Source organism: Paraburkholderia sp., assembly GCF_036488795.1.
In the GTDB taxonomy this organism is placed as follows: Bacteria; Pseudomonadota; Gammaproteobacteria; order Burkholderiales; family Burkholderiaceae; genus Paraburkholderia.
Genome location: NZ_DASXHA010000131.1, coordinates 1 through 47,170, shown reverse-complemented (window position 1 = coordinate 47,170; position 47,170 = coordinate 1). Strand labels below are relative to the sequence as shown.

General features: G+C 63.0%; 40 protein-coding genes and 1 tRNA gene. 16 read left to right on the top strand and 25 right to left on the bottom strand.

From position 1 onward, the window contains the following. From ytpR to VGH41_RS19210, 12 genes are all read right to left on the bottom strand, one after another. Nucleotides 1–908 (bottom strand): YtpR family tRNA-binding protein (ytpR, locus tag VGH41_RS19265; RefSeq protein WP_331599121.1); only part of this gene is annotated, 908 nt, incomplete at its 3' end. Nucleotides 909–1,081: 173 nt separating this feature from the next. Further along, entirely contained in the window at nt 1,082–2,095 is a 1,014-nt protein-coding gene (pheS, locus tag VGH41_RS19260; protein WP_331599120.1) for a phenylalanine--tRNA ligase subunit alpha, read from the bottom strand. 158 nt (nt 2,096–2,253) lie between these two features. Beyond that, nucleotides 2,254–2,613, bottom strand: a complete 360-nt coding sequence (gene rplT, locus VGH41_RS19255) for a 50S ribosomal protein L20 (RefSeq protein ID WP_006052502.1) — start codon at nt 2,611–2,613, stop codon at nt 2,254–2,256. A 29-nt stretch (nt 2,614–2,642) separates the two neighbouring features. Continuing rightward, nucleotides 2,643–2,840, bottom strand: coding sequence for a 50S ribosomal protein L35 (gene rpmI, locus VGH41_RS19250; protein ID WP_006052501.1), 198 nt, complete (start codon nt 2,838–2,840; stop codon nt 2,643–2,645). Nucleotides 2,841–3,114: 274 nt separating this feature from the next. Beyond that, nucleotides 3,115–3,639 carry a translation initiation factor IF-3 gene (gene infC / locus VGH41_RS19245; RefSeq protein WP_075643713.1) on the bottom strand — a complete coding sequence of 175 codons (525 nt, stop codon included), beginning with the start codon at nt 3,637–3,639 and terminating at the stop codon, nt 3,115–3,117. Nucleotides 3,640–3,688: 49 nt separating this feature from the next. After that, a complete protein-coding gene (thrS, locus tag VGH41_RS19240; RefSeq protein WP_331599119.1) occupies nt 3,689–5,596 on the bottom strand; it encodes a threonine--tRNA ligase in 1,908 nt (635 codons plus the stop codon). 260 nt (nt 5,597–5,856) lie between these two features. Further along, nucleotides 5,857–5,933, bottom strand: a tRNA-Val gene (locus VGH41_RS19235). Nucleotides 5,934–6,061: 128 nt separating this feature from the next. Beyond that, entirely contained in the window at nt 6,062–8,305 is a 2,244-nt protein-coding gene (locus tag VGH41_RS19230) for a bifunctional (p)ppGpp synthetase/guanosine-3',5'-bis(diphosphate) 3'-pyrophosphohydrolase (protein WP_331599118.1), read from the bottom strand. 57 nt (nt 8,306–8,362) lie between these two features. Continuing rightward, complete coding sequence (locus VGH41_RS19225; RefSeq protein WP_331599117.1) at nt 8,363–8,716, bottom strand: RidA family protein; 354 nt, start codon at nt 8,714–8,716, stop codon at nt 8,363–8,365. A 100-nt stretch (nt 8,717–8,816) separates the two neighbouring features. Next, nucleotides 8,817–9,737 (bottom strand): alpha/beta hydrolase, encoded by a 921-nt coding sequence (locus VGH41_RS19220; RefSeq protein ID WP_331599116.1) that lies wholly within the window; start codon nt 9,735–9,737, stop codon nt 8,817–8,819. Between the two features lie 279 nt (nt 9,738–10,016). Continuing rightward, a complete protein-coding gene (locus VGH41_RS19215) occupies nt 10,017–10,658 on the bottom strand; it encodes a CoA transferase subunit B (protein ID WP_331599115.1) in 642 nt (213 codons plus the stop codon). 2 nt (nt 10,659–10,660) lie between these two features. Beyond that, on the bottom strand, nt 10,661–11,365 hold the full coding sequence (locus VGH41_RS19210) for a CoA transferase subunit A (RefSeq protein WP_331599114.1): 705 nt from the start codon (nt 11,363–11,365) through the stop codon (nt 10,661–10,663). A gap of 270 nt (nt 11,366–11,635) precedes the next feature. Between VGH41_RS19210 and VGH41_RS19205 the strand changes: the two genes are divergently transcribed. Continuing rightward, nucleotides 11,636–12,184 carry a LuxR C-terminal-related transcriptional regulator gene (locus VGH41_RS19205; protein WP_331599113.1) on the top strand — a complete coding sequence of 183 codons (549 nt, stop codon included), beginning with the start codon at nt 11,636–11,638 and terminating at the stop codon, nt 12,182–12,184. A gap of 53 nt (nt 12,185–12,237) precedes the next feature. Here VGH41_RS19205 and VGH41_RS19200 read toward each other — a convergent pair whose 3' ends face one another. Together VGH41_RS19200 and VGH41_RS19195 are read right to left on the bottom strand one after the other, a co-directional pair. Continuing rightward, nucleotides 12,238–12,669: a thioesterase family protein gene (locus tag VGH41_RS19200; RefSeq protein ID WP_331599112.1), complete on the bottom strand. Its 432-nt coding sequence runs from the start codon at nt 12,667–12,669 to the stop codon at nt 12,238–12,240. 168 nt (nt 12,670–12,837) lie between these two features. Continuing rightward, complete coding sequence (locus VGH41_RS19195) at nt 12,838–13,614, bottom strand: SDR family oxidoreductase (RefSeq protein ID WP_331599111.1); 777 nt, start codon at nt 13,612–13,614, stop codon at nt 12,838–12,840. A gap of 186 nt (nt 13,615–13,800) precedes the next feature. Between VGH41_RS19195 and VGH41_RS19190 the strand changes: the two genes are divergently transcribed. Continuing rightward, nucleotides 13,801–15,474: an electron transfer flavoprotein-ubiquinone oxidoreductase gene (locus VGH41_RS19190; protein ID WP_331599110.1), complete on the top strand. Its 1,674-nt coding sequence runs from the start codon at nt 13,801–13,803 to the stop codon at nt 15,472–15,474. Between the two features lie 128 nt (nt 15,475–15,602). Here VGH41_RS19190 and VGH41_RS19185 read toward each other — a convergent pair whose 3' ends face one another. The 4 genes from VGH41_RS19185 to VGH41_RS19170 all read right to left on the bottom strand — a co-directional run bounded on the left by VGH41_RS19185 (nt 15,603) and on the right by VGH41_RS19170 (nt 20,951). Then, the gene (locus VGH41_RS19185) at nt 15,603–17,069 is read right to left on the bottom strand and encodes a tetratricopeptide repeat protein (protein WP_331599109.1); all 1,467 of its coding nucleotides are present in this window, start codon (nt 17,067–17,069) and stop codon (nt 15,603–15,605) included. Nucleotides 17,070–17,104: 35 nt separating this feature from the next. After that, nucleotides 17,105–18,205, bottom strand: coding sequence for a chorismate synthase (aroC, locus tag VGH41_RS19180; RefSeq protein WP_331599108.1), 1,101 nt, complete (start codon nt 18,203–18,205; stop codon nt 17,105–17,107). Nucleotides 18,206–18,333: 128 nt separating this feature from the next. Then, the gene (locus tag VGH41_RS19175; RefSeq protein ID WP_331599107.1) at nt 18,334–20,271 is read right to left on the bottom strand and encodes an MFS transporter; all 1,938 of its coding nucleotides are present in this window, start codon (nt 20,269–20,271) and stop codon (nt 18,334–18,336) included. Nucleotides 20,272–20,492: 221 nt separating this feature from the next. Then, nucleotides 20,493–20,951 (bottom strand): CBS domain-containing protein, encoded by a 459-nt coding sequence (locus tag VGH41_RS19170; protein WP_331599106.1) that lies wholly within the window; start codon nt 20,949–20,951, stop codon nt 20,493–20,495. A 202-nt stretch (nt 20,952–21,153) separates the two neighbouring features. On the opposite strand from VGH41_RS19170, the gene VGH41_RS19165 reads away from it, so the two are divergent. From VGH41_RS19165 to VGH41_RS19155, 3 genes are all read left to right on the top strand, one after another. Next, nucleotides 21,154–22,479 carry an O-acetylhomoserine aminocarboxypropyltransferase gene (locus VGH41_RS19165; RefSeq protein WP_331599124.1) on the top strand — a complete coding sequence of 442 codons (1,326 nt, stop codon included), beginning with the start codon at nt 21,154–21,156 and terminating at the stop codon, nt 22,477–22,479. Next, nucleotides 22,476–23,306 (top strand): alpha/beta hydrolase, encoded by an 831-nt coding sequence (locus tag VGH41_RS19160; RefSeq protein ID WP_331599105.1) that lies wholly within the window; start codon nt 22,476–22,478, stop codon nt 23,304–23,306. The genes VGH41_RS19165 and VGH41_RS19160 overlap by 4 nt, the downstream gene beginning before the upstream one ends. A gap of 231 nt (nt 23,307–23,537) precedes the next feature. Then, the gene (locus VGH41_RS19155; RefSeq protein WP_331599123.1) at nt 23,538–23,858 is read left to right on the top strand and encodes an Mpo1-like protein; all 321 of its coding nucleotides are present in this window, start codon (nt 23,538–23,540) and stop codon (nt 23,856–23,858) included. A 68-nt stretch (nt 23,859–23,926) separates the two neighbouring features. Here the strand turns inward: VGH41_RS19155 and VGH41_RS19150 are convergent, their stop codons facing one another. After that, nucleotides 23,927–25,240 (bottom strand): YihY family inner membrane protein, encoded by a 1,314-nt coding sequence (locus VGH41_RS19150; protein WP_331599104.1) that lies wholly within the window; start codon nt 25,238–25,240, stop codon nt 23,927–23,929. Between the two features lie 108 nt (nt 25,241–25,348). On the opposite strand from VGH41_RS19150, the gene wrbA reads away from it, so the two are divergent. The 5 genes from wrbA (at nt 25,349) to VGH41_RS19125 (ending at nt 29,733) form a co-directional block, all read left to right on the top strand. Next, nucleotides 25,349–25,951: an NAD(P)H:quinone oxidoreductase gene (gene wrbA / locus VGH41_RS19145; RefSeq protein ID WP_331599103.1), complete on the top strand. Its 603-nt coding sequence runs from the start codon at nt 25,349–25,351 to the stop codon at nt 25,949–25,951. Nucleotides 25,952–26,124: 173 nt separating this feature from the next. Further along, nucleotides 26,125–26,622 (top strand): DUF2069 domain-containing protein, encoded by a 498-nt coding sequence (locus VGH41_RS19140; RefSeq protein ID WP_414696684.1) that lies wholly within the window; start codon nt 26,125–26,127, stop codon nt 26,620–26,622. Between the two features lie 9 nt (nt 26,623–26,631). Next, on the top strand, nt 26,632–28,059 hold the full coding sequence (locus VGH41_RS19135) for an FAD-binding oxidoreductase (RefSeq protein WP_331599102.1): 1,428 nt from the start codon (nt 26,632–26,634) through the stop codon (nt 28,057–28,059). A 30-nt stretch (nt 28,060–28,089) separates the two neighbouring features. Next, nucleotides 28,090–28,893 (top strand): metallophosphoesterase, encoded by an 804-nt coding sequence (locus VGH41_RS19130; RefSeq protein WP_331599101.1) that lies wholly within the window; start codon nt 28,090–28,092, stop codon nt 28,891–28,893. 102 nt (nt 28,894–28,995) lie between these two features. Next, nucleotides 28,996–29,733 carry an SOS response-associated peptidase gene (locus VGH41_RS19125; protein ID WP_331599100.1) on the top strand — a complete coding sequence of 246 codons (738 nt, stop codon included), beginning with the start codon at nt 28,996–28,998 and terminating at the stop codon, nt 29,731–29,733. A 28-nt stretch (nt 29,734–29,761) separates the two neighbouring features. Here the strand turns inward: VGH41_RS19125 and VGH41_RS19120 are convergent, their stop codons facing one another. Both VGH41_RS19120 and VGH41_RS19115 read right to left on the bottom strand, forming a co-directional pair. Continuing rightward, complete coding sequence (locus VGH41_RS19120) at nt 29,762–29,923, bottom strand: hypothetical protein (protein WP_331599099.1); 162 nt, start codon at nt 29,921–29,923, stop codon at nt 29,762–29,764. A gap of 194 nt (nt 29,924–30,117) precedes the next feature. Next, entirely contained in the window at nt 30,118–31,056 is a 939-nt protein-coding gene (locus tag VGH41_RS19115; protein ID WP_331599098.1) for a LysR family transcriptional regulator, read from the bottom strand. Between the two features lie 155 nt (nt 31,057–31,211). Between VGH41_RS19115 and VGH41_RS19110 the strand changes: the two genes are divergently transcribed. The 4 genes from VGH41_RS19110 to VGH41_RS19095 are packed head-to-tail and all read left to right on the top strand — an operon-like array spanning nt 31,212 to nt 36,207. Continuing rightward, nucleotides 31,212–32,921, top strand: coding sequence for an efflux transporter outer membrane subunit (locus tag VGH41_RS19110; RefSeq protein WP_331599097.1), 1,710 nt, complete (start codon nt 31,212–31,214; stop codon nt 32,919–32,921). Nucleotides 32,922–32,935: 14 nt separating this feature from the next. Then, a complete protein-coding gene (locus VGH41_RS19105) occupies nt 32,936–35,143 on the top strand; it encodes an FUSC family protein (RefSeq protein WP_331599096.1) in 2,208 nt (735 codons plus the stop codon). Beyond that, a complete protein-coding gene (locus VGH41_RS19100) occupies nt 35,133–35,333 on the top strand; it encodes a DUF1656 domain-containing protein (RefSeq protein ID WP_331599095.1) in 201 nt (66 codons plus the stop codon). Before VGH41_RS19105 ends, VGH41_RS19100 begins: the two co-directional genes overlap by 11 nt. 13 nt (nt 35,334–35,346) lie before the next feature. Beyond that, nucleotides 35,347–36,207, top strand: a complete 861-nt coding sequence (locus VGH41_RS19095) for an HlyD family secretion protein (protein WP_331599122.1) — start codon at nt 35,347–35,349, stop codon at nt 36,205–36,207. Between the two features lie 105 nt (nt 36,208–36,312). On the opposite strand, the gene VGH41_RS19090 is transcribed toward VGH41_RS19095, so the two are convergent. Continuing rightward, nucleotides 36,313–37,977: a methyl-accepting chemotaxis protein gene (locus tag VGH41_RS19090; protein ID WP_331599094.1), complete on the bottom strand. Its 1,665-nt coding sequence runs from the start codon at nt 37,975–37,977 to the stop codon at nt 36,313–36,315. A 459-nt stretch (nt 37,978–38,436) separates the two neighbouring features. Here VGH41_RS19090 and VGH41_RS19085 point away from each other — a divergent pair, with 459 nt between their 5' ends. After that, nucleotides 38,437–39,687 carry an MFS transporter gene (locus tag VGH41_RS19085; RefSeq protein ID WP_331599093.1) on the top strand — a complete coding sequence of 417 codons (1,251 nt, stop codon included), beginning with the start codon at nt 38,437–38,439 and terminating at the stop codon, nt 39,685–39,687. A 214-nt stretch (nt 39,688–39,901) separates the two neighbouring features. Here the strand turns inward: VGH41_RS19085 and VGH41_RS19080 are convergent, their stop codons facing one another. After that, nucleotides 39,902–40,804 (bottom strand): RHS repeat-associated core domain-containing protein, encoded by a 903-nt coding sequence (locus VGH41_RS19080; RefSeq protein ID WP_331599092.1) that lies wholly within the window; start codon nt 40,802–40,804, stop codon nt 39,902–39,904. A gap of 811 nt (nt 40,805–41,615) precedes the next feature. On the opposite strand from VGH41_RS19080, the gene VGH41_RS19075 reads away from it, so the two are divergent. Then, nucleotides 41,616–43,520, top strand: coding sequence for a propionate--CoA ligase (locus tag VGH41_RS19075; protein ID WP_331599091.1), 1,905 nt, complete (start codon nt 41,616–41,618; stop codon nt 43,518–43,520). Nucleotides 43,521–43,596: 76 nt separating this feature from the next. On the opposite strand, the gene VGH41_RS19070 is transcribed toward VGH41_RS19075, so the two are convergent. Both VGH41_RS19070 and VGH41_RS19065 read right to left on the bottom strand, forming a co-directional pair. Next, the gene (locus tag VGH41_RS19070; RefSeq protein WP_331599090.1) at nt 43,597–44,382 is read right to left on the bottom strand and encodes a 5'-methylthioadenosine/adenosylhomocysteine nucleosidase; all 786 of its coding nucleotides are present in this window, start codon (nt 44,380–44,382) and stop codon (nt 43,597–43,599) included. Continuing rightward, nucleotides 44,379–46,730, bottom strand: coding sequence for a UvrD-helicase domain-containing protein (locus VGH41_RS19065; RefSeq protein WP_331599089.1), 2,352 nt, complete (start codon nt 46,728–46,730; stop codon nt 44,379–44,381). Before VGH41_RS19065 ends, VGH41_RS19070 begins: the two co-directional genes overlap by 4 nt. Between the last annotated feature and the right edge of the window lie 440 nt (nt 46,731–47,170).

The following is a 47,170-nucleotide window of genomic DNA, read 5'->3' as shown; positions in this document are numbered from 1 at the left end:
AGCTCGACCGTGTTGCCGTTCAGCAGCTTCAGCGTTTCGCCCTTGCGGCCCCAGCGCACGTCCATGCTGCCGTGGATCTTGTTCAGATCGAACACGTGCGACGGACGGCCGAGTTCAAGCATCACATAGTTCGAAATATCGACCAGCGCGGAGATGCTACGTTGACCCGAACGTTCGAGGCGCTGCACCATCCATTGCGGCGACTTCGCGCGCGCGTTCACGCGGCGAATCACCCGTCCCGAGAAACGGCCGCACAGATCCGGCGCGGAGATCTTCACCGGCAGCGTTTCGTTCAACGTGACCTTGACCGGCTTGATCTCGAGCGGGCGCAGTACTGCGCCGGTAATCGCCGACGTTTCGCGCGCCACGCCGAACACCGACAGACAGTCCGCCTTGTTCGGCGTCAGCTTGATTTCGAAGACGGTATCGTCGAGGTTCAGCGTCGCGCGAATATCCTGGCCAACCGGCGTATCTTCCGGCAGGATCATCAGGCCACTATGGTCTTCCGACAGCTTCAGTTCGCGCGCCGAGCACAACATGCCCTGGCTTTCCACGCCACGCAGCTTCGAGAGCCTGATCGCAAACGGCGCGCCGCCCTCTTCGGCCGGCGGCAGTTCGGCGCCCACCAGCGCGACCGGCACCTTGATGCCCGGCGCGACGTTCGGCGCACCGCATACGATCTGGAGCGTGGCGCCTGTGCCGGCGTCGACCTGACACACGTTGAGCTTGTCCGCGTCCGGGTGCTTCACGACCTCCAGAACGCGGCCGACAACGATCTTCCGGGTCGGCGGCGCGGCCGGCCGCAGCCCTTCGACTTCGAGGCCCGCCATCGTCAGCGCGTGCGATAGCTCGTCCGTCGTCATCTGCGGGTCGACAAAGCTTCTTAGCCAGGATTCCGGGAATTGCATGGTTCTGTGTACGTTCTGATCAGGTTAGTCCACGTCCGGCCGGTGCATCCGGTAACCACATTCTGGTCACCCGGCACCCTGCCGGTGGCACTGCTTGCGGCGCGCGCCTGCATCTGTGATGCCCGCGCGGCCGCCCTCGTTGCGCGTGACACGCGCAGTTGCGGCTTGAAGCGTTAAGCGAATTGCCGCAGGAAGCGCAGGTCGTTTTCAAAGAAGAGACGCAAGTCCTGCACGCCGTAGCGCAACATGGTCAGCCGCTCGAGACCGCTGCCGAATGCAAAGCCGATGTAGCGCTCCGGGTCGAGTCCCATGTTGCGGATCACCGTGGGGTGAACCTGGCCGGAACCCGAAATCTCAAGCCACTTGCCGGCGTTCTTGCCCGTTTCGAACAACATGTCGATCTCGGCCGACGGCTCGGTAAACGGAAAGTACGACGGACGAAAGCGTACCTGGATGTCGTCCCGTTCGAAGAATTTCTTGAGGAAGTCGGCGTAGACGCCCTTCAGGTCAGCGAAACTGACGTTCTCGTCGATCCACAGGCCTTCGACCTGATTGAACATGGGCGAGTGCGTGGCGTCGCTGTCCACGCGATACGTGCGGCCCGGTACGATCACCTTGATGGGCGGCGTATTGATGCGCGCATAGCGCACCTGCATTGGGCTGGTATGCGTGCGCAACAGCAGTTGCCGGCCGTCGGCATCTTTGCCGTCGACGTAGAACGTATCCTGCATCGAACGCGCCGGATGGTTTTCCGGGCTGTTCAAAGCGGTGAAGTTGTACCAGTCGGTTTCGATTTCGGGGCCGTCGGCCACGTCGAATCCAATGCTGCGGAAAATCTGTTCGACGCGTTCCCACGTGCGCATGACCGGGTGCAGACTGCCTGCTCCGATGCCGCGGCCGGGCAACGTGACGTCGATGGCTTCAGCGGCGAGGCGCTGGTTCAGGAGTGCGTCGGCAAGCGCCTGACGGCGCGCCGTCAAGGCGGCCTCAACCTGCTGCTTGACGAGGTTGATCCGCGCGCCTTCGGTCTTGCGCGTCTCGGGATCGAGTTTGCCAAGACCCTTCAACAGCTCGGTCAACGCACCCGATTTGCCGAGAAAGCGGGCTTTCTCGTTCTCGAGGGTGGTGACGTCGGAGGCTTGTTCGAAGGCTTTTTGCGCGTCAGCGACAATCTGGTCCAGATCCATTGATCCCATCATTTAAACGTCAGTGTTCAATCGATGCAAAACTGGTTCGACCAACAAAAAAGGGGCTCGGTGAGGAGCCCCGTTTTTGTTGCAGCGTCACCGAGACTACCGGATTTTCGCTGCAACGAACCACGCAGTTTTAATTGCCAAAAGCGCAATCAGGCTGCAACGGCGGCTTTCACCTGCTGAACGATCGCAGCAAAAGCAGCCTTGTCGAACACAGCCATGTCGGCCAGCACCTTGCGGTCAAGTTCGATCGAGGCCTTCTTCAGACCGTTGATGAACACGCTGTACGTCATGTCGTGCTGACGCACCGCCGCGTTGATACGCGTGATCCACAATGCACGGAACACACGCTTCTTGTTGCGGCGATCGCGGTAGGCGTACTGGCCTGCGCGCATGACCGCCTGCTTGGCGATGCGATAGACGTTATTGCGACGGCCGCGGTAACCCTTGGCCAGCTTGATGATCTTCTTGTGACGGGCCCGTGCGGTAACCCCACGTTTGACTCTAGGCATAATTAGCTCCTGTGAGTTTTAGTTAAGGGTTAAGCGAACGGCAGCATTGCGCGCACGGAGTTCAGATCGGAATCATGAACTGCCGTCGAACCGCGCAGATGGCGTTTGTTCTTGGTGGTTTTCTTGGTAAGAATGTGGCGCTTGAAGGCTTGACCGCGCTTGACGGTACCACCCGGACGCACCACGAAGCGCTTTGCAGCACTCTTCTTGGTCTTCATCTTAGGCATGACGAACAACTCCATTATTTGATGGATATGGGTGTGCGGTCGGCTTGAAAGCCATGACCCGCCCTTCGAAACCCATTCCACTTGGTATGCAGCTAGCCGATGTACCGGCCGCCGCTCTTTCAGGAAAGCGCCATTTGCATGGAGCGCATTCCGAAACCTGCTTTGCTCCGCCACACACGCGGCGAAGTACTGCTTCAATCCTGTTCGGCTCCGGCGCTCGCCTTGAGGCGCGCAGCCCGACAACCCAGCGATCCGGCAACTGCCGGAGCGCTGCTTACTTCTTTTTCTTCGGAGCAAGCACCATGATCATCTGGCGCCCTTCCATCTTCGGCATTTGCTCGACCTGACCGACTTCGTCCAGGTCAGTGCGCAGACGTTCAAGCATGCGCATACCGATTTCCTGGTGAGCCATTTCTCGGCCACGGAAACGCAACGTGATTTTCGTCTTGTCGCCATCTTCGAGGAAGCGGACGAGATTGCGCAGCTTGACGTTGTAGTCACCGTCGTCAGTACCCGGGCGGAATTTGACTTCCTTGACCTGGATGACCTTCTGCTTCAGTTTGGCCTCGTGCTGCTTCTTCGCTTCCTGGTACTTGAACTTGCCGTAGTCCATCAAGCGGCAAACCGGCGGGACCGCTTGCGGAGCGATTTCCACCAGATCCACGTCTTGCTGTTCCGACATCCGGAAAGCATCCGCGAGTTTCACGATGCCGAGCGGTTCGTTCTCGACTCCGACCAGACGCACCTCGGGTGCTGTAATTTCACCGTTGATGCGGTGCGCAGACTTATCAGTAGCGATGTTACGTTTCCTCTAAAAATTAAAAAAACGAGCCGCGCTGCCAGGTGGTTTACCTGAACGACTGCACGTCCTGGCGCAGACGCTCAATGAAGGCGCTGACGGGCATCACACCCATATCAACACCGCCACGGGCACGCACGGCTACCGTTTGGGCATCACGCTCTTTGTCGCCGACCACAAGGAGGTACGGGACCTTTTCCAGCGTGTGCTCGCGTATTTTATAGCTAATCTTCTCGTTGCGCAAATCGGCCTCTACTCTAACCCCTTGTTTTTGCAACGATTGGGCCAGAGATTGCGCATATTCGGCCTGACTTTCCGCGATATTCATCACCACCACCTGCATTGGCGCGAGCCATGCGGGCATCGCACCGGCATGGTGCTCGATCAGAATGCCGAGGAAGCGCTCCATTGATCCGACAATTGCCCGGTGCAGCATGATCGGGCGGCGACGGCTGTTGTCTTCCGCGACGTACTCGGCGCCAAGACGCTCCGGCAGCACCATATCCAGCTGCAACGTGCCGCATTGCCACGAGCGGCCAAGCGCGTCCTTGATGTGATATTCGACCTTCGGACCGTAGAAGGCGCCTTCGCCCGGCAGTTCTTCCCACGTGACGCCGCAGGCGGTCAGTGCGTCGCGCAGACCCTGCTCGGCACGATCCCACGTCTCATCGGTGCCGGCGCGCGCGTCGGGACGCAGCGACAGCTTGATCTCGACATTGTCGAAACCGAAGTCTTTATACACGCTCATGGCCAGCGTGTTGAACGCGATCGACTCGCTGATGAACTGGTCTTCAGTACAGAAAATGTGCGCGTCGTCTTGCACGAAACCCCGTACGCGCATTAAACCATGCAGCGCGCCCGACGATTCGTTGCGGTGACACGAGCCGAATTCCGCGTAACGCAGCGGCAGGTCGCGGTACGAACGCAGACCGTGATTGAACACCTGCACGTGACCCGGGCAGTTCATCGGCTTGATCGCGTAATCGCGCTTTTCCGATTCCGTCGTGAACATGTTTTCACGATAGTTCTGCCAGTGACCCGACGCCTCCCACAGCGAGCGGTCCATGATCATCGGCGTCTTGATCTCGAGATAGCCCGCGTCATTCACGCGCCGGCGCATGTACTGCTCGACCTGCTGCCAAAGCGTCCAGCCGCGCGGATGCCAGAACACCATGCCCGGCGACTCGTCCTGCATGTGGAACAGGTCGAGTTGCTTGCCGAGCTTGCGGTGATCGCGCTTCTCAGCTTCTTCGAGCATGTGCAGATACGCTTCCTGGTCTTCTTTCTTCGTCCAGGCCGTACCGTAAATACGCTGCAACTGTTCGTTCTTCGAATCGCCGCGCCAGTACGCACCGGCCACTTTCATCAGCTTGAAGACTTTCAGCTTGCCGGTGGACGGTACGTGCGGGCCGCGGCACAGATCCGTGAAGCCGCCGTGCGAATACAGCTTGATTTCGTCGGCAACGGGGATCGATTCGATGATCTCCGCCTTGTACTTTTCGCCAATGCTCTTGAAGTAGTCCACCGCTTCGTCACGCGATACCACGCGGCGCGAAACCGGCTCGTCTTTCTTCGAGAGTTCCTGCATGCGCTTTTCGATCTTTTCGAGATCTTCCGGCGTGAAGGGACGGTTGTACGCGAAGTCGTAGTAGAAGCCGTTGTCGATCACGGGCCCGATCGTGACCTGCGCCTCCGGATAAAGGTCCTTGACCGCGTAGGCAAGCAAGTGCGCCGTTGAGTGACGAATGATGTCGAGGCCGTCGGCGTCTTTTTCCGTGACGATCGCAAGCGACACGTCATGATCGATCAGCGCTGATGTGTCGACCAGTTCGCCATCAATCTTGCCGCCCAGCGCAGCCTTTGCAAGGCCAGGGCCGATGGAAGCCGCCACTTCGGCGACGGTCACCGGATGCTCGTATTGTCGAACTGAACCGTCAGGCAGACGTATCGAAACCATTGCGTTCTCCGTAGTGCCGGCCGGCGGCAGCACATGCAACATGCAGATGAAAAAGCATCAAGACGAAAAAAATGCGGCCCCGCTTTCGAGGGGCCGCATTCACATTTCAAGCAACTACAAGGGCGAAAGTGGTCCTCGACTAGCGTCGTTCCGAAGTGGTCTCGGTCAACGTTCGCGGTGTCATAACCGTATTCGCCTTTTGCGCCAAGGCGCTTGCTACATCTCTTGAAACCCCGGCAAAACCGACGTTTCTTTTTCGTTGGTAGGCTCGATTGGACTCGAACCAACGACCCCCACCATGTCAAGGTGGTGCTCTAACCAGCTGAGCTACGAGCCTGAAGAAACGAGATTATATGGAGCCCCACATCGCTTGGCAAGTACTTTTGTACGGCGACACTGAAAATTACCGCTACGCCTAATCGACACCCGAATCGATCCTGCAACCAACCCAACCTGCCCCGCGCATCACGACTTGCGCGATGCGCGCAGCACACCCGTGACTTCGCCGAGCAACGTACACGCGCGCTGAATCTGCGCCGCGCTCGACACCTCGACGGTGAACTGCATGAATGCGGCATTGCGACGCGTCTGCGTCTTTACGCCAATCACATTCATCTTCTCGCGCGCGAATACTTCTGAGATATCGCGCAGCAAGCCTTGGCGGTCCGTGGCGTCGATCGTCAGGTCGACGGGGTACACCGACCGCCCCTGTCCACTCATCACGTCTGCGGACCAAGCGGTCTCCAGCACGCGTTCCGGCGCGCGTTCGGCCATGCGCCGAAACGTCGGGCAGTCGCTACGGTGAACCGACATGCCCTTGCCGCGCGTGACGAATCCGCTGATGCCGTCCGGCGGCGCCGGGCGGCAGCAGCGCGCCAGTTGCGTCAGCAAGGCATCGACCCCGACCACCAGCACGCCTGTCGACGCACCGTGCGCGACGCTCGATCCACTACTGCGCTTCTCGAACTGCTCGGGCGCCTCGATGACCGGCTCGGGCGGCGGCGCGTCCTGCAATGCCTGCTCGACCTGGCGCAGACTGAACTCTTCCTTGCCGACTACCGAGAACAGATCGTCGGTGGTCTTGAAGCCCAGCTTCGACGCAAGCTGATCGAGGTTGACGGAAGTCTTGCCTTCACGCTGCAGCGTCTTTTCGACCATCGCACGGCCGTTGGCGATGTTCTCCTGCAACTCGACTGCGTTGAACCACGCACGCACCTTCTGGCGCGCCCGCGGACTATATAGATAGCCAAGCTGCGGATTGATCCAGTCGCGCGACGGGCCGCCCTCCTTGACCGCGACGATCTCGACCGTCTGCCCGTTTTGCAGCGGCGTGTTGAGCGGTACCATCGCGCCGTCGACGCGCGCGCCACGGCAACGATGACCCAGTTCGCTGTGCAGGTGATACGCGAAGTCAACCGGCGTTGCACCTTGCGGCAACGGAATCACGCGGGCTTGCGGCGTGAGCACATAGATGTGGTCGTCGTCGAAGGTGGCCTGGCGCAACTGCTCCCACGGCTTCGCCGCGCGCTTTTCGCCATGCTCGCCCTCGGACACGTCGTCCTTCCACGCCAGCAACTGGCGCAGCCACGCAATCTTCTCGTCGTACTTTTCGCTGGCGGTGACCTGGCCGCCGTAGCCGCGCGCACCGGCTTCCTTGTAGCGCCAGTGCGCCGCGACGCCGTACTCGGCGAACTGATGCATTTCCTGGGTACGAATCTGCACTTCGAATGCGCGGCCGTCGTCGCCGATCACCACCGTATGCAGTGATTTGTAGCCGTTGGGCTTGGGTCGCGAGATGTAGTCGTCGAATTCTCGCGGTACCGGTTGCCACAGGTTGTGCACGATGCCGAGCACCGTGTAGCAATCCTTGATATCCGGCACGATCACGCGAAACGCACGCACGTCGTAGAGCTCGGAGAAGTCGAGCTCCTTGCCGCGCATCTTGCGCCAGATGCTATAGATGTGCTTTGGCCGCCCGCTGACTTCGGCGCGAATATTCGCCACCGCGAGCTCGTGTTGCAGCCGTGCGATCGCCTCGGCCACGTAGGTTTCACGCTCGACGCGCTTCTCGTCCAGCAGCTTCGCGATGCGCTTGTATGTGGCAGGCTCTTCGAAGCGCAGCGCGAGGTCTTCCAGCTCCCACTTCAGTTGCCAGATGCCCAGACGATTCGCGAGCGGCGCGTAAATATCGAGCGTCTCGCGTGCGACGTCTGGCGACGGGGTGATCTTCGCCGCCGCGTAGTAACGCAGCGACTGCAGCCGCGATGCAAGCCGGATCAGCACCACGCGAATGTCTTGTGCGAACGCGAGCAGCATCTTGCGCAGCGCCTCGACCTGCGCGCGGCGCGCCGCCTGCGCATCGCGCCCGGCTTCGGGAATCGCGTTCTGCGCGGCGCGCAAACTGACCGTGCCGAGGCGCAGCAATTTGCGCACGTCGCCCACGAGTTGCGCAACCTCTTCACCGAAATTATCGGCAATCACGCGCTCGGGGTCCTGCAGATGCGGCGTCAGCGCAAACAATGCCGCCGCCAGCACCGCTGGCGGATCGACATTGAGTGTGCGCATGATCGCCGCCGTACCTGCTGCGTGATCCGCCAGCAACTCTCCCGACGACAGCCGCGCCTCGCCCGCGTGTTCCCGCACGAACGCCATCGCTTCGTCGAAGGAAGGGATGGGAGCCACTGCGGTCGTAACGGTATCGGTATTCATGGTGCGACGGCCCACCGGGCCAGACGGATCAACAGGGGTTCAACAAAAGACTTCGGTTTAGCTGCGCTGTGCGGCCACGACCACGACTTCGACGAGGCACTTCGGGTTGGCGAGCTTCGCTTCCACGGTTGCGCGCGGCGGCGTGGCGCCCTGTGCAACCCACTCGTCCCACACCGCGTTCATGCCCGCAAAGTGGACCATGTCGGAGATGAAGATCTGCACCGACAGCAGATGCGACTTGTCGCTGTTTGCTTCAGCAAGCAGACGGTCGATGTGGCCCAACACTTCGCGCGTCTGGCCGGTGATGTCCTGATCCGCGTCCTCGGCGATCTGACCCGCGAGGTAGACGGTGCCGTTGTACACAGCGATTTCGGAGAGCCGCTTGCCGACGTGGTGACGAATGACTGCCATGAAATTTCCTGGTGGTGGTTAAATTTGGGGAATGCATTTCGCATCGCGCACGCCAGACAAGGGTGCAAAAAACACGCAGAACGCGACGCGAAACTTCATATTATGACGCCTGTGCAGCCGGCCCGATAAAGAAGCGGCGTGCAATGTCGATCTGCTCCGCACTCAGAAAGGCCGGCGCGTGTCCTACGCCGGGTATCTCGACGCTCGACACATGCTTGCCCTGCTCGACCATCTTCGCCACGGTTTCGCGTGACAGCAGATCCGATTGCTCGCCGCGCACCACCAGCACCGGGCCGGGAATTGCGGCCAGCGCGCGCCACAGCGCAGCTTCGCCGGCCGCGGCCATTTCTTCCGTGGTGGCGGCAAACGGCTGGGCGATGCGAGGGTCGTAGCGGAATTGCCAGGCGCCGTCGCGTTCCTGGATGAGCGGCGTGTTGATCTCGCGCCATTCCTGCGGCGTCAACGGTCCGAACGACTGCGCCAGCAACGCGGCGTAGTCGATGCCCTGCTGCAGACTCTCGAAACGCACCGGCTTGCCGAGGTAGTCGCCAATGCGCGCCACCGCAGCCGGTTCGAGATGCGGTCCGACGTCGTTTAGCAGCATCTTCTGGATGGGCGAGTCCGGCAGGCCTGCGAGTCCCATTCCGATCAGGCCGCCCATCGACGTGCCGAACCAGTCCACTTTCTCCACGTCGAGCCGCGCGATCAACGTCACCATATCCGCGACGTATTGAGGCACGACGTAATAGTTGGGGGCGTTGAGCCAGGATGAAAGCCCTCGCCCCACCACATCGGGACACACCACGCGGTAGGTACGCGCGAACGCCGCGGCCAACCTGTCGAAATCGCGCCCGGACCGGGTCAGGCCGTGCACGCACAGCAGCACGCGCGGATTGGCCGGATCGCCCCACTCAGTGTAAGCAACGCGATGCAAGCCCGCCGGGCTCGCACATTGCACGAACCGTTGGCGGGGCGCGGCCAGATCAGCGGCGAAGGATGGAGCGGAGGACAAAGCGGTCATCGGATTTTCCTTGTTAAGGCGCAACCATGAACCAGGCAGCGCTACCACGCAAAAGCCACGCGAGCCACACAAGCCACACAAGCCACAACAAGGCGCAGGTCAAAAGGCATCAAACGTGTAGAAGATTGTAAACCGCTTTGCCGCGCGGCAAGGATCGGCCGGACGGCATAGGACAAACGCCCGGCACAAAAAGCAAAACGGGCGAAGACTTGCGTCTCGCCCGCTCAGTTTCAGTCGCCGCCAGTCAAACGGCGGCAGTCCTGACACACCACCCGAAGCTCAGCTCACGCCGCTCACATCGAGCGGCGCGCCGGTCTTGGCCTTGATCTCATCCACGGTCACGCCCGGTGCCAGTTCGATCAGCTTCAGGCCATCCGCCGTCACTTCGATCACGCCGAGGTCCGTGATGATCTGGTCGACCACGCCCACGCCCGTCAGCGGCAGCGTGCATTCTTCGAGAATCTTGTGCTGGTCGCCCTTCGCGACGTGCTCCATCAGCACCACGACGCGCTTGACACCCGCCACCAGATCCATCGCGCCGCCCATGCCCTTGATCATCTTGCCCGGGATCATCCAGTTGGCCAGATCGCCCTTTTTGCTGATCTGCATGGCGCCCAGAATGGCCAGGTTGATGTGGCCGCCGCGAATCATCGCGAACGAATCCGCCGACGAGAAAATCGACGAACCCGGCAGCGTGGTGACCGTCTGCTTGCCGGCGTTGATGAGGTCTGCGTCCACTTCCTCTTCAGTCGGCGACGGGCCGATTCCGAGCAGGCCGTTTTCCGACTGCAGCCAAACCTCGACGCCCGCCGGCACGTGGTTCGCCACCAGCGTGGGCAGTCCGATACCCAGGTTCACGTAAAAGCCGTCCTGCAATTCGCGCGCCGCGCGCGCGGCCATTTCGTCACGAGTCCATGCCATGATCAAGCTCCTTTCGCGCGCACAATGCGTTGTTCGATGCGTTTCTCCGGATGCGCATTCAGCACGACACGCTGCACGAAGATACCCGGCGTATGGATCGCGTCCGGATCGAGTTCGCCGACTTCCACGATTTCCTCGACCTCGGCGACCGTGATCCTGCCCGCCATTGCGCACATCGGGTTGAAGTTGCGCGCGGTGCGGCGATAGATCAGGTTGCCCGACTTGTCGGCCTTCCACGCCTTGACGAGCGCGACGTCGGCGGTCAGCGAATGTTCGAGCACGTAATGGTTCTCGCCGAACTGGCGGGTTTCCTTGCCCTCCGCGATCAGCGTGCCGTAACCGGTATTCGTGAAGAACGCCGGAATTCCCGAACCGCCGGCGCGCAGCTTTTCGGCGAGCGTGCCCTGGGGTGTGAATTCCAGTTCGAGTTCGCCGGCCAGGTACTGGCGTTCGAATTCCTTGTTTTCGCCCACATACGACGAGATCATCTTCTTGATCTGCCGCGTTTCGAGCAGCAGGCCAAGGCCAAAACCGTCGACGCCCGCGTTATTGCTGATGCAGGTGATGCCTTTTACGCCCGAATCGCGCAACGCCGCGATCAGCGCCTCCGGAATGCCGCACAAGCCAAAGCCGCCGACGGCGAATGTCTGCCCGTCCTTGACGATGTCCTTGAGCGCGGCAGCCGCGCCTGGATAGACCTTGTTCATCAATGTGTCCCTTCCTTTATGGAAACCCGTAATCCGGATCGGTGCGATGGAATCATAATGGCCCGCGGTGAATACCGAGGCAAGCCTCGGCCCGGAAGCCTCATTCTAGTCATCTGCGGCCGGCCTTGTGCTGAAACGCCACCCTCGGCGCCGCGCCCGTCCGCATACGACATCGCAACCTCGTGCTGGTTCGAAAGGGTACGATGCGCGGGCCATGCGGCACAATACGCAAAAGTACATAAGTGATTTGCCGCCCCTCTCCTTTCCGTCATGCCCGCATTGGATTACCAGACCGCCTTTCATCTTGCGCCGATCGGCCTCGTGCTCTCGCGCGAGCGCTTCATCGAGGATTGCAACGACCAGCTGGCGTCGATTTTCGGCTGCGCGCGCGAGGCGCTGCTCGGCCAGTCGTTTCAGGTGCTGTATCCGTCAGCGGACGAATTCGAGCGGATCGGCGCGCGCATCCCGCCCATCATGACGGCGCAGGGCAGCTACGCCGACGACCGGATCATGAAGCGCGCCAACGGCGAATTGTTCTGGTGTCACGTGACGGGCCGCTCGCTCGAGCGCGATGCGCCGCACGCAGCGGGCGTATGGACCTTCGAGGATCTGAGCGCGACGCGGCGCGTCGCGGTCGAACTGACGCCGCGCGAGCGTGAGATCGCCGCGCAACTGGTAACGGGTAAAACCAGCAAGCAGATCGGCCGGGTGCTGGACATCAGCTCGCGCACGGTGGACGTTTACCGGGCGCGGCTGATGCGCAAGTACGACACGGGCAACGCGACTGAACTGCTGCAACGGCTGCTCGGGCATGGATAAGGCATTGACGGCCAACGAGCAGACCGTCAGCCGTGCGGGCGGCTACGCTGCCCTTACGAGGCCTTGACCAATACCGCGTTTTCGATGGTCGAGCGCAGCAGATCCGGAATCGGCACCGACTTGCCCGCCGCGTAGTCGATCCACACGCAGCGCGCCTGCCCGCGGGCGTAGACGGTCGTCGGATCGTCGCCGCGGGTCAGTTCAAAACCGGTATCGAAACTGCTGCGGCCCGGGGTGCCGACCGACATGCGGCCAATCACGTCGCCCGGGTAATGGAGCTGCTTGAGGAATTCCATGGACGCATTGACGATCACGGGCCCCTGCCCCTCGCCATTGCCGCCGGCAATGCCGAGCAGTTCGAACCACGAAATGCGCACCTGCTCCATGTAGCGAAAATAGACCGTGTTGTTCACATGGCCAAATGCGTCCATGTCGCCCCAACGGATCGGCATGGACATCTCAAAAACGGGGTGATAGTCGTTCATCGTACTTCTTCTGCGGGTTAAAACGGGTGTGCGGCAAAGCTGCACGAGGGGGTGCGCGCCAGGCTCGCAAGTCGAATACGAGTGGCGCGCGGGTCAGGCAGGCTGCGTGATCGTCGCGGACGTGGCGAATGTGTGGGCTGGAGCCAATTACCATGGCTACGGCGGCCCTTAGCAGAGTCCGAAGCCGTCGTCGGCGGCGATGATCGAGCCGTTGATAAACTGCGATTCGTCGGCGGCCAGCAGCAGCAGCAAGCCGTCCAGGTCTTCCGGCTGGCCGACGCGGTGACGCGGCAGCAGGGAAACCAGCTTTTGCCCCTGATCGGTCGACCAGTGGTGGTGATTGATTTCCGTATCGATATAGCCCGGGCAGATGGCGTTTACATTGATACCGTGTTTGCCCCATTCCTGCGCCATCGCCTTCGTCATGTGGACCACTGCGGCCTTGCTCATCGAAAACAGGCCGATCTGCGGCAGCACGCGCAATCCCGCCACGGACGCGATATTGATGATCCGGTACGACGGTTTCTGGCCGCCGTTGCCGCGCATGATCATGCGTTTGGCCACTTCCTGGGCCACGAAGAAAGCGCCGCGCGTGTTGGTATCGAAGATATATTCGAAGTCCGCAGGCGTGACTTCCGACAGCTTCTGGGTAGTCGAGACGCCCGAGTTATTCACCAGAATGTCGATGGTGCCCGCTTCCGTCTCGGCATGCGCGACGGCGGCCTTGATGCTCTGGTAATCGGTTACATCGAGCGAAACGACATGCGCGGCGCCGCCGGATGCCTCGATCTCGGCGCGCAGTTCCTTCAGGCGTTCGGTGCGGCGGCTCGCCAGCACGACTTTCGCGCCCGCTTGCGACAGGACCTGAGCGAAACGTTTGCCCAGTCCGCTCGAGGCGCCGGTAATCAGCGCCACCTTGCCTTCCAGATTGATCGAACGGCCCATTGTGGTTACCTTGTTCGGTTGGGTTAGGGATGCGGCGAGGCCGCGAGCATACGTGGAAACCCGGGCAAGACCCTATCACAAAAATAGAACGATCGTGCTAATCTCTGTTCATTGGGTTGCGGCGCAGGAACCCTTCGCCCACAATACGATCCCGAAAAAAGCATTCTAACGGTAAGAGGAGCATCAATGACCCCCGCAAGTCTCATTGAGCAGTACGGCCCGCGTGAGTCGATGGAATATGACGTGGTGGTGGTCGGCGGCGGCCCCGCCGGCCTGTCCGCGGCGATCCGTCTGAAGCAGCTGGCGCAGGAGAAGGGTGCCGAGATCGGCGTCTGCGTACTGGAAAAGGGCTCGGAGATCGGTGCGCATATCCTCTCCGGCGCGGTCATGGACCCGCGCGCGCTGAACGAACTGATTCCGGACTGGAAGGACAAGGGCGCGCCGCTGGACGTCGAAGTGACCGAGGACCGCTTCCTGTTTCTCTCAGAAGCCGGCGCGAAGTCGGTGCCCAACTGGGCGCTGCCGGATAACTTCAAGAATCACGGTAACTACGTCATCAGCCTGGCGAACGTCACGCGCTGGCTGGGCCAGCAGGCCGAGGCGCTGGGCGTCGAAATCTTCCCGGGCTTCCCGGCTGCTGAAATTCTGTACCACGAAGACGGCTCGGTGAAGGGCGTCGCCACCGGCAATCTGGGCATCGGCAAGGACGGCCAGCCCACCGAGAACTTCCAGCTCGGCATGGAGCTGCACGCCAGATACACGCTGTTCTGCGAAGGCGCGCGCGGTCATCTGGGCCGTCAGCTCAACGACAGGTTCAAGCTGCGCGACGGCGTCGATCCGCAGGTCTACGGCATCGGCATCAAGGAACTGTGGGAAATCGATCCGGCGAAGCACAAGCCGGGTCTGGTGATCCACACGGCGGGCTGGCCTTTGGAGTCCGACACCTACGGCGGCTCGTTCCTCTATCACCTGGACAACAACCAGGTGATGGTCGGCTTCGTGGTGGGCCTCGGTTATTCGAACCCGTACCTGTCGCCGTTCGAGGAATTCCAGCGCTACAAGACGCATCCGGCGATCCGCGCGTTCCTCGAAGGCGGCAAGCGTGTGTCGTACGGCGCGCGCGCCATCACGGCGGGTGGCCTGATGTCGCTGCCGAAGCTGGTGTTCCCCGGCGGCGCGCTGGTCGGCGACGACGCGGGTTTCCTGAACGCGTCGCGCATCAAGGGTTCGCACGCCGCGATCAAGACCGGCATGCTGGCCGCCGAAGCAGCCTTCGACGCCGTCCAGGCCGGCCGTCAGTCGGATGTGCTCAATGCTTATCCGGAAGCGTTCAAGACCTCGTGGCTGCACACCGAGCTGTACCGTGCCCGTAACTTCAAGCAGTGGATGAGCAAGGGCCTGTACCTGGGCACGCTAATGGTGGGCATCGAGCAGAAACTGCTGGGCGGTAACGTGCCCTGGACGCTGCATCACCAGCATTCGGATCACGAGATGCTGCGGCCCGCGTCGCAGAGCAAGCCGATCGTGTATCCGAAGCCCGATGGCAAGCTGACGTTCGACCGGCTCTCTTCGGTGTTCATCTCGAACACGAATCACGAAGAGAACCAGCCGGCGCACCTGACGCTGAAAGATCCTTCAGTGCCGGTGAACGTGAACCTGCACACCTATGCAGGACCGGAGGCGCGTTACTGCCCGGCGGCGGTGTATGAGTTCGTGAAGAACGACGACGGCAGCGAGCGCCTCGTGATCAACGCGCAGAACTGCGTGCACTGCAAGACCTGCGACATCAAGGACCCGACGCAGAACATCGTGTGGGTCACGCCGGAAGGCGGTGGCGGGCCGAATTATCCGAACATGTGACGCGCTGGCCGCTTGCGGCGTAAATGAGCGCCGAAGCAACAGAAACCGCGTTGGAAACTCAAAGCGCCGCATTTTGCGGCGCTTTTTTTTGCGTGACGGAGTGTGGTTCGATTTAGCTTCAGATGCACTTAGCGCGCCGCGAATTTCTGCAACCGCTCGCGCACCTTTGCCAGCACAGGCGCCCACGCGCCGATTGCCGGCTGACGGAACAGTTCGACCGAGTCATACCAAGGCGTGCGCTGCGTCTCACCACCCCAAAACCAAGCCGACACGTGATCGATCATCAGACAGGTCGGCACGCCGAGCGCGCCAGCAAGATGCGCCGGACCGCTATCGATGGTCACCACCAGGTCGAGATTTGCGAGCACTGCGGCGACATCGTCGAAACCGGCTTCGAATTGCCCGGTGGGATCGACGATCACGATGCCGCGCGCGCGCCATGGCTCGACCGTTGCGGCGCGCCCGGGCGAAAGCGCGAAGTACGTCACGCCCGGGATGCCCAGCAGGGCTTCGAATTGTTCGACCGGCACTGAACGGCGTGCGTCGCGAATGTGCTGCGGGTTGCCGTTCCAGACGAGCCCCACCTTGAGCGTCCGTCCTGCCATCTGTTCGACGCGCCCGCGCCATACCGCGGCACGCGCCGGATCGGCGCTCAGATAGGCGCCGCCCCAGCCGGCCGGATCGGTCACGCCGAGCCGCAGCGGCAAACTCATCAAGCCGCAATGAAAATCGGGCCGCGTTTCAAGGCTGGTTTCGAGCGCAATGTCAGGCGGCAGCATCCGTTCGAACAGATGCCGCAGCGGTCCGTCGTGGCCGAAGATCACCCGCCCACCTTCGCGCCGCGCGCGCCCGGCCAGCGCCGGCAGAAAGCGCGCTGCCCACAGGCAGTCGCCATTGCCCTGCTCGCCGTAGACGACCAGTGTTTTGCCCGTCAGCGATTCACCCTGCCAGTACGCGCTGATTTCACCGAGCGCGCGGTGCGCGTCGTTCAGGTCGTCGCCAAACGCGATACGCGAATCGTAATGTGGCCAGCCATCGGCATAGCGGCCGGCGCGTATCTCCAACTCCGACAGATCGAACAGCGCATGGGCACTGTTCGGCGACAGTTCGAGCACGCGCCGTAGCAGTGCTTCTGCTTCGGCAAAGCGGCCCTGCTCCTTCACGCACAACGCCAACTTGTGGAGTGCCACTGGATTGCCCGGCACGATACGTACGGCCTCACGCAACAGGTGCTCGGCTTCGTCGAAGTTGTCGGCTGCCTGAACGGCGGCCGCGCGCCAGATGAACGCGTTGGCATCGGCGGCGTCGTGGGTAAGCAGAAGCGCCGTAGCGGAATCGACCAGAGCCCAGTCGCGCACGATGAACGCGGTTTGCGCGATGGTATGCAGCAACGCGGGATCGCAGGAAGGATCGAGTTGATACGCGCGCACCAACGCGCCGAGGGCTTCACGCCGGCGCTCGCGATTGCGCTCCGCCGCTCGCCACGCGGTTTGCCCGAATGCGAGCCAGTCGGCGGCGCCGGCGTCCGGCATGGCGACGCGGGCGCGTAACTGCGCCACCGCGTCACCGGCCGGCGGTGTGTAGGAGTCGATCATTGAAGCGTTCCGGCCTGAAACCGCGGCGATGCTCGTTACGGCGCGCTGGCCGCGATTTTCGGCGTCGCGACCGTCACGTCGCCGCATTGCGCGCGATGACGCAGCGCATGGTCGATCAGCACCAGCGCCAGCATGGCCTCGGCGATCGGCGTAGCGCGAATGCCGACGCACGGATCATGACGTCCGAACGTTTCGACGACGACCGGCTGACCGGCCTTGTCGATTGAACGGCGCGGTGTGCGAATGCTGGAGGTGGGCTTGATGGCGATAGACACGGTGATGTCCTGCCCCGTCGAAATGCCGCCGAGCACGCCGCCCGCGTGATTGCCGACGAAGCCCTCCGGCGTCAGCTCGTCGCCGTGCACCGAGCCGCGTTGCGCGATGCTGGCGAAGCCCGCGCCGATCTCGACGCCCTTCACCGCGTTGATGCCCATCATGGCGTGGGCGATATCGGCGTCGATGCGGTCGAACAGCGGCTCGCCGAGACCGACCGGCACGCCCGAGGCGACCACATTGATGCGCGCGCCGATGGAGTCGCCGTCTTTGCGCAGCGCGTCCATATACGCTTCAAGCTGCGGCACGATGTCCGCGTTCGGTGCGAAGAACGGGTTTTCGCGCACGTGCGACCAGTCGACAAACGGCACGTCGATCTCACCGAGTGCCGCCATATAGGCGCGAATCTCGGTGCCGCAACGTTCGCGCAGCCATTTCTTCGCCACCGCGCCCGCCGCGACGGTAGGCGCGGTCAGACGCGCGGACGAACGCCCGCCGCCCCGATAGTCGCGAACGCCGTATTTCTGCCAGTAGGTGTAGTCGGCGTGCCCGGGACGGAAGGTGTCGGCGATATTGCCGTAGTCCTTGCTGCGCTGGTCGGTGTTTCGGATCAACAGCGCGATCGGCGCGCCGGTGGTCACCCCCTCGAACACGCCCGACAGAATCTCGACCTTGTCCTCTTCCTTGCGCTGCGTGACGTGCCGCGACGTGCCCGGTTTGCGGCGGTCGAGTTCGAACTGAATGTCTTCTTCGACGAGTGCCATACCCGGCGGGCAGCCATCGATCACACAGCCGATAGCGGGACCGTGCGATTCGCCAAAGGTCGTGACAGTGAAAAGCGTACCAAGCGTATTGCCGGACATGAGCGTCGTCCAAAGAGATGCGGGGAAAGCACTATTATGCCAGCGCGCCCGCCGACGAGGGCCGCGCCGCACGGACGTTGGCCGATCGGCCAAGACGTGGCGCGGTGCGACACAGGGGTCCCCAGACGCTATTTCCGCGCGCCGCGCAACTGTGTGACGATCTCCTGCAGCGCTTCCGGCGTGACCGACGCCGGATCGAGCGGCTCGCCGACCGCCAGCGTGAGCCGGCTCATCACGCCCTTTTGCACCGGCCGCGGCCAGCGCGCGTCGGTCGCGCGCGAGAACACGCTGCCCCACAGTCCACGCAAGGCCATGGGCACGACCGGCGCCGGCGTGCGGCGGATGATCTCGGTCACACCGTGCCGGAAAGGATTCACGTCGCCCGTTCTGGTCAGCTTGCCTTCCGGAAAGATACAGACCAGATCGCCTTGGGCCAGCGCCTGCGCACAGGTTTCGTAAGCCCGCTTGAGCATCTGCGGGTCTTCATGCGCTGGCGCGATCGGAATGGCCTTTGCATGGCGGAACACCCAACCGGCGAACGGCGACCTGAAGATTCGATGGTCCATCACGAAGCGAATCGGCCGCGGGCTTTCGGCCATCACGACGATGGCATCCACGTAGCTCACGTGATTGCACACCAGCACGGCGGCGCCCTCTTCCGGAATGCGCTCGGCATGCACGAGGCGGATCCGGTAGAAGGTATGCACCAGCACCCACGCGATAAAGCGCAGCAAGAACTCCGGCACCAGCGAGTAGATGTACGCGGCCACCACGATATTGAGCAGCGCGGTGACGAGAAAAATACCCGGAATGCTGACGCCCGCCGAGGTGAGCGCAATGGCCATCAGCGACGAGACGATCATGAACAGCGAATTCAGAATGTTGTTCGCGGCGATGATGCGCGCCCGGTGGCTCGGCTGGCTACGGCTCTGGATCAGCGCGTAGAGCGGCACGCTGTAGAAGCCGCCGAACATGGCCAGCAGGAACAGGTCGGCCAGCACGCGCCAGTGCGCGGACACCGTGAGAAATTCGCCTACGCTCAACAGATGTCCCGGCGAAGGCAGCGCGTGACTGGCGAAGAACAGATCGATACCGAACACACTCATGCCGATCGAGCCGAGCGGCACCAGCCCAATTTCGACGCGCCGCTTCGACAGGCGCTCGCACAGCAGCGAACCGAGGCCGATACCAATCGAAAACGTGCCGAGCAGGACCGTCACGACATCCGGATTCGCCGACAGCACGTCTTTTGCGAAGGTGAAAAACGACGACAGAAAGATGGCCCCGACAAACCACAGCCACGAAATGCCCAACAGGCTCAGGAACACCGTGCGATTCTCGCGCGCAATCTTCAGATTGCGCCAGGTTTCGCTGACCGGATTCCAGTTGATCTTCAGGTCCGGCTGCGGCGCCGGCGTAGGCGGCACGAACGCGGAAATGGTGCGCCCCACCAGCGCGATCGCGACGCAGGCGCAAGCCAGCACCACCGCGCCATGCTGAACGAAACCCGCCGCTTCTCCGCCGATGATCGTGCCGAGCAGAATCGCGACGAACGTGCCCATTTCAACCATGCCGTTACCGCCCACCAGTTCGCTCTTTCCCAGGTGCTGCGGCAGGTACGAATACTTGACGGGTCCAAACAGTGTTGAGTGGACGCCCATCAGAAACGTGCATAGATACAGCAGGGGCGCGCTATGCATCAGGAAGCCCGCCCCGCCGATCAGCATCACGCCGATCTCGAACGTCTTCACAAAGCGCGTGAGCATCGCCTTGTCGTATTTATCCGCAATCTGGCCGGAGGTGGCGGAAAACAGCACGAACGGCAGAATGAAAATAGCCGAAATGAGGAACGCGGCGGTCTTCGCGTCGACGCCGGAAAACCGCGCTGTCTGATAGGTGACAAGCGAAGTAAAACCGATCTTGAACACGTTGTCGTTCATCGCACCGAGGAACTGCGTCCAGAAAAACGGCGCGAAACGGCGCTCGCCCAGCAAGCGGAACTGGGACTCATGGGGGTCGCCACTGTGGGCAGCGCGCCGGGCGGCGGGTAACGGACGATCGCTCATGTAGCTGGGGCTATGGGCAAGAAAGCTGAGTCCTGCACCGTAAGGACGAAAAAAAGGCGCACGCTTTCGCGCACGCCTTCGATCAATAGCTCAGGCTTATAGCAGCCGAATGTGGCAGCAAGATGGCGAGCGCAGGCGCTGCGGCCAGTTTGCGCGGCGCCGGCTGTGAAAGCGCGCCGGCCCGGTCAAAGCTCCGGACGCACACTCGTGCACTCGCCGGCTCAGCGCGCCTGCTGCGGCTCCTGCTCTTCCGGCCAATCGCGAATGTAGGCCTTGAGCATGCGGTTTTCGAACCCTTGCTCTTCGACGACTGCCTTTGCGACGTCGTAGAACGAGATGACGCCCATGAGCGCGCGGCTTTCCATGACCGGCAGATAGCGCACGTGATGCTCCAGCATCATGCGGCGCACCTCGTTCACATCCGTTTCCGGCGTGCAGGTGAGCGGGTGGTCGTCCATGACCTTGCGGATGGTGGCCGTACCGACGCTGCCATTGTGCTTGCTCAGTGTCAGGATGATTTCGCGGAAGGTCAGCATGCCGACCAGATCGCCGTATTCCATGACGACCAGCGAGCCAATGTCGTGGTCCGCCATGGCGTCCACTGCATCGCTCAGCGGCGTGTCCGGGGTGACGGTGAAAAGGGTGTTGCCCTTCACCTTGAGAATGTCGCTGACTCGCATGATTGTCTCCGGCCGTTAATACATGACTGTCTTTCGATCCTAGCGGAAAGGTCCGTAAAAGGAAAGCGGGCTGCCAACCAGCGCTGCGCAGGCGCGGCAGCACGCCGCACCGGGAAAACCGGACTTGTCGCCGATAGCCCCGGTGATACGATGGCCCCCACTTTCACCCTTCGCGGAGCCGCCCGTGGCTTCGCCGCCCAGGATGTCCGCCAACCGTTTCGACACGCTTGCGCTGCATGCCGGTGCCGCGCCCGACCCCACCACCGGCGCGCGCGCCACGCCGATCTACCAGACCACCTCCTTCACATTCCGCGACACCGACCACGCCGCCGCGCTGTTCAATATGGAACGCGCCGGCCACGTGTATTCGCGGATCTCCAATCCGACCGTGGCCGTCTTCGAGGAGCGCGTCGCGGCGCTGGAGAACGGCGCCGGCGCGATCGGCACGGCGAGCGGTCAGGCCGCGCTGCATCTGGCGATCGCGACGCTGATGGGCGCGGGCTCGCATATCGTCGCCTCGAGCGCGTTGTACGGCGGCTCGCACAATCTGCTGAGCTATACGCTGCGCCGCTTCGGCATTGAAACCAGCTTCGTCAAACCGGGCGATCTGGCCGGCTGGCGCGCCGCGCTGCGCCCCAACACCCGGCTGCTGTTCGGCGAGACGCTCGGCAATCCAGGACTGGATGTACTCGATATTGCCGCCGTTGCCGACATCGCCCACGGCCACCGTGTACCGCTGCTGGTCGATTCCACCTTCACGACGCCGTACCTGCTCAAGCCATTCGAGCACGGCGCCGACTTCATCTATCACTCGGCGACCAAATTCCTCGGCGGCCACGGCACGACCATCGGCGGCGTACTGGTTGACGGCGGCACCTTCGATTTCGAGGCCTCCGGCCGATTCCCCGAATTCACCGAGCCGTACGAGGGCTTCCATGGCATGGTGTTCGCCGAGGAAAGCAGCGTCGCGCCGTTTCTGCTGCGCGCCCGCCGCGAGGGCCTGCGCGACTTCGGCGCGTGTCTGCACCCGCAGGCTGCGTGGCAACTGCTGCAGGGCATCGAAACGCTGCCGCTGCGCATGGAGCGCCACGTCGCGAACACCCGCAAGGTAGTCGAATTTCTCGCGGCGCACGCGGCGGTCGAATCGGTCGCCTATCCCGAACTGCCGTCGCATCCTGACCATGCGCTGGCCAGACGCCTGTTGCCACGCGGCGCGGGCGCCGTGTTCAGCTTCAACCTGCGGGGCGATCGCGCAGCCGGACGCAGCTTCATCGAGGCGCTGGCGTTGTTCTCGCACCTTGCGAACGTCGGCGACGCGCGCTCGCTCGTCATTCATCCCGCCTCCACGACGCATTTCCGCATGGACCCAGCGGCGCTCGCCGCAGCCGGCATTGCGGAGGGCACGATTCGCCTTTCGATTGGCCTCGAAGACCCTGACGATCTGATCGACGACCTCAAACGCGCGCTCAAGGCGGCGCAGAAGGTCACGCAGAATGCGACTGGCGGCTCGCGCAAGGAGTCCGCATGATCTTCGACGTTCGCGGCACACCCGCCTACGCCTACACCGGCGGCAAACCCTTCGACCCGCAATTGCCCACTGCCGTGTTTATCCACGGCGCCGAGCACGACCATAGCGTGTGGGCGCTGCAAACCCGCTACTTCGCGCATCACGGCTTCGGCGTGCTGGCGGTCGATCTGCCCGGGCATCGCCGCAGCGCCGGACCGGCGCTCACCAGCGTTGCCGCGCTGGCCGACTGGCTGGCGGCGCTCCTCGACGCCGCGGGCGTGACGCGAGCCTGCCTGATCGGCCACAGCATGGGCTCGCTGATCGCGCTCGACTTCGCGGCGCGCTACCCGCAGCGCGCGACCGGCCTGGCGCTAGTGGCCACCGCCGTGCCGATGACCGTATCCGACGCCCTGCTCGACGCTGCGCTCAAGCGTGAGCCGGAGGCAATCGACATGGTCAATCAATGGTCGCATTCGACGCTCGCCGCCAAGCCCTCCTGCCCAGCTCCCGGCTTCTGGCTGCACGGCATGAACCAGCGCCTGATGGAGCGTGTCTCTGCCGCCGGCGAGCCGAACCTGTTCCATCTCGAGTTCAGCGCCTGCAACCAGTACGCAGACGGCCTCACTCGCGCCGCCCAGGTACGCTGTCCGGTGCGGCTGATCGTCGGGCGGCGCGACGTGATGACCCCACCGCGCGCCGCGCAGGCACTTGTCAAAGCGCTGGCGCAAGCCAGCGTGCCGGTCGACACGGTCACCCTCGATGCCGGCCATGCGCTGATGAGCGAGCAACCGGACGCAACCCTCGATGCACTCTTCAGCTTTGCCTCGCACGCTGTGCCCGTCCAGTAAGGTCAACGATAACGCCGTTGCGGGCGCCGCGCCATCGGCCGAATGGCCAGGTTGCGCGGCGTCGTCGATAGCCGCACAATGGTTTCAAGCCCGCACCCGCGTGAATCAACGGGTGCAGCGAGGGTTGTTGAAGGGGGAAGCCGGCGTACCGCTGCACAGACATCGCGTGCAGTCAGTCAGCAAAGGTGCGGCGGGCACAAAAAGTGTCAAGGCAGCGTAACGGAGGCCATGATGGCTCAAACCGCGCATACCCATCACTTCGCGAGTTTCGCGGAGTTTTATCCGTTTTACCTCGAAGAGCACCGCAACCTGGTGTCGCGACGGCTGCATTTTGTGGGCTCGCTCGGTGTCATCGGCTGCCTGGCCATGGCGCTCGCCACCGGCGACTGGTTATGGCTGCCGGCCGCGCTCGTGAGCGGCTACGGGTGCGCGTGGATCGGCCACTTCTTCTTCGAGAAGAACCGCCCCGCCACGTTCCGGCACCCCATCTACAGCCTGATGGGCGACTGGGTAATGTTCAAGGACGTCTGCACGGGCAAGATTTCGCTCTAGCCTGCGCACATCAGCCGTGCGCCACAGCTGCAGCGCCTGACACCCGCCATTCGGACAGCCGCGTCGGCTCACGCCGTCTGATGAGGCATCGAAGCGCTGCGCCCTTCGGCTTCGGCCGCGCGCGCCGCGCGAACCGAAGCCCGCAGGGCGAGCAACGACGCAAGCGAGACGCTCATCTTCTCGTTCTCGAGCGCGGCGAGGAGTGTTGCGCCGTCCACGCGGGTCGAATCCAGATTCAACTGATATTCGAGTTCCGCGTGATCGATGACGAACAGCTCGAAGAGGCGCGCCACCGTCACCTGGTTCGGATTGGCGAGCAGCAGAAAACACGGACGCGTCCCGTCTTCCTGCAGACGCACAATCCATTCGATCTCCTCCAGCTTGTCGAGAAGATGGGTGGTGGTGTCCATATCGCGGCGTAGCATGCGTGCCAGGTCTTGCAGCGTATAGCCGCGCTTGCCGGCTTCACGTGCCTCGCAGAGCCGCGCCAGCAGTTCGAGTGCGTCGAACAGGTCGCTTCCGGCAAAGCGCGGCCGGTGAAACTGGCCGATGCGGATGGCCGGCAACGCCGAGGCCACCATCGCGCCAGCCAGGGTGATGAACCAGCTCAGGTACATCCACAGCAGAAACATCGGCACGGTGGCAAACGCGCCGTACACGGCGGTGTAAGTCGGAATGCGGCGGACGTAGTAACCGAAGCCGCGTTTGGCCAGCTCGAAGGCAATCGCGGCACCCAGCCCGCCCACCACCGCGTCGCGCCACTCCACGCGGCAATTCGGCAGGTAGACGTAAAGCATGGTGAAAGCGAGCGCCGTAAGCGGCAGCGCAGCGCCGGTCAGCGCCCAGTCGATCACGGGGGTGATGCGCTGGGCGGCGCTGAACTCCATCGAGCGAGTGAACAGATAGGAGGTCAGCGAAAGGCTGAAACCGATCAGAATCGGCCCGAGCGTGATGATGGCCCAGTACACCAGTACGCGCTGCGCGAACGGCCGCGGCTTGCGTACACGCCAGATGACGTTGAAGGCCGACTCGACCGTCATCATGGTCATCACCGAAGTGAGGAACAGGACGATCATCCCCATCGTCGTCAGGCCTTTGGCCTTAGAGGCGAACTGGTTGAGATATTTGAAAATCTGGTCGTTGAACTGGGTGGGCATCAGATGATCGGCGAGGAAGGCCTGCAGCGACATCTGAAACGAACCGAAGATAGGAAAGGCGGTAAACAGCGCGAATGCGACGGTTGCCAGCGGCACGAGCGAAAGCATCGTGGTGAACGTGAGACTGCCGGCCACCTGCGGAATGCGATCTTCGCCGCTGCGCTGCGCGGCGAATTGCGCGAGGCGTTTAAGCGAGTCGAGATCGAAACGCACTCTGGACAACAAACCCCACCTCCTTCGCCTTCGTGAACCTGCCGCACCGCGCGCCGAATGCCCGCGAGCCGCCTGTGCTGTGGACCCAGCCCCTATAATACCCGTTCACCAAAAAGGCCTATGAAAGACATCCTCGTGCTCTACTACAGCCGTTACGGCGCTACGCGCGAGCTCGCGCTGGCGATCGCACACGGCGTCGACAGCGTCCCGGGCATGCAGGCGCGCGTGCGCACCGTACCGCCCGTCTCGACGGTCTGCGAGGCGACCCAGCCGGACATCCCTGCAGAAGGTCCGCCCTACGTCGAGTTGCGCGATCTCGAAGAATGCGCCGGCCTCGCGCTCGGCTCGCCCACCCGTTTCGGCAATATGGCCGCGGCGCTCAAATACTTTCTCGACGGCACCACGCCGCAATGGCTGTCCGGGGCGCTCGCCGGCAAGCCGGCGTGCGTGTTCACGTCGACCGGCAGTCTGCACGGTGGCCAGGAATCCACTCTGCTGTCAATGATGCTGCCGCTCCTGCATCACGGCATGCTGATTGTCGGCATCCCGTACACCGAAAGCACCCTGACTACCACGCAAACCGGCGGCACGCCCTATGGCGCATCGCACTTTGCGAGAGCCGACTCTGCTGACCACGGCATCTCCGCCGACGAAAAAACGCTCGCCGTCGCGCTTGGCGTGCGCGTTGCGCGGACGGCCGCAGCCATGAGCGAGCGTCCGTGAACCGACCCGAGACGGCATCGTCGCCGCGTGTGTCGACGGCATCAGCGGCCGCCGAGGCCAGTGTGACTTCCGGCGACGCCACGGCTTCGCCCGCGGGTGCGGGTGCGGCCTCGGCCTCGGCTCTGACTGCGACCGCGGCTTCGGCCACGCCTTCGACTTCGCCTTCGACTTCGATCGCGACTTCGACCACGCCGTCGACTTCGACCACGCCGTCGCCTTCGACCGCGCCGTCGCCTTCGACCGCGCCTTCGGCGCCCCCACCCACAGCCGTATCACCGCCGCTACCGCCGTCGCCGCGCCGCCTCGCGGCCTGCGGCGCATCAGCCACGCTAGCCGCGCTCATTCTGCTTTCAGCCGCGTGGGAATGGTGGCTCGCGCCGCTGCGGCCGGGCGGCAGCGCGCTCGTGCTGAAGGCGCTGCCACTCCTGCTGGCGCTGCCCGGCGTGCTGCGCCACAGGCTATATACGCTGCAATGGGCATCGATGCTGATCCTGCTGTATTTCGCGGAAGGTATCGTGCGCGGCATGAGCGAGCACGGCCTGTCCGCGCAGCTCGCCTGGCTCGAAACCCTGCTCGCGCTGGTGTTCTTCGCATGCGCGCTCGCCTACGTCGCCCCGTTCAAACAGGCGGCGAAGCGCGCAAGGCGGAACGCCGCAACCCAATCTGATTGATCGACCTTCATGACGCAAGCATCCGCCACCCCCTTTCTCGCCGCCTGCCGCGTCGCCATCGGCGCGGCGCATGTCCTGACCGATCCACACGACACCGCCCCCTACCTCACCGACTGGCGCCGCCGCTACACCGGCGCCGCTTGTGCGGTGCTGTGTCCGTCGACCCCCGAGGACGTGGCAGCGCTGGTGAAACTCGCCGTCGAATACCGCGTTGCGCTCGTGCCGCAGGGCGGCAACACCGGTCTGGCAGGAGGCGCCACGCCGGACGCGAGCGGCACGCAAGCCGTGCTGAGTCTGCGCCGCCTGAACCGCGTACGCGATATCGATCCGCACAACAACACCATCACCGTCGAAGCCGGCGTCATCCTCGCCGACGTGCAATCCCGCGCGGCCGAAGCCGGCCGGCTGTTCCCGCTGAGTCTCGCAGCGGAAGGCAGCTGCACGATTGGCGGCAACCTCGCCACCAACGCCGGCGGCACCGGCGTGCTGCGCTATGGCAACACCCGTGAACTGTGTCTCGGCCTCGAAGTGGTGACGCCGCAAGGCGAGTTGTGGGACGGCCTGCGCGGGTTGCGCAAGGACAATACCGGTTACGACCTGCGCGATCTGTTTATCGGCGCGGAAGGCACATTGGGCATCATCACCGCAGCCGTGCTGAAGCTGCATCCGCAGCCTGCCGCGCGCGTCACGGCGCTCGCCGCGCTGGCCTCGCCTCACGCCGCGCTCGATTTCCTGACGCTCACGCAACGCTTCGCGGGGCCACTTCTGACCGGCTTCGAACTGATGTCGGATTTCTGCCTGCGTCTGGTAGGACTGCACTTTGCGCAGATGCGCTACCCGTTCGCCGAACCGCATGCGCAAGTCGTGCTGCTTGAACTGTCTGACAGCGAAAGTGAACAGCACGCACGCGCCTTGTTCGAACGGCTCATGGAAACCGCGCTCGAAGAAGGTCTGGTGGAAGATGCGGTTGTGGCGGAAAACCTCACCCAGTCGCGCGCCTTCTGGGATCTGCGCGAACACATTCCGCTCGCGCAGGCCGAAGAAGGTCTGAACATCAAGCATGACATTGCAGTGCCGATTTCACGCATCGGCCACTTCATCCAGGAGACGGATGCCGCCATCGCGCAATACGTACCGGGCGCGCGCATGGTCACGTTCGGGCACCTGGGCGACGGCAATCTGCATTACAACGTGCAGGCGCCTGAAGGCGTGGATGCCAGAGCATTCCTTGCGCAATATCAGAGCCCCATCAACCGGATCGTCTACGACAGCGTGCACCGCCATCGCGGCAGCATCAGCGCGGAGCACGGCCTTGGCCAGTTGAAGATCGACGAAGCCATGCACTACAAGTCAAACGTCGAGGTGCAGATGATGCGGGCGCTCAAGCATGCATTCGATCCGCTCAACCTGATGAATCCCGGCAAGGTGCTACGCTAGACGCATGAGCCGCACGCAGGAGTTGTGTTCGTGAAGATTCGTGTCCTGTCCGACCTGCATCTGGAAGCCGACGAGCCCGAGGTGATTCCGCACGCGCAAGCCGATCTGATCGTGCTCGCCGGCGATATCCACAATCACGCGGCCGGTCCGCGCTGGGCGGCTGAGACCTTCGACGGCGCAACCCCGGTGGTCTACGTGCCGGGCAATCACGAGTATTACGACGGCGAATTCGGCGCGCTGGAGGCCGCCATGCATGACGCGGCGGCGTCGGTGGACAACGTGCACCTGCTGAACAATGCCGCGCTGGTCGATCCGGCGGGTGAGTGGCGCGTGCTCGGCACCACCTTGTGGACCGACTTCGCGCTCTACGGCGACAGCGGCGAGGCGCGCGAGGAATCGATCGCGGCAGCGCGGCGCGTGATGCTCGACTTCCGCGGGCTGATCCAGGTGATGTGGCCGCAAGACGCAAGCTCCGCACGCGACTTCACGCCCGCCGACTCCCTCGCCCTCCATGCGAAGGCGCGCGCATGGCTCACAGGCGAGCTGGCCAAGCCGTTTGCCGGCAAGACCATCGTCGTCACCCATCACGCGCCGCATCGGCTGAGCCTCGCCGCGCGCTATGCGGAAGATCTCGCATCCGGCGGCTTCGTCAATCATCTCCCGGATCTTGTACGATCGCCGGTCGCGCTGTGGATACACGGCCATACGCATACGGCGTTCGACTACACGGTGAATGGCACGCGCGTGGTGTGCAATCCGCGCGGCTATCTCGACCGGCGCACCCGTGAACTGGAAAATCCGCAGTTCGCCTGGGACAAGGTGATCGAAATCTAGCGTCGTGCGCGCCTTGGGGCACGGCCCGGTGGCAAGGCGCGGCGTGATGCACTACGCTGCAGCCATCGGCAAGCCGTTGCGCCATCCACGACGGGAGCGCTCATGTGTGGTCGAATCAGTCAGTACCGCGAACCGGCTCGCTACGCCGAACATCTGGGCCTCGCGAATCCCTTCATGCTGTTCGACGCCGCCGACCGGCGCCCCGGCTATAACCTGGCGCCGGGCACGCATCCACTGGCCATCTATCCCGACGAAACGCTGCGTGCGATCCACTGGGGCTACTGCCCCGACTGGGCACGCGCGCAGAATCTGCCGCAGACCATTAACGCGCGCGCGGAAAACGCGGCCCGCGGACGCTATTTCAAGGACTTGTGGAAAACAGGACGGGTACTGGTGCCGGTGGACGGCTGGTTCGAATGGCGCCTGGAAAGGCTGGAGCAGATCAGCAACGACGCACCGGATGACGCCGACCCGCCAGACGCCGTAGAGCCGCAACCCTTCAGACAGCCTTACTTCGTGCGCCTGAAGCGCGACGAGCCGATGTACCTGGCCGCGCTATCCAACGTGCGCGGCACCGAGCCGCAAACCGAAGGCATGGGACTGGTGATCGTCACGGCCACCGCCGACGCCGGCCTGATCGACGTGCACGATCGCAGACCGCTGGTGTTCGCGCCCGAAGCAGCGCGCCGCTGGCTCGACCCGGCGCTCGGCACGCCCGAACTGGAGCATCTGGCGCGTCATGCCGGCGTGGCGGCCGGCAGATTCAAGTGGTACCGCGTCAGCCCCGATGTGGACCGCCCGCTCAGTGACGAACCCCGTCTGATCGAAGCCTTGCAGTGAGTTCGCGAGTGACGCATGACCCTGGCGCTCAACGCCGCGGCCGCGTATAACCGGCTGCGTCGCGGCGCTCAGCGCGAATGGGCGCCAGTTGCGGCTGTTGCGCCTTGAAGCGGCGCAACAGATCGCGCGATGCGGCGATTCCGATCAGTCCCAACATGACGGCCACGCCGATCATCAGATGCGTATCCATGAGTCCCTCTTCTTTCCGGTATGTACTGTGAATTCCAGTTGCTGACTGCTGCCTGACAGGGCTGGCCAGTGCGATGACCCAACGTTATCAAATCAGATCAGCCCGAGAAGTAAGGAAATGTTGCGATGCCACACATCTGTAACAGACCGTCATACGGGCGGCGCGCGCGGCATGGCGCGGCCGGCGCCGCAACTTCAGGTGCGCGCAAACTTGCGCAGTTCGGCCTGATCGGCGGCGAGCGTCGGCGGCAGCTCGTCGCGCAGAAATTCGACCCATGTACGGATTTTCGCGTCGAGATACTGACGCGACGGATACAACGCGTACAGATTCATCTCCTGTGACGTGTATTCCGGCATGACCCACACCAGTTGGCCGCTGCGCAGGCCGCTCATGGCCGAGTAGATGGGTATCAGGCCGATTCCCATGCCTTCGCGCACCGCCACCGCCAGCGCTTCGGCGACGTTGACCTGGAAGACCGCCGGGCCCAGCGAATAATTTTCCTGGCCGTTGGGACCGTCGAACATCCATTCGTCGGTTGGAAACACGGGTGTGACCATTTGCAGGCAGGTATGGCGCACCAGGTCGGCGGGCGCCTGCGGCACGCCGTTGCGTTCCAGATAGGCGGGCGAGGCGCACGCAATGCTGAACGCGCTGCCCAGCCGCTGCGACACGAGCCCGGAGTCCGGCAGGTCCTGCGCGAGCACGAGCGCCACGTCATAACCCTCGTCGAGCAGGTCCGGCACGCGCTGCGCGAGCGTCAGCTCAATATGCACTTCCGGATAACGGCGCTGGTAACGGTGCACCGCCGGCACGACGTAGTGCTGGCCGAAGCTCGTCATGGCGTGCACTTTAAGCTTGCCCGACGGCCGGGCGTGCGCGTCGCTCGCCTCGGCTTCGGCCTGATCGACGTACGCCAGAATCTGCTCGCAACGCTGCAAATAACGCTCGCCGGCTTCGGTGAGCGCAATGCGGCGCGTGGTGCGGTTCAGGAGGCGTGTGCGCAGATGCGCTTCGAGATCCGAGACGGCGCGCGACGCATAGGCCGTGGTCGTATTCAGGTGCTGCGCGGCGCCTGTGAAGCTGCCTGCTTCGACGACGCGGACGAATACACGCATGTTTTGAAGCGTATCCATACTTATCCTCACTGAGACAGCGAGATTGTTACATGCTTCGCAAAAGCGATTGTCTCAATTCCTGTAAAAATGCCTTGCACCTTTACGGGTTATTCGTGAATACGTACAAAAATATAATAACGCACAGGGTTCTATAGTCAATTAAGGGGGAAATCGTGCAGTCTCCGGTACAAAAAGGGATCGCCACGCTCACCGTTCTTACGATCTCACTAATAATCGCCGGCTGCGCCAGTACCGGAGGCATCACCCCGCAAGCGCGCAAAATCGATCCAGCGTCACTTGATCCCGGCGCCGCCATCCGGGCGGCCAATGCCGACGCTCAATGGCCCACTGCAGACTGGTGGCGCGCCTATGACGATCCGCAGCTCAATGCATGGATCGACGCCGCGCAGGCCGGCAACCCGTCGCTCGCGCAGGCGCAGGCTCGGGTGCGCCAGGCGCTGTCCATGGCCGGTGTGGCCAAGGCCGCGCTGGCGCCGCAAATCAACGGCGATCTGTCGATCCAGCGTCAGCATTGGCCCGACAACGTCTATTACGGCCCGGGTCCGCTTGCCAATGCGAACACCTGGGACAATACCGGCACGATCGGCCTGTCCTATCACCTCGACCTGTGGGGCAGAGACAAGAACGCCGCCGAAGGCGCGCTCGACGCCGCCCATGCCAGCGCCGCCGACGAACGCGCCGCCCAGCTCGAACTCGACGCGAACGTGGTGCGCGCGTACATCACCATGTCGATGAATTACGCGCTGCTCGATATCGCCAAGGCCACGCTGCAACAGCAGCAGCAAATCGCGGATCTGGCGAACCGGCGTCTGAAAGGCGGTCTCGGCACCCAGCTCGATGTGAGCCAGGCCGAAACGCCGATCCCCGAATACGAGCGGCAAATCGATGCGCTCGAAGAAGAGGTCGCGCTCGGTCGCAACCAGCTTGCGGCGCTGGCGGGCAAAGGTCCAGGCGCCGGCGATACGATCACGCGCCCCACCCTTTCGCTGTCCGCGCCGGCCGGTTTGCCGTCGGCGCTGCCGGCCGAATTGCTCGGCCACCGGCCGGACATCGTCGCGGCGCGCTGGACAGTCGCGGCGCAGGCGCGCGGCATCGACGTCGCCAAGGCCAACTTCTATCCGGACATCAACCTGCTCGCGTCGATTGGCGGCTATGCCGCGGCCGGCCCGCTATTCCAGTTCCTGCGCTCGGCCAACGGCAGCTGGACCGGGGGCCCGGCAATGTCGCTGCCGATCTTTGACGGTGGCCGGCTGCGCTCGGAACTGGGAGAACAGGACGCAGGCTATGACGCGGCTGTTGAACAGTACAACCAGGCCATCGTGGGCGCGTTGAAGGATGTCGCCGATCAGGTGGTGCGGATCCGCTCGCTGCAAACGCAGGCCGCCGACGCCGACCGCTCGGTCGCCGCGGCTCGCAAGAATTACGATCTCGCGAAGGAAGGTTACAAGCGCGGCCTCACCGATTATCTGAATGTGCTGATCGCGCAGAATCAGTTGCTGCGGGCGCAGGAAGGCGTGGCGCGCATCGAGGCGCAGCGTCTGGGCGCGCATGCGTCGCTGATGACCGCCCTGGGCGGCGGTCTCGCCGATCCGTCCGACGGTCCCAAAGCCGACGAGACGCTGCCCGCGCACGGTCGCGGCAAGGCGGCAGCGCTGGCGGCGCCGCAAGCCGCGGCGGCCGCGCCGGTGACCGTGGCGCCGGCTGGCGCTGCGCCGGAGGCGGCACAGACACCGGCGGCCAACGTGTCCACGCGCACCGGTCATGGCAAGAGCACGAACAGCAGCCACAGCCAGACTTCGAGCGCCAACGCGAAGGCCAGCAGCGCTGGCGACGCCGCCGCTCACATCACTGCCGCGCAGTAAGGGCCGAGTCGACCATGTCCACCTCCCCTTCCACCGCCCCGCGCCAGCCGCTGACCGTGCAGTCGCTCTATGCGGCTGTCGCCGAATGGGCCCGCACCGACGGCCGCACGTGGATCTATATCGCCAAGGCGCTCGCCGCCGCGTTCCTGTCGCTCTTCGTGGCGATGAAGCTCGAACTGCCCCAGCCGCGCACCGCCATGACCACGGTATTCATCGTGATGCAGCCGCAAAGCGGAATGGTGTTCGCGAAGAGCTTTTACCGGATCTGCGGCACGCTGGTCGGTCTCGTCGTGATGCTCGCCTTGATCGGACTGTTCGCGCAGCAGCCGGAGCTGTTTCTCGGCGCCACGGCGATCTGGGTCGGCATCTGCACCGCGGGCGCGGCGCGCAATCGCAACTTCCGCTCGTACGGCTTTCTGCTGGCCGGGTATACCGCGGCGCTGATCGGCATTCCCGCCGCGCAGCATCCGGACGGCGCGTACTTGTCCGCGCTCACGCGGGTGGCCGAGATCGTGGTGGGCATCGTGTGCTCCGGCGTCGTCAGCGGACTGGTGTTGCCGCAATTCACCGGCGAGCAGATGCGCACCACCGTGCGCGCCCGCTTTAGCGCGTTCGTCGAGTATGTGTCGGCGTCGCTGGCGGGCAAGGCTGATCGGGCGCAGATCGAAGCGACCAATGCGCGCTTCGTGGCCGACATCGTGGGCTTCGAGGCGGCGCGCAGCGTCGCGGTGTTCGAAAGCCCGTCATCGCGTATGCGCAGTGGCCGTCTGTCACGCCTGAATAGCGAATTCATGGCGGCCTCGACGCGCTTTCATGCGCTACATCAATTGATGAACCGGCTGCACGCGGCAAATGCGTCCGCAACGATCGAGGCGCTCGAACCGTATTTCAAGGAAATCGCCCCGTTGCTCGCCAAATCCGGCGAGCCGGTGCTGAGCGCCGTCGATGCCGCGCGGGCCGCCGCGCAACTCGACACCTACAAGGCCGAGCTGCCGGGTCGGGTGCGCGCTACACGCGCCGGGCTGGCGGCGCGTGACGATATGGCACTGCTCGATTTTGATACGGCATCCGAACTGTTATACCGCTTTGTCGACGATCTGCACGCCTATGCGGCCACGTATGCGTCGCTGGCGGTGGATACGCACGAGCGTGAGCACTGGATCGAGCGCTACGAACCGAAGACCAACGCGTTCGCCGTGGGTGTGGCCGGCGTTCGAGCCGCGATCGTGATCATGATTCTGAGCGCGTTCTGGATTGCCACCTCCTGGCCGAGCGGCGTGACGCTGCTACCGGTGGGCGCCGCGACCTGCGCACTGGCGTCGTCGTCGCCGACCCCGACCCGCATGGCCTTTCAGATGGCGGCCGGCACGCTGCTGTCGTCGGCAATGGGGATGATCGTGGTGTTCTGGCTGTATCCGCACGTCGATGGCTTTCCGCTCCTGTGCGTCGTCCTGACGCCCGCGCTGGTGCTTGGCCTCTTCATGACCACCCGACCGAAGCTGGCCGGTTACGGCGTCGGCTACTGCATTTTCTTCTGCTTCCTCGCCGGCCCGGACAACGTGACCATTTACGAGCCGAGCGGCACCATTAACGATTCGCTGGCGCTGTTCCTGTCCATGGTGGTGTGTTGCGTTGCGTTTGCACTGCTGTTGCCGCCCTCGCTGCCGTGGATGCGCAACCGTCTGCTGGCGGATTTGCGCCGCCAGATCGTGCCGGCCTGCCGTGCGCGTCTCACGCGGTTGCGCACGCGCTTCGAAAGCGGCACGCGCGATCTGCTGTTCCAGATCAACGCGCTCGCCGCGAAGGAACCAGAGGTCAAACGCGACAGTCTGCGCTGGCTGTTCGCGGTGCTCGAGGTGGGCAACGCGATGATCGACCTGCGCCGCGAGATTGCGGCGTTACCGCGCGATCCGCGTTATGCCGCGTCGATGCCGTGGCGCGTCGCCGAGCGCAAGATGCGCGACGCCGTTGCCGCCGTGTTCGACCGGCCGCGCGCGGACCGGCTGGACCGCGCGCTGGCCGCGACCGGCGATGCGATCACCGCTGTCCAGCAAGTGCTGGCGAAATTCACACCGCCACTCGAGGAGCGTCAGCAATTGCAACGCATCTTGAGTCAGTTGCATTTCATTCGTACTGCGCTGCTCGATCCGCAATCGCCGCTGGAAACGCTGTTGCACAAGCGGAACGAGTCGCAAGAAGGAGGAGTTCGCCATGCCACGTGAAATTGCCGTTTTCGATGCGTACGTGCCGGCCATCGTGCTGCTGTTCGTTGCCGGTGCCGCGCTGACCTGGCTGCTGGACCGTGTGATTGCCTATACGGGCCTGTATCGCGTCGTCTGGCACCCCAACCTGTTCCGGGCCAGCGTGCTCGTGTGTGTGTGCGGCGTGCTGGGTCTCGCCGTTTATCGTTGATCAGAGTCGAATCATGACCATTCGAAATATTGTGGGTTTTGTCGCGACTGCGGTCGTCTTCGTTATCGCGATCCTGATTGGCCGCGCGTTATGGGTTCACTACATGGATGAGCCGTGGACCCGCGACGGCCGCGTGAATGCCAACGTCATCAACATTGCGCCGGACGTGTCGGGCGAGATTGTCGGGCTGCCCGTGCGCGACAACCAGTTCGTGAAGAAAGGTGATCTGCTGATGCAGATCGATCCGTCGCACTATCAGATTGCCGTCGAGCAGGCCCAGGCCGCGGTTGCCGCGCGCAAGGCCGAACTGCAGATGCGTCGTAATGATGCGCAACGGCGCGCGGATCTGGACAGTCTGGTCGTTTCGAAGGAGGGTCGCGAAGACGCGGCCGACACGGCGTCGGCTGCAGATGCCGCCTATCAGCAGGCGCTGGCCGCGCTGGACGCCGCGAAGCTCAATCTGGAACGTACCCGGGTGTTGTCGCCGGTGGACGGGTATGTCACCAACCTTCAGACGTTCCGCGGCGACTATGCGATTTTGGGAACCTCGAAGCTGGCTATTGTCGATAGCAATTCGTTCTGGGTGTACGGGTATTTTGAGGAAACCAAGCTGCCGCATGTCGAGGTCGGCAACAAGGCTGAAATGCGGCTCATGAGCGGCGGTGTGCTGCAAGGGCACGTGGAGAGTATTTCACGCGGTATTTATGACCGTGATAATCCGCAGAGCCGGCAGCTGCTGGCTGATGTGAATCCTACTTTTAACTGGGTCAGGCTGGCGCAGCGGGTGCCGGTGAGGATTCAGATTGATCATGTGCCGGAGGGGGTCGTTTTGTCTGCGGGGACGACTTGTACGGTGGTGGTGACGCCGGGGTGAGGGTGCGGGGTTGCGTTGGGGGCTGCCTGGGTTGGTGTACTTGCGCCATTACATCGCGACCACCTACCAGAGCGTCGCACAGGCAACAACCCCCAAAAAACCAACCTACAACCTGAACCTCCCCACCATAACCTTCAACCCCCGGGCCTGATCATCCAGCGACCGCGCGGCCGCCGTCGCCTGCTCGACAAGCGCGGCGTTTTGCTGGGTCCCGGCATCCATCTGCGTCACCGCAAGATTGATCTCTTCAATCCCGGAACTCTGCTCGGCGGAAGCCGCCGAGATCTCGCCCATGATGTCGGTCACGCGCTTCACCGCCTTGACGACCTCATCCATCGTATTGCCGGCGTCCTGCGCCAAAGCCGAGCCGTTGCCGACCCGCTCGACCGAGGCGCTGATCAGTGCCTTGATCTCCTTGGCCGCGCCGGCACTACGCTGCGCCAGATTGCGCACTTCGGCCGCCACCACCGAAAAACCGCGCCCCTCCTCCCCCGCGCGCGCCGCTTCGACGGCCGCGTTCAACGCGAGGATGTTGGTCTGAAACGCAATCCCTTCGATCACGCCAATGATGTCGCGAATGCTCTTCGCGCTATCGTTGATCTGGCTCATCGTGGTCACCACGCGGCCCACCACCTCGCCGCCCTTCTCGGCAATCTCCGATGCATTGTTGGCCAGCGTGCTCGCCTGCCTCGCGTTGTCCGCGTTCTGCCGCACCGTCGAGGTCAACTGCTCCATGCTGCTCGCCGTACGCTCCAGCGCCATCGCCTGCTGCTCGGTGCGCTGCGACAGGTCGAGGTTGCCCGTCGAAATCTGCCCTGATGCCGTCGCGATTGCGTCAGCGCTTGCCGCAATGTCCGACACCGTCGTCGACAGTCCGCTCTGCATGTCACGCAAAGCCGACAGCATGCTCGAGTGGTCGTTGCGAGCCAGATCGATCCGGTTCGACAGATCGCCCGCGGCGATGCGGCTCGCAATCTCCTTCGCATAGAACGGCTCGCCGCCAAGTTGCCGTGCGAGCCGCCGCACCACCCATTCGCTGATCACGAACGCCAGCACGATCAGCGCAATCGTCATCCCCGCCATCATCACGAACGAGGAGTGGTAGATGAAGGCGGACGCTTCGATGGTCGCCTTCGAATCCTTGCCGCGCTGCTCCACCAGTTGATCGACGGCTTTTTCGAGCTTTTCGGTTTCCACCAGCAACGCAATGTCGTTGGTGCCCACCTGCCAGTTCATCTGCGACAGATCGAGCGGCTGCGCCTTCACCAGCGTCACGAAATCGCGCAGATGACCATTCCATGCGCCCACCGCTGCCGCGAATTTCTTCTCTTGCGCGATGGCGTCGGTGTCGGCGGCGTGGGTGTACTGCTGCAGCGTGTTCATCTGCGTGGACAGCGCGGCTAGTGCCGTGTCGATGTCCGTGCCCAGTTCGTCGCGCTCCTTGCCCGTGGTCGCCGTCAGCAGCATCTTCTGCGCACGGCTCGCGCGCAGCATCGCCGCACGCACCTCTTCGGCAGCGCGGCTCGCCACGTGACCCTGATCGTAGATGGACTGCGCCGAGCCGTTGAGCCGGCCAATCTGCGCGAGCGAAAACACGCCCATCACCAGCGTGCCGATCAGCAGCACGGCGAACGCCAGGCGCAGCGTCGCCTTCACGGACAGGCCCTTCGGTCCGCTGCCCGGCGCTTGCGAGTCGGACGATCCACCCGCGGGTTCGTCATGCGGCACGAACCCCGCGGCCGGCTGGCTGCCAAGCGATACTGCTTTCATATTCTGGTCCCCACTTATCGACCCGCCGGAAAGGCCGGTTCCGGCATGCCCGGTTATCTGATCGGGTCTACGGCATCCGCGGCGGCAATCTTTAATGTCGCCGCCTGCGTTGCCCTGCCCCCGAGCGCGTCACCCCGTCAGTCGCGCGCCCCCGCGACCGCTTTATACACGGCCAAAATTCGCCCTGGCAGAACGGCCGGGAGCTTGCAGATGACACAAGGCACTGGATGTCATCCTCGGATTCGCCAGGTCGCCACCCGGTCGAAATGTCGTCTATCCCCAGACGAATGTCCTGTTCGCGACAAAACTTGGCCGAACATTTAGCACGCGCCACATTACACTCTTTGAATATTGGAAAACGCCTGCGTCCAAATGACGCAGCCCGCCAGGCCGGCTCTGACACGTCGGATCCAGACCTACCTGCGGTTTCCCCTTTATCTCTCTCCTTCTCTGAAGCATATGGAAACGAGTCTCGACAAAAGCGCCCTCGGCGGCGCGCCCGGCAGCCCTGCGGCGGCATCGCTCGCCGGCAAGGCGCAGCGCACCGTGTATTCGGTGCTGGGCGCGATCAGCTTTTCGCATCTGATCAACGACATGATCCAGTCGCTGATCCTCGCCATCTATCCCATGCTGAAGGACAACTTCTCGTTGTCGTTCGGGCAGATCGGCCTGATCACGCTGACGTACCAGATCACCGCGTCGCTGCTGCAGCCGCTTGTCGGCATCTATACGGACAAGCATCCGAAGCCGTATTCGCTGCCCGTCGGCATGGGCTTCACGCTCGCCGGCCTGCTGTTGATGTCCGTCGCGCCGAGTTTCGGCGTCCTGCTGGTCGCAGCGGCGCTGGTGGGTTGCGGTTCGTCGGTGTTCCATCCGGAGTCGTCGCGGGTCGCGCGGATGGCGTCCGGTGGCCGTCACGGTCTCGCGCAGTCGCTGTTCCAGGTGGGCGGCAACGCGGGCTCGTCGCTCGGGCCGCTGCTCGCCGCGCTGATCATCATTCCGCACGGCCAGCGCAGCATTGCGTGGTTCTCTGTAGCGGCGCTGATTGCGATCGTCGTGCTGACGCAGATTGGCCGCTGGTACAAGCAACATCCGGCGATCAAGAAGGCGCGCGGCGCGCAGGCGGGTCATCCGGAACTGTCGCGCAACAAGGTGCTGTTCGCGATGGGCGTGCTGGTCCTGCTGGTGTTCTCGAAGTACTTCTACCTCGCCAGCATCAACAGTTATTTCACGTTCTATCTGATCGACAAGTTCCATCTGCCGGTGCAGGCCGCGCAGGTCCATCTGTTCGTGTTCCTCGCGGCGGTGGCGGCCGGTACGATCATCGGCGGTCCGATTGGCGACAAGATCGGCCGTAAGTACGTGATCTGGGTATCGATCCTCGGCGTCACGCCGTTCACGCTGCTGTTGCCGTACGCAAACCTGTTCTGGACCGGTGTGCTGACCGTGGTGATCGGCGTGGTGCTGGCATCGGCGTTCTCGGCCATCCTCGTGTATGCGCAGGAACTGATTCCAGGCAAGGTCGGGATGGTCGCCGGCCTGTTCTTCGGCTTCGCGTTCGGACTGGGCGGCATCGGCGCGGCCGTGCTGGGTCAACTGGCGGATGCGACCAGCATCACGTATGTCTATAAGGTCTGCTCTTTCCTGCCGCTGATCGGCGTGTTGACGGTGTTTCTGCCGAATATTGAAGGCAAGCACGCAAAGGCTTGATTCGCCGCCGCGGCGAGTTCGACCTGGAGAAAGGCGCTACGGCGCCTTTTTCTTTTGGCGCTGTTGAACCCTGTGGTGCTGGCACCCTATGTTGCAGCCGTACAGCTCCTGGCACAGGCAGGGCATGAACAGTTCGGCAATATCGCCAATGCCGCATTCACGCAAGTCCACGTATCGTCCATAATGCCGACCTAGGTAAAACGACGGCGACACGTCAGGCGACAGAGACACTTCCTGCAACAAACCTGGCCAGCCGTTTTGCGTTTCGGAGTTCCACATCACGAATTCCCCAGCAGGAAACCATTACTACATGTTGATTAGTGTTATTCAATATTTCATGAAACTCGTCAACACTCACGCCATCCAAAACTCTGGATCTAACACGACCTTTCAATTTACCAACATCCACCAGTTTGATAAATTTCTCGAACCCGCTGACATAGTCTTCTGTGAGCGGCGGCCCGAAGCGCAATCCTTCTCGCCAGTTCAGGCCACTCTCATCCCCGTGCCCCATCAGGAAAAGTATGTCACGCCTTCTAAGTGTTTCCCTCGCCCTCAAACGCGTCAGCGGTTGCCTAAGAGCTCCAGAGTTAACTTTCTTATCAGCGCCAAGTACTAGCTGCCCTGATTCCGGATCTTCAACTTCAAACCAGCCGGCCGGGTCTCCTTGAATTTGAAGTGGACTCTCAGTCACGGTGCCCGAATCAAAAAGATCCTCATCAATCGCAAAATCATCGTCGCCGGCTACCCCTGCCTCCGCTGCATCGGCCGCCCCGACCCCAGTCGCCTCACCGTCCGCTGCCGCTGTCGCTGCCGCGTCCTCAGCACCTGTTGCAGTCCGTCGCGCGTTCCGCCTGAAGACTCGGGTAATCCTACGGAACAAGCGGGTAACTATCCCATGGCCAGATGGATCCGACTGGTTCACCGGATCCCCCGAACAGTAGCCGTAGCCATGCGCACCGCCACGGCCAAATGGGCTCACACTGTCCCATGCGCTAAACCGCCGGATGATCGGGTTAAAACTCCGGTAGCCATTGCCCAGCAGGTATGTCCCGCTCACGGCGGACCTGCGTTGACCGGTGTATCCCAGAGAGACGGCATTCAGATCGCTTTTCATCGAATTTCCCTACCTTTGACGTTCTCCAACGGTTTTCCATCTAACAGACAACTTGATTATCCTTACGGCACAAATTTCCACCCACTTATAGCGATTTCCGTCCAACGGCGTCATTGTCCGCTTCAATATTTTTTATCCCATCCCCCTGAAAATTCCAATCGAAACAAAATATATTCCAGACCATAAGAAACACCAGTCATCAATATTTCAAGGCAGATAATTATCACCATTTGCATCGGTGGATTTTTTCATCAGGCTATCTACGGCAATAATTTCACTCATCGCGCTGACCTGCATGGCGCACGTTTGTCTTTATTCCAACCCATTGCGCACCTGCGCAATTCATCTGAAGTCGTGCTTGCATGCCCGGACATGCGGTCAAGCTCGAGTTGCTGAATTTGCTCACCTGCGCGACTCATGTGGTGAGCAATATTTCATGGCACTTTGCGGCGCGCCTCATTGCCGTGGTCAAACGTGATGGGCGAGTATGGCAATGCCATTCTTGCGTCCTGCTTGCCCATCCACGCAGATAACCTCTTCCCATCGTTTCAACAATGCGTTTGGCTATCCCGACCGTGCGATTCACCCAAAGAAATGGGCTGCGCCATTACGCGTTTCTCCTGGCACGTCGGGACGGTCAACCATTTTCCCGACCCTCGGAGCCCATTCCGCGAGCCTCATGGTGAACCCGCGTTGTCCGTAAAGCCGAGCGTCCCTATGCTTGTGTGAATACACATCCTGCAAGCTCGGCGCGAATGCGCGCCGCCCCGACCGCCCCTTACTACCCACGCCGCCGCAAGGATCGCCGCCGATGACCCGTTACCGCGATTTTCACCGCCGTTCCATCGAAGCGCCCGAAGCCTTCTGGCGCGAGGAAGCGCGGCGCATCCACTGGGATACGCCGTTCGATACGGTGCTCGACACGTCGAACCCGCCATTCACGCGCTGGTTCGTCGGCGGCCGGACGAATCTATGCCACAACGCGGTCGACCGGCACCTGGTCGACCGTGCGCAACAGAACGCGCTGGTGTACGTGTCGACGGAGACCGGCATCGAGCGGCGCTATACCTATGCCGAACTGCACGCCGAGATCAACCGGATGGCCGCGGTGATGCGCTCGCTCGGCGTGACGCGCGGCGACCGCGTGCTGATTTATCTGCCGATGATCCCCGAAGCCGTGTTCGCGATGCTCGCCTGCGCGCGGCTCGGCGCGATTCACTCGGTGGTGTTCGGCGGCTTCGCGGCGCCCAATCTCGCCGCGCGTATCGACGACGCCAAGCCTGCGCTGATTGTCACCGCCGATGCCGGCGCCCGCGGCGGCAAAGTGATCGACTACACCCCGCTCGTCGACGAAGCGCTCGCCCGCGCCCAGCACAAGTCGCCGCGCGTGCTGCTGATCGACCGTCAGCTCGCACCGGAGCGCCTGAACGCCAGCTATCTCGTCGCCTACGAGCCGCTGCGCGAGCAGTTTTTCGACGCCCACGTGCCGTGCGAATGGCTAGAGTCGAACGAGCCGTCGTATGTGTTGTACACCTCTGGCACGACGGGGCGCCCCAAAGGCGTGGTGCGCGATGTGGGCGGCTACGCGGTGGCGCTGGCGGCGTCCATGGAATACATCTTCGAAGGCCGCGCCGGCGACACGATGTTCACCGCGTCGGATATCGGCTGGGTGGTCGGCCACAGCTACATCATCTATGCCCCGCTGCTCGCCGGGCTCACCACGGTCATGTACGAAGGCACGCCGATTCGCCCGAACGGAGGTATCTGGTGGCGCCTCGTCGAGCAGTACAAGATCAATCTGATGTTCACCGCGCCGATCGCGTTGCGCGTGCTCAAAAAACAGGATCCCGCGCTCCTGAAGAAGTCCGACCTGTCGAGCTTGCGCACGCTGTTTCTCGCCGGCGAACCGCTCGACGTGCCGACTGCATCGTGGATCACCGAGGCGCTCGGCAAACCGGTGGTCGACAACTACTGGCAAACCGAAACCGGCTGGCCGATGCTCGCCATCCAGCGCGGTGTCGAAGCCTTGCCGCCCAAGCTGGGCTCGCCCGGCGTACCGGTTTACGGCTACGACCTGACGCTGCGCAACGAACTCACCGGCGAGCCTTGTCCGCCGGGCGAGAAAGGCGTACTCACGCTGGGTTATCCGCTGCCGCCGGGTTGCATGTCGACCGTGTGGGGCGACGACACGCGCTTCATCAGCACGTACTGGTCGAATCTGCCGAATCAGCAGGTCTATTCGACCTTCGACTGGGGCATTCAGGATTCAGACGGCTACGTGACGATCCTCGGTCGCACCGACGATGTGATCAACGTCGCCGGTCACCGTCTCGGCACGCGGGAGATCGAAGAGGCGCTGTCGAGCCACGCGGCGGTCGCCGAAGTGGCGGTGGTCGGTGTCGCGGATCCGCTCAAAGGGCAAGTCGCGCTGGCGTTCATCGTCTTGCGCGAGGCGGACCGTTATGCAGCGGACCAGGCACGCGCCGCGCTCGAAGCCGAACTGACGGCGACCGTTGACCGCCAGCTCGGTGCGATTGCGCGGCCGGCCCGTGTGCATGTCGTGTCGATGCTGCCGAAGACCCGCTCCGGCAAGCTCTTGCGCCGCGCGATTGCGGCGCTCGCAGAAGGGCGCGATCCAGGCGACCTGCCGACCATCGAAGATCCGGGCGCATTGCAACAGGTGCGCGACGCGTTGGCGGCGGCCGAACCGAAATAGCCGTTACCACAAAAGCAAAGGGCGGCCGGCTTTCGCCGCGCCGCCCTGCTGCGTCTTCGCTGTGGGGCGGTGTCGCTCAGACGCGCGACTGCAAGAAGCGCTTCAAAATCCCGTTCGAATACGTCCCGGCGATCTCGGTCAAAAACGAGGCGAACGATGCCGGCGCATGCGCATCCGCCGTATCCGACACGGTACGCACAATGGCGCACGGCACGCCGTACTCGTGACACACCTGCGCGATCGCCGCGCCTTCCATCTCGACGGCGAGCGCATCCGGCAACGCTTCGCGTAACGCCTCGACCGCCGCCGCGCTCGCCACGAACTGATCGCCGCTGATGATCAGCCCACGATGCATCTGCGGCAATTGCGTGCCGAAGCGTTCAGCCAGCGCGGGACCTTCATCGGCGATAAAACGTTCGACTGCCGCCGCCAGTTGATCCGCGAGCACCTGATCCGCCGCAAAACGCGCAATGCCCAGCAGCGGCACCTCGAAGCGCGGAAATAGCGGCGACGCGTCGAGATCGTGCTGCGTGAGCGTGTCGGCCACGACCACGTCGCCGATCCGCACCGCGCGCCCCACGCCGCCGGCGACGCCCGTAAATACCACGGCGTCGACCTCGAACGCGTGAATCAGCGCGCTGACGGTTGCCGCCGCCGCGACCTTGCCGATGCGCGCGAGCGTCACGACACACGGCGCGCCGTGCACGGTGCCCAGATGATAGTCGCGGCGCCCGTGTGTGACGGTGCGCACCCCCGATTCGGCGCGCATCGCTTCGACCAGGTCACCCAGTTCCTGCGGCAATGCCGCCATCACGCCAAGCGGACGGCGCGCGATGGCCGTCCCGTGTTCCGCTGTACTCATTCGACCGCCTGTAGTTTTGCGACCGCGAGAGCCAACCATTTCTCGCCGTGCCGTTTGAATTTGACCTGTGCCCTGGCGTCGGCGCCGCCGCCTTCCAGCGCGGTAATCGTGCCTTCGCCGAACTTCGTGTGAAAGACCTGCTGGCCGACCCGGAAGCCGCTTTCGGCGGCGCGCTGTTCATTGGCGAAAGCGGGCAGCGGGGCCGGCGTCGACGAAGCCGGCCCCGTGTAACCCGGCCGCGCAAACCAGTCACGGCCATAACCGGCGTTGTCGGAGCGGCCGCCCCAGCGCGCGCCGGCTTCGACCTTCGGTGTGAGCCACTTCAGGGTTTCCTGCGGCAGTTCGTCGAAGAAACGCGAACGGATGTTGTAGCGCGTCTGGCCGTGCAACATCCGGCTCTGCGCGAACGACAGATAGAGCCGCTCCTTTGCACGCGTGATCGCGACGTACATCAGGCGCCGCTCTTCTTCGAGGCCGTCGGTTTCCATTGCGCTGTTCTCGTGCGGGAACAAACCCTCTTCGAGACCCGTGATAAAGACCGCCGTGAACTCGAGTCCCTTCGCCGCGTGCACCGTCATCAACTGCACCGCTTCCTGGCCGGCCTGCGCCTGGTTGTCACCCGCTTCGAGCGACGCGTGCGACAGGAAGCCGGCGAGCGGCGTCATGGTGTCGGGGTTCTGCGCGGGATCGGTGAGGTTGGGCGCGTCGAGGACGACGACGTTCGGGTCGTCTGTGGCAGTGGACAATTCGGGCGCCGAGGTGGCGCCCGGACGCAGCGGAATGGAACGCGCCGGCGTGTCCAGGCCGTAGCCCTCTTCGCTGACGAAGGCGGCGGCCGCGTTGACGAGTTCCTGCAAGTTTTCGAGGCGGTCCTGACCTTCGCGCTCGGTCTGATAGAACTCCGCGAGTCCGCTGGTGCGCACCACGTATTCGACCGTTTCCGGCAGGCTCATCTGCTGCGTTTCCGCGCGCATTTTGCCGATCAGGCCGGCAAACGCGGCGAGACTCGAGCCGGCCTTGCCGGCGACATACGGAACGGCCGTGGCCATTGAACAGTTGTAGAGCCGGGCGGCATCCGCGAGTTGTTCGATCGAACGCGCGCCGATCCCGCGCGTCGGAAAATTGACGACGCGCGCGAACGCGGTGTCGTCGTTGGGGTTGTCGATCAGCCGCAGATAAGCGAGCGCGTGCTTGATTTCCTGACGCTCGAAAAAGCGCAGACCGCCATACACGCGATACGCGATGCCGGCGTTCACCAGCGTGTGTTCGATGGTGCGCGACTGCGCGTTGCTCCGGTACAGCACGGCGACTTCGCTGCGCGAGGTACCGGTGCTGATCAGCGCCTTGATTTCTTCGACGATCCAGCCGGCTTCCTGGGTGTCGGTGGCGGCTTCATAGACGCGCACCGGTTCGCCGTGACCGGCATCGGTACGCAGGTTTTTACCCAGCCGCCGTGAGTTGTTGGCGATCAGCTGGTTGGCCGCATCGAGAATATGGCCATGCGAGCGATAGTTCTGCTCCAGCTTGATCAGATGGCGGACGTTGAATTCGTTTTCGAAGTCGCGCATGTTGCCGACGTTCGCGCCGCGGAATGCATAGATGGACTGGTCGTCGTCGCCCACCGCGAAGATCGAATTGGTTTGCCCGGCCAGCAGCTTGAGCCATGCGTATTGCAGTTTGTTGGTGTCCTGGAACTCGTCAACGAGGATGTGGCGAAAGCGCGCCTGATAGTGCGCGCGCAGCGGCGGATTGTGCGCAAGCAGCTCATGACAGCGCAGCAGCAGCTCGGGAAAATCCACCACGCCTTCGCGCTGGCACTGCTGGTCGTAGGCTTCGTAGAGTTCGACGAATTTGCGGTTGAAGTTGTCGGTGGCGTCGACATCTTTGGGGCGCAGGCCCTGCTCTTTCGCGTTATTGATGAAGTACTGGAGGTTCTTCGCCGGGTATTTCTCGTCGTCGATGTTCAGGCCCTTCATCAGACGCTTGATGGCGGAGAGCTGGTCGGCGGTGTCGAGGATCTGAAAGGTAGCGGGCAGACCGGCGTCACGGTGATGCGCGCGCAGCATACGGTTACAGAGACCGTGGAAGGTGCCGATCCACATGCCGCGGGTGTCGATGGGCAGGAGCGCTTGCAGGCGCGCCATCATTTCGCGGGCGGCCTTGTTGGTGAAGGTCACCGCGAGGATCGTGGCGGGTGAGGCGAGGCCCTGCTGGATCAGCCACGCGATGCGGGTGATGAGCACGCGGGTTTTGCCGCTACCCGCGCCGGCCAGAATGAGTGCCGGTTCGTTGGGCAGCGTGACCGCGGCGTGTTGTTCGGGGTTCAGGTTATTGAGCAGTTCGGGCATTTTTCCGGGGGGTCGGCGGCGGTTCGTTCGTCATTATAAGGTTCAGGGATGGGTTTGGTTTTTACCATCCGGCGGGGTGGTTTGTTTGCCTTCTGGGCTTTTATTTGTTTGCCCTGCGGCGTTGTTTGGTTGTTTGCCTGCGGTCTTGGCCTTTCCCTGCATTCTTATCGGTCTATTAGCTTCGCCGTTTGACTGTTTGCCTACGGCGTTGGCCTTTCCTTGCATTCTTATCGGTCTACTAGCTTCGCCGTTTGACTGTTTGCCTGCGGCGTTGGCCTTTCCTTGCATTCTTATCGGTCTATTAGCTTCGCCCCTGTGCGGGGCGGCACTCACTTTCTTTGCCGCCGCAAAGAAAGTAAGCAAAGAAAGCGGGCTTCACACCGCCAGCCAGTAGATGTCCGTCTCTGTCGTGTACCGGAAACGGCCCAACACAAGACCCG

What these genes read in the sequence shown, in the direction of transcription:
- pheS (WP_331599120.1), bottom strand. Translation starts at nt 2,095, where the DNA reads ATGGATCTGGACCAGATTGTCGCTGACGCGCAAAAAGCCTTCGAACAA.
- rplT (WP_006052502.1), bottom strand. Translation starts at nt 2,613, where the DNA reads ATGCCTAGAGTCAAACGTGGGGTTACCGCACGGGCCCGTCACAAGAAG.
- rpmI (WP_006052501.1), bottom strand. Translation starts at nt 2,840, where the DNA reads ATGCCTAAGATGAAGACCAAGAAGAGTGCTGCAAAGCGCTTCGTGGTG.
- thrS (WP_331599119.1), bottom strand. Translation starts at nt 5,596, where the DNA reads ATGGTTTCGATACGTCTGCCTGACGGTTCAGTTCGACAATACGAGCAT.
- VGH41_RS19230 (WP_331599118.1), bottom strand. Translation starts at nt 8,305, where the DNA reads ATGAATACCGATACCGTTACGACCGCAGTGGCTCCCATCCCTTCCTTC.
- VGH41_RS19225 (WP_331599117.1), bottom strand. Translation starts at nt 8,716, where the DNA reads ATGGCAGTCATTCGTCACCACGTCGGCAAGCGGCTCTCCGAAATCGCT.
- VGH41_RS19220 (WP_331599116.1), bottom strand. Translation starts at nt 9,737, where the DNA reads ATGACCGCTTTGTCCTCCGCTCCATCCTTCGCCGCTGATCTGGCCGCG.
- VGH41_RS19215 (WP_331599115.1), bottom strand. Translation starts at nt 10,658, where the DNA reads ATGGCATGGACTCGTGACGAAATGGCCGCGCGCGCGGCGCGCGAATTG.
- VGH41_RS19210 (WP_331599114.1), bottom strand. Translation starts at nt 11,365, where the DNA reads ATGAACAAGGTCTATCCAGGCGCGGCTGCCGCGCTCAAGGACATCGTC.
- VGH41_RS19205 (WP_331599113.1), top strand. Translation starts at nt 11,636, where the DNA reads ATGCCCGCATTGGATTACCAGACCGCCTTTCATCTTGCGCCGATCGGC.
- VGH41_RS19200 (WP_331599112.1), bottom strand. Translation starts at nt 12,669, where the DNA reads ATGAACGACTATCACCCCGTTTTTGAGATGTCCATGCCGATCCGTTGG.
- VGH41_RS19195 (WP_331599111.1), bottom strand. Translation starts at nt 13,614, where the DNA reads ATGGGCCGTTCGATCAATCTGGAAGGCAAGGTGGCGCTGATTACCGGC.
- VGH41_RS19190 (WP_331599110.1), top strand. Translation starts at nt 13,801, where the DNA reads ATGACCCCCGCAAGTCTCATTGAGCAGTACGGCCCGCGTGAGTCGATG.
- VGH41_RS19185 (WP_331599109.1), bottom strand. Translation starts at nt 17,069, where the DNA reads ATGATCGACTCCTACACACCGCCGGCCGGTGACGCGGTGGCGCAGTTA.
- aroC (WP_331599108.1), bottom strand. Translation starts at nt 18,205, where the DNA reads ATGTCCGGCAATACGCTTGGTACGCTTTTCACTGTCACGACCTTTGGC.
- VGH41_RS19175 (WP_331599107.1), bottom strand. Translation starts at nt 20,271, where the DNA reads ATGAGCGATCGTCCGTTACCCGCCGCCCGGCGCGCTGCCCACAGTGGC.
- VGH41_RS19170 (WP_331599106.1), bottom strand. Translation starts at nt 20,951, where the DNA reads ATGCGAGTCAGCGACATTCTCAAGGTGAAGGGCAACACCCTTTTCACC.
- VGH41_RS19165 (WP_331599124.1), top strand. Translation starts at nt 21,154, where the DNA reads ATGTCCGCCAACCGTTTCGACACGCTTGCGCTGCATGCCGGTGCCGCG.
- VGH41_RS19160 (WP_331599105.1), top strand. Translation starts at nt 22,476, where the DNA reads ATGATCTTCGACGTTCGCGGCACACCCGCCTACGCCTACACCGGCGGC.
- VGH41_RS19155 (WP_331599123.1), top strand. Translation starts at nt 23,538, where the DNA reads ATGGCTCAAACCGCGCATACCCATCACTTCGCGAGTTTCGCGGAGTTT.
- wrbA (WP_331599103.1), top strand. Translation starts at nt 25,349, where the DNA reads ATGAAAGACATCCTCGTGCTCTACTACAGCCGTTACGGCGCTACGCGC.
- VGH41_RS19135 (WP_331599102.1), top strand. Translation starts at nt 26,632, where the DNA reads ATGACGCAAGCATCCGCCACCCCCTTTCTCGCCGCCTGCCGCGTCGCC.
- VGH41_RS19125 (WP_331599100.1), top strand. Translation starts at nt 28,996, where the DNA reads ATGTGTGGTCGAATCAGTCAGTACCGCGAACCGGCTCGCTACGCCGAA.
- VGH41_RS19120 (WP_331599099.1), bottom strand. Translation starts at nt 29,923, where the DNA reads ATGGATACGCATCTGATGATCGGCGTGGCCGTCATGTTGGGACTGATC.
- VGH41_RS19115 (WP_331599098.1), bottom strand. Translation starts at nt 31,056, where the DNA reads ATGGATACGCTTCAAAACATGCGTGTATTCGTCCGCGTCGTCGAAGCA.
- VGH41_RS19105 (WP_331599096.1), top strand. Translation starts at nt 32,936, where the DNA reads ATGTCCACCTCCCCTTCCACCGCCCCGCGCCAGCCGCTGACCGTGCAG.
- VGH41_RS19100 (WP_331599095.1), top strand. Translation starts at nt 35,133, where the DNA reads ATGCCACGTGAAATTGCCGTTTTCGATGCGTACGTGCCGGCCATCGTG.
- VGH41_RS19095 (WP_331599122.1), top strand. Translation starts at nt 35,347, where the DNA reads ATGACCATTCGAAATATTGTGGGTTTTGTCGCGACTGCGGTCGTCTTC.
- VGH41_RS19090 (WP_331599094.1), bottom strand. Translation starts at nt 37,977, where the DNA reads ATGAAAGCAGTATCGCTTGGCAGCCAGCCGGCCGCGGGGTTCGTGCCG.
- VGH41_RS19085 (WP_331599093.1), top strand. Translation starts at nt 38,437, where the DNA reads ATGGAAACGAGTCTCGACAAAAGCGCCCTCGGCGGCGCGCCCGGCAGC.
- VGH41_RS19080 (WP_331599092.1), bottom strand. Translation starts at nt 40,804, where the DNA reads ATGAAAAGCGATCTGAATGCCGTCTCTCTGGGATACACCGGTCAACGC.
- VGH41_RS19075 (WP_331599091.1), top strand. Translation starts at nt 41,616, where the DNA reads ATGACCCGTTACCGCGATTTTCACCGCCGTTCCATCGAAGCGCCCGAA.
- VGH41_RS19070 (WP_331599090.1), bottom strand. Translation starts at nt 44,382, where the DNA reads ATGAGTACAGCGGAACACGGGACGGCCATCGCGCGCCGTCCGCTTGGC.
- VGH41_RS19065 (WP_331599089.1), bottom strand. Translation starts at nt 46,730, where the DNA reads ATGCCCGAACTGCTCAATAACCTGAACCCCGAACAACACGCCGCGGTC.